The organism is Paenibacillus pinistramenti (assembly GCF_005869875.1).
In the GTDB taxonomy this organism is placed as follows: domain Bacteria; phylum Bacillota; class Bacilli; order Paenibacillales; family Paenibacillaceae; genus Fontibacillus; species Fontibacillus pinistramenti.
In genome coordinates this window covers 1-57671 of the sequence record NZ_VAWG01000009.1, presented here as the reverse complement: position 1 = coordinate 57671, position 57671 = coordinate 1, and the positions used below count along the sequence as shown (strand labels likewise).

54 protein-coding genes, 1 pseudogene and 1 riboswitch (1 of these 56 running past the window's edge) are annotated in these 57671 nt (G+C 53.5%); of the genes and pseudogenes, 41 read left to right on the top strand and 14 right to left on the bottom strand.

Going from position 1 to position 57671, the window contains the following annotated elements; genetic code table 11:
• The 6 genes from FCN15_RS11970 to FCN15_RS11945 form a co-directional block, all read left to right on the top strand.
• A protein-coding gene (locus tag FCN15_RS11970; protein WP_138495250.1) for a transglutaminase domain-containing protein crosses the window boundary here: on the top strand, positions 1-48 show its end. 1092 nt of this gene lie to the left of the window's left edge; the window shows 48 of its 1140 coding nt (coding positions 1093-1140); the start codon falls outside the window, past its left edge; the stop codon is at positions 46-48.
• Positions 49-271: 223 nt separating this feature from the next.
• Entirely contained in the window at positions 272-2272 is a 2001-nt protein-coding gene (locus FCN15_RS11965; protein WP_138495249.1) for a peptidoglycan D,D-transpeptidase FtsI family protein, read from the top strand.
• Between the two features lie 285 nt (positions 2273-2557).
• A complete protein-coding gene (locus FCN15_RS11960; RefSeq protein WP_138495248.1) occupies positions 2558-4639 on the top strand; it encodes a peptidoglycan D,D-transpeptidase FtsI family protein in 2082 nt (693 codons plus the stop codon).
• A gap of 160 nt (positions 4640-4799) precedes the next feature.
• A complete protein-coding gene (locus FCN15_RS11955) occupies positions 4800-5546 on the top strand; it encodes a Cof-type HAD-IIB family hydrolase (protein WP_138495247.1) in 747 nt (248 codons plus the stop codon).
• Between the two features lie 4 nt (positions 5547-5550).
• Complete coding sequence (locus tag FCN15_RS11950; protein WP_138495246.1) at positions 5551-6042, top strand: DUF456 domain-containing protein; 492 nt, start codon at positions 5551-5553, stop codon at positions 6040-6042.
• A gap of 96 nt (positions 6043-6138) precedes the next feature.
• On the top strand, positions 6139-7773 hold the full coding sequence (locus FCN15_RS11945; RefSeq protein WP_138495245.1) for a putative polysaccharide biosynthesis protein: 1635 nt from the start codon (positions 6139-6141) through the stop codon (positions 7771-7773).
• 95 nt (positions 7774-7868) lie between these two features.
• Here the strand turns inward: FCN15_RS11945 and FCN15_RS11940 are convergent, their stop codons facing one another.
• A complete protein-coding gene (locus FCN15_RS11940) occupies positions 7869-9209 on the bottom strand; it encodes a DUF2515 family protein (protein ID WP_138495244.1) in 1341 nt (446 codons plus the stop codon).
• Between the two features lie 115 nt (positions 9210-9324).
• Between FCN15_RS11940 and FCN15_RS11935 the strand changes: the two genes are divergently transcribed.
• The 8 genes from FCN15_RS11935 to FCN15_RS11900 all read left to right on the top strand — a co-directional run bounded on the left by FCN15_RS11935 (position 9325) and on the right by FCN15_RS11900 (position 17547).
• Positions 9325-9675 carry a thioredoxin family protein gene (locus tag FCN15_RS11935; protein ID WP_138495243.1) on the top strand — a complete coding sequence of 117 codons (351 nt, stop codon included), beginning with the start codon at positions 9325-9327 and terminating at the stop codon, positions 9673-9675.
• Between the two features lie 203 nt (positions 9676-9878).
• A complete protein-coding gene (locus FCN15_RS11930) occupies positions 9879-10811 on the top strand; it encodes a COX15/CtaA family protein (RefSeq protein ID WP_138495242.1) in 933 nt (310 codons plus the stop codon).
• Positions 10812-11048: 237 nt separating this feature from the next.
• Positions 11049-12830 carry a UbiD family decarboxylase gene (locus FCN15_RS11925; protein WP_138495241.1) on the top strand — a complete coding sequence of 594 codons (1782 nt, stop codon included), beginning with the start codon at positions 11049-11051 and terminating at the stop codon, positions 12828-12830.
• Between the two features lie 42 nt (positions 12831-12872).
• Positions 12873-13610, top strand: a complete 738-nt coding sequence (locus FCN15_RS11920; RefSeq protein ID WP_138495240.1) for a Cthe_2314 family HEPN domain-containing protein — start codon at positions 12873-12875, stop codon at positions 13608-13610.
• Between the two features lie 99 nt (positions 13611-13709).
• A riboswitch (SAM riboswitch) is annotated at positions 13710-13828 on the top strand.
• A 108-nt stretch (positions 13829-13936) separates the two neighbouring features.
• On the top strand, positions 13937-14971 hold the full coding sequence (locus tag FCN15_RS11915; protein ID WP_138495239.1) for a methionine ABC transporter ATP-binding protein: 1035 nt from the start codon (positions 13937-13939) through the stop codon (positions 14969-14971).
• Positions 14972-14973: 2 nt separating this feature from the next.
• Positions 14974-15642: a methionine ABC transporter permease gene (locus tag FCN15_RS11910; RefSeq protein ID WP_138495238.1), complete on the top strand. Its 669-nt coding sequence runs from the start codon at positions 14974-14976 to the stop codon at positions 15640-15642.
• 67 nt (positions 15643-15709) lie between these two features.
• Positions 15710-16573, top strand: a complete 864-nt coding sequence (locus FCN15_RS11905; protein WP_138495237.1) for a MetQ/NlpA family ABC transporter substrate-binding protein — start codon at positions 15710-15712, stop codon at positions 16571-16573.
• A 197-nt stretch (positions 16574-16770) separates the two neighbouring features.
• Positions 16771-17547, top strand: coding sequence for an SDR family oxidoreductase (locus FCN15_RS11900; RefSeq protein WP_138495236.1), 777 nt, complete (start codon positions 16771-16773; stop codon positions 17545-17547).
• Between the two features lie 204 nt (positions 17548-17751).
• Here the strand turns inward: FCN15_RS11900 and FCN15_RS11895 are convergent, their stop codons facing one another.
• Positions 17752-17997, bottom strand: a complete 246-nt coding sequence (locus FCN15_RS11895; RefSeq protein ID WP_138495235.1) for a NifU family protein — start codon at positions 17995-17997, stop codon at positions 17752-17754.
• A 90-nt stretch (positions 17998-18087) separates the two neighbouring features.
• Between FCN15_RS11895 and FCN15_RS11890 the strand changes: the two genes are divergently transcribed.
• Positions 18088-18348 (top strand): YuzB family protein, encoded by a 261-nt coding sequence (locus tag FCN15_RS11890; RefSeq protein WP_138495234.1) that lies wholly within the window; start codon positions 18088-18090, stop codon positions 18346-18348.
• Positions 18349-18421: 73 nt separating this feature from the next.
• On the opposite strand, the gene FCN15_RS11885 is transcribed toward FCN15_RS11890, so the two are convergent.
• Positions 18422-19483, bottom strand: a complete 1062-nt coding sequence (locus tag FCN15_RS11885) for an NAD(P)/FAD-dependent oxidoreductase (protein ID WP_138495233.1) — start codon at positions 19481-19483, stop codon at positions 18422-18424.
• A gap of 96 nt (positions 19484-19579) precedes the next feature.
• A complete protein-coding gene (mqnE, locus tag FCN15_RS11880) occupies positions 19580-20686 on the bottom strand; it encodes an aminofutalosine synthase MqnE (RefSeq protein WP_138495232.1) in 1107 nt (368 codons plus the stop codon).
• 356 nt (positions 20687-21042) lie between these two features.
• Between mqnE and FCN15_RS11875 the strand changes: the two genes are divergently transcribed.
• From FCN15_RS11875 to sda, 3 genes are all read left to right on the top strand, one after another.
• On the top strand, positions 21043-21399 hold the full coding sequence (locus FCN15_RS11875; protein WP_138495325.1) for a HesB/IscA family protein: 357 nt from the start codon (positions 21043-21045) through the stop codon (positions 21397-21399).
• A 474-nt stretch (positions 21400-21873) separates the two neighbouring features.
• Positions 21874-22536 (top strand): YheC/YheD family protein, encoded by a 663-nt coding sequence (locus FCN15_RS11870; RefSeq protein ID WP_138495231.1) that lies wholly within the window; start codon positions 21874-21876, stop codon positions 22534-22536.
• A gap of 297 nt (positions 22537-22833) precedes the next feature.
• Positions 22834-22977: a sporulation histidine kinase inhibitor Sda gene (gene sda, locus FCN15_RS11865; RefSeq protein WP_138495230.1), complete on the top strand. Its 144-nt coding sequence runs from the start codon at positions 22834-22836 to the stop codon at positions 22975-22977.
• Positions 22978-23153: 176 nt separating this feature from the next.
• On the opposite strand, the gene FCN15_RS11860 is transcribed toward sda, so the two are convergent.
• Entirely contained in the window at positions 23154-24155 is a 1002-nt protein-coding gene (locus tag FCN15_RS11860) for an NAD(P)/FAD-dependent oxidoreductase (protein WP_420819572.1), read from the bottom strand.
• A 415-nt stretch (positions 24156-24570) separates the two neighbouring features.
• Between FCN15_RS11860 and FCN15_RS11855 the strand changes: the two genes are divergently transcribed.
• Both FCN15_RS11855 and FCN15_RS11850 read left to right on the top strand, forming a co-directional pair.
• Entirely contained in the window at positions 24571-25764 is a 1194-nt protein-coding gene (locus FCN15_RS11855; protein WP_138495229.1) for an NAD(P)/FAD-dependent oxidoreductase, read from the top strand.
• A complete protein-coding gene (locus tag FCN15_RS11850; protein WP_138495228.1) occupies positions 25764-26021 on the top strand; it encodes a hypothetical protein in 258 nt (85 codons plus the stop codon). The genes FCN15_RS11855 and FCN15_RS11850 overlap by 1 nt, the downstream gene beginning before the upstream one ends.
• 100 nt (positions 26022-26121) lie before the next feature.
• Here FCN15_RS11850 and hemQ read toward each other — a convergent pair whose 3' ends face one another.
• Together hemQ and FCN15_RS19705 are read right to left on the bottom strand one after the other, a co-directional pair.
• Entirely contained in the window at positions 26122-26871 is a 750-nt protein-coding gene (gene hemQ, locus FCN15_RS11845) for a hydrogen peroxide-dependent heme synthase (RefSeq protein ID WP_138495227.1), read from the bottom strand.
• Between the two features lie 85 nt (positions 26872-26956).
• Positions 26957-27049: pseudogene (locus FCN15_RS19705) on the bottom strand (transcriptional regulator); the annotation flags it as partial.
• 126 nt (positions 27050-27175) lie between these two features.
• Between FCN15_RS19705 and FCN15_RS11835 the strand changes: the two are divergent.
• From FCN15_RS11835 to FCN15_RS11800, 8 genes are all read left to right on the top strand, one after another.
• The gene (locus FCN15_RS11835; RefSeq protein ID WP_138495226.1) at positions 27176-28690 is read left to right on the top strand and encodes a replication initiation and membrane attachment family protein; all 1515 of its coding nucleotides are present in this window, start codon (positions 27176-27178) and stop codon (positions 28688-28690) included.
• A 47-nt stretch (positions 28691-28737) separates the two neighbouring features.
• Positions 28738-29688 (top strand): primosomal protein DnaI, encoded by a 951-nt coding sequence (dnaI, locus tag FCN15_RS11830; RefSeq protein ID WP_138495225.1) that lies wholly within the window; start codon positions 28738-28740, stop codon positions 29686-29688.
• 371 nt (positions 29689-30059) lie between these two features.
• On the top strand, positions 30060-30371 hold the full coding sequence (gene trxA / locus FCN15_RS11825; protein ID WP_138495224.1) for a thioredoxin: 312 nt from the start codon (positions 30060-30062) through the stop codon (positions 30369-30371).
• A gap of 231 nt (positions 30372-30602) precedes the next feature.
• The gene (gene uvrC, locus FCN15_RS11820) at positions 30603-32750 is read left to right on the top strand and encodes an excinuclease ABC subunit UvrC (protein WP_275259490.1); all 2148 of its coding nucleotides are present in this window, start codon (positions 30603-30605) and stop codon (positions 32748-32750) included.
• Positions 32751-33060: 310 nt separating this feature from the next.
• Complete coding sequence (locus FCN15_RS11815) at positions 33061-34038, top strand: AAA family ATPase (protein ID WP_420819571.1); 978 nt, start codon at positions 33061-33063, stop codon at positions 34036-34038.
• Complete coding sequence (locus FCN15_RS11810; protein WP_138495221.1) at positions 34038-35135, top strand: DUF58 domain-containing protein; 1098 nt, start codon at positions 34038-34040, stop codon at positions 35133-35135. The genes FCN15_RS11815 and FCN15_RS11810 overlap by 1 nt, the downstream gene beginning before the upstream one ends.
• The gene (locus tag FCN15_RS11805; protein ID WP_138495220.1) at positions 35132-35347 is read left to right on the top strand and encodes a hypothetical protein; all 216 of its coding nucleotides are present in this window, start codon (positions 35132-35134) and stop codon (positions 35345-35347) included. Before FCN15_RS11810 ends, FCN15_RS11805 begins: the two co-directional genes overlap by 4 nt.
• A gap of 30 nt (positions 35348-35377) precedes the next feature.
• Positions 35378-36535: a hypothetical protein gene (locus FCN15_RS11800; protein WP_138495219.1), complete on the top strand. Its 1158-nt coding sequence runs from the start codon at positions 35378-35380 to the stop codon at positions 36533-36535.
• A 106-nt stretch (positions 36536-36641) separates the two neighbouring features.
• On the opposite strand, the gene FCN15_RS11795 is transcribed toward FCN15_RS11800, so the two are convergent.
• A complete protein-coding gene (locus FCN15_RS11795; RefSeq protein WP_138495218.1) occupies positions 36642-38321 on the bottom strand; it encodes a CPBP family intramembrane glutamic endopeptidase in 1680 nt (559 codons plus the stop codon).
• A gap of 180 nt (positions 38322-38501) precedes the next feature.
• Between FCN15_RS11795 and FCN15_RS11790 the strand changes: the two genes are divergently transcribed.
• Together FCN15_RS11790 and FCN15_RS11785 are read left to right on the top strand one after the other, a co-directional pair.
• Positions 38502-39830 carry a TrkH family potassium uptake protein gene (locus FCN15_RS11790; RefSeq protein ID WP_238996649.1) on the top strand — a complete coding sequence of 443 codons (1329 nt, stop codon included), beginning with the start codon at positions 38502-38504 and terminating at the stop codon, positions 39828-39830.
• A gap of 30 nt (positions 39831-39860) precedes the next feature.
• Positions 39861-40541, top strand: a complete 681-nt coding sequence (locus tag FCN15_RS11785) for a potassium channel family protein (protein WP_138495217.1) — start codon at positions 39861-39863, stop codon at positions 40539-40541.
• A gap of 53 nt (positions 40542-40594) precedes the next feature.
• Here FCN15_RS11785 and FCN15_RS11780 read toward each other — a convergent pair whose 3' ends face one another.
• Positions 40595-41512, bottom strand: coding sequence for a LysR family transcriptional regulator (locus FCN15_RS11780; RefSeq protein ID WP_138495321.1), 918 nt, complete (start codon positions 41510-41512; stop codon positions 40595-40597).
• A gap of 268 nt (positions 41513-41780) precedes the next feature.
• Between FCN15_RS11780 and FCN15_RS11775 the strand changes: the two genes are divergently transcribed.
• From FCN15_RS11775 to FCN15_RS11755, 5 genes are all read left to right on the top strand, one after another.
• The gene (locus FCN15_RS11775) at positions 41781-42452 is read left to right on the top strand and encodes a succinate dehydrogenase cytochrome b558 subunit (protein ID WP_138495216.1); all 672 of its coding nucleotides are present in this window, start codon (positions 41781-41783) and stop codon (positions 42450-42452) included.
• 15 nt (positions 42453-42467) lie between these two features.
• Positions 42468-44216 carry a succinate dehydrogenase flavoprotein subunit gene (gene sdhA, locus FCN15_RS11770; RefSeq protein ID WP_138495215.1) on the top strand — a complete coding sequence of 583 codons (1749 nt, stop codon included), beginning with the start codon at positions 42468-42470 and terminating at the stop codon, positions 44214-44216.
• A 16-nt stretch (positions 44217-44232) separates the two neighbouring features.
• Positions 44233-44994, top strand: a complete 762-nt coding sequence (gene sdhB / locus FCN15_RS11765) for a succinate dehydrogenase iron-sulfur subunit (RefSeq protein ID WP_138495214.1) — start codon at positions 44233-44235, stop codon at positions 44992-44994.
• Positions 44995-45137: 143 nt separating this feature from the next.
• Positions 45138-45821: an ion channel gene (locus FCN15_RS11760; protein ID WP_138495213.1), complete on the top strand. Its 684-nt coding sequence runs from the start codon at positions 45138-45140 to the stop codon at positions 45819-45821.
• A gap of 86 nt (positions 45822-45907) precedes the next feature.
• Entirely contained in the window at positions 45908-46555 is a 648-nt protein-coding gene (locus tag FCN15_RS11755; RefSeq protein WP_138495212.1) for a GNAT family N-acetyltransferase, read from the top strand.
• 288 nt (positions 46556-46843) lie between these two features.
• Here FCN15_RS11755 and FCN15_RS11750 read toward each other — a convergent pair whose 3' ends face one another.
• Together FCN15_RS11750 and FCN15_RS11745 are read right to left on the bottom strand one after the other, a co-directional pair.
• Positions 46844-47653, bottom strand: a complete 810-nt coding sequence (locus FCN15_RS11750; protein ID WP_138495211.1) for a histidinol-phosphatase — start codon at positions 47651-47653, stop codon at positions 46844-46846.
• 31 nt (positions 47654-47684) lie between these two features.
• Positions 47685-48587 carry a LysR family transcriptional regulator gene (locus FCN15_RS11745; protein WP_138495210.1) on the bottom strand — a complete coding sequence of 301 codons (903 nt, stop codon included), beginning with the start codon at positions 48585-48587 and terminating at the stop codon, positions 47685-47687.
• Positions 48588-48872: 285 nt separating this feature from the next.
• On the opposite strand from FCN15_RS11745, the gene FCN15_RS11740 reads away from it, so the two are divergent.
• From FCN15_RS11740 to FCN15_RS11720, 5 genes are all read left to right on the top strand, one after another.
• Complete coding sequence (locus FCN15_RS11740) at positions 48873-49328, top strand: chemotaxis protein CheX (protein WP_138495209.1); 456 nt, start codon at positions 48873-48875, stop codon at positions 49326-49328.
• 86 nt (positions 49329-49414) lie between these two features.
• Complete coding sequence (locus tag FCN15_RS11735; RefSeq protein ID WP_138495208.1) at positions 49415-50188, top strand: SDR family NAD(P)-dependent oxidoreductase; 774 nt, start codon at positions 49415-49417, stop codon at positions 50186-50188.
• Between the two features lie 157 nt (positions 50189-50345).
• A complete protein-coding gene (locus tag FCN15_RS11730; protein ID WP_138495207.1) occupies positions 50346-51815 on the top strand; it encodes a DEAD/DEAH box helicase in 1470 nt (489 codons plus the stop codon).
• Positions 51816-51907: 92 nt separating this feature from the next.
• Positions 51908-52657 carry an ABC transporter ATP-binding protein gene (locus tag FCN15_RS11725; protein ID WP_138495206.1) on the top strand — a complete coding sequence of 250 codons (750 nt, stop codon included), beginning with the start codon at positions 51908-51910 and terminating at the stop codon, positions 52655-52657.
• Entirely contained in the window at positions 52654-53877 is a 1224-nt protein-coding gene (locus FCN15_RS11720; protein ID WP_238996648.1) for an ABC transporter permease, read from the top strand. The genes FCN15_RS11725 and FCN15_RS11720 overlap by 4 nt, the downstream gene beginning before the upstream one ends.
• 121 nt (positions 53878-53998) lie before the next feature.
• Here the strand turns inward: FCN15_RS11720 and FCN15_RS11715 are convergent, their stop codons facing one another.
• The 3 genes from FCN15_RS11715 to FCN15_RS11705 form a co-directional block, all read right to left on the bottom strand.
• On the bottom strand, positions 53999-54454 hold the full coding sequence (locus FCN15_RS11715; protein WP_138495205.1) for a hypothetical protein: 456 nt from the start codon (positions 54452-54454) through the stop codon (positions 53999-54001).
• Positions 54455-54753: 299 nt separating this feature from the next.
• On the bottom strand, positions 54754-56055 hold the full coding sequence (locus FCN15_RS11710; protein ID WP_138495204.1) for an aminotransferase class I/II-fold pyridoxal phosphate-dependent enzyme: 1302 nt from the start codon (positions 56053-56055) through the stop codon (positions 54754-54756).
• A 93-nt stretch (positions 56056-56148) separates the two neighbouring features.
• The gene (locus tag FCN15_RS11705; protein WP_138495203.1) at positions 56149-56766 is read right to left on the bottom strand and encodes a pyridoxamine 5'-phosphate oxidase family protein; all 618 of its coding nucleotides are present in this window, start codon (positions 56764-56766) and stop codon (positions 56149-56151) included.
• 129 nt (positions 56767-56895) lie between these two features.
• Here FCN15_RS11705 and FCN15_RS11700 point away from each other — a divergent pair.
• Positions 56896-57671, top strand: a 776-nt coding sequence (locus FCN15_RS11700) for a GntR family transcriptional regulator (RefSeq protein ID WP_138495202.1), incomplete at its 3' end; no start/stop codon positions are given.

Sequence of the window (57671 nt, the reverse complement as noted above, 5' to 3'; positions counted from 1 at the left end):
GCCCCTGACTTCGCCAAGACGCATGTTCAGCAGAAGGTGCTGAGCTGACGCCTGGGTCTGAACGACGGAAGCCAAACGGATAGAATTGAAATAGGCAGAAGCCAAACGGATAGAAGACAACCGGATAGATAAAGCTAACAAGCGGAGATTTCCCAACATAGGAGACTCCGCTTATTTTTATGCCGGCAGCCTGACTGGCGGATGGAATATGTGTTAAAATATGACAATCAAATCTCTTCATTTCCGAATGAAGACCAGCGGGGGCAGCGAAATGAAAACGAACAGGTACGGTGAGGATCCACAGGCCAGGGAAATCTCGATGCAGCGCCATTTTAACATCCGCCTGAATGTTTTTTTCTTTAGCGCATTTGCGATTTTTACGGTTATCATCATCAGGCTCGCAATCATTCAATTTGTCGAAGGCCCCGACCTGACAGCTCTGGAAACGAACCAGACCTTCAGAGAGATCCCGCTGCCTCCCGGCCGGGGGACGATTTACGATGATACCGGGGTTAGATTGGCTTATTCAACGCCTGTGCAGTCTTTATATATTACCTTGCTGAAGGATTACAGCAGCGGATCGGGTGCCAAGAACCGGCCTGAAGCGCTGGCGCTGGCTGCCGACATCGTCAAGATCTTTGACAAATACGGCGACCCTTCCAGCCCCAAAATGACGGTGAATGACGTCGTAACGGCGATGGATCTTGACTCCAAAATCAGCGGGGGCTACGCGCCGCGCCGCATCAAGGAGGACCTGAACGAGAAGGAAATTGCTTATTTTATGGAGCATAAGAATGATTTTCCGGGCATTGATGTGGTTGAAGAGAGCATCCGCCATTACGACTCTGACCGGGTTGCGGTACAAACGATCGGCTATACGAAAAAGTTCAAGGGCGCATCCTACAGTCTGCCCCTTTATGAGCAGCTGCGGTCGGTGAAGTCGTCCGATCCAACGCTGCAGTACATAGACACCGAGGACGTCGGGTATGACGGGCTGGAATACCAATATCAGGCGGAGCTCCGCGGCCGCAACGGATTCAAGAGCGTGCCGATCAATGCGCAGAATATGGTGAGCGGAACCGCCCAGTATACCGCTCCTGAGAAGGGCGGCGATCTTCACCTGACCCTGAACAAGACCATTCAGCTCAAAACCCAGCAGGCCATTACCGACCAGCTCAATTGGCTGCATACCCATCCGGTCAGCGGCGATCTTCATCCCAATGCCAAGACCGGATATGCGGTTGCGATGGAAGTGGAGACCGGGAATATCGTCGCGATGGCAAGCATGCCTGACTACGATCCCAATACGCAGGAGGGCTGGAGCATTGAGAATTATCAGAACGGGACGATTACCCCGTACAGCTCAGGCCGCTCCGGGCACAATCTGGAGTCCGTGGTGCTGCTCGGTTCGACGATCAAGCCGCTGTCGGTGCTGGTGGGCCTGAATGAGAAGCTGTTTACGACGACGACCTCCTATCAGGACAGAGGGATCGCGGAATTCGGTAAAGACGGCTCCACTGTCCGAAATTCCCAAGGACACGTTTACGGGTATTTGCGAAGCCCGGCCGAAGCGATCCGCCATTCCTCCAACGTCTTCATGGTCGATATGGTCGGCAAGAAAATGTACAGCAAATACGGCTCAGACGGCATCGCCAAATGGGACAGCTATATGAAGGAATTCGGCCTTGGCGTATCAACCGGAATTGATCTTCCCAATGAATATTTAGGCACCCTTGAATATAAAAATGAATCGGAAACCGCCCTCTCCCGGCTTGTCTATGCCTCCTGGGGACAGCAGGGCAAATATACAACGATGCAGCTTGCCCAGTACGCCGCGATGCTGGCCAGCCGGGGCAAACGGATGGAGCCGCATCTTGTCAGCAAAATTACGGACAGCACCGGCAAGGTCATCAAGACGTTTGAGCCGAAGGTGCTGAACGAGGTGGATTTTAACAGCAGTTATTGGAAGGAAGTCATTAAAGGGATGGCGACCGATGTCAGCGCGTTTGACGGGTTTGCGTATGACTTTGCGCGCAAGACGGGAACCTCGACCCAGGACGTCTACATTAAAGGACATAAGGTTCAGACGGATAACGGGGTCTTTATCGCTTTTGCGCCGCGGGAGAATCCGAAGCTGGCCGTAGCCGTAGTCATTCCGGAGGGCGGCTTCGGCGCCCAGAGCGCCGCGCCTGTGGCGCGTAAAATTTTTGATGCGTATGACCAGGAATACGGCCTGGACGGCGTTCCGAAGAAAAACGTCTCGAAACCCTAAAAAGCAATACAAGACCGGCGGTCCAGGACTGCCGGTTTTATTTTTTTTCGCCAAAAAAAGTGTAACTATCCCGGTTTATAATCGTTAGTTTAATAGATTTACCAGGCGGCTGAGCCTTGCCCCCGGTTCCCTCAAGCCAAATTTCACCATCATTCGCGAATATTCGCAGTTCTCCGCTTACGTATGCTAGAATAGAGTTCTGATTATTTTACTAGATTGCTGTGCCGGATCCGCATTGATCTGCGCCGGTACCAAGAATATAGAAGGCAGGGTTGAAGGAAAGAAATGAAGAAGAGCTATCAGGATGATCCGCAAAAGCAGGAGGCTTCGCGCCAGCGTCATTTTAATATTCGTCTGAATGTGTTCTTTTTTAGCGCTTTTGTCATTTTTACCGTTATTATTGTGCGTCTTGCCATTCTCCAGTTTGTGGACGGCCCGAGCCTGGAGGCAGAGGAGAGCAGCCAGACCGTCAAGAAGGTTCCGCTTACGCCCATCCGGGGCTCAATCTTGGATGCAACCGGGGTTAAGCTGGCCTATTCGGAGCCGGAGCAGTCGCTGTATATCACCTTGCTGAAGGATTACAGCTCAACAACGGGGATGAGCAACCGTCCGGAAGCGGTCAAGCTTGCCCAGAAAATTGTAGATGTGTTCAACAAGTACGGGGAAGCGAAGGACAAGACAACGGCTGATGAGATTATCGACGCAATGGACCTGGATTCCAAGCTGAGCAGCGGTTTTGCGCCGCGCCGTCTGAAGGAAGGACTGACGGATAAGGAAGTCGCCTACTTCATGGAGCATAAGACGGAATTTCCGGGCGTAGACGTCATCGAAGAGAGCGTGCGGAAATACGATACGGATACCGTAGCGGTTCAGGCGATCGGCTACATCAAGAAATTTAAAGGGGCCTCGACGAGCCTTGATAAGTACAAGGAACTGAGAAACCTGGTGTCCGACGACCCCGGCGAGCAGTACACCGATAACGAAGATGTAGGCTTCGACGGTCTGGAGTACGAATACCAGGATGAGCTGCGCGGCAAGAACGGGTATAAGAGCATTCCGGTTGATCCGCGGAACATGGCCGACGGGGTTGCTGAGATCACGCCGCCGGAGAAGGGCGATGACCTGCACCTGAACATCAACAAGAACATTCAGCTCAAAACCGAGCAGGCGATCATGGACCAGCTGGACTGGCTCCATACCCATCCGGTCAGCGGCAAATATCATCCGAATGCGCAGACCGGTTTTGCTGTGGCGATGGAGGTGGACACCGGCAAGGTGGTCGCCATGGCCAGCATGCCGGATTATGATCCTAACGTATGGTCCAGCGGCGGCATTTCGCCTTCGGATTACGAAGCGATTCAGAATGTGTACTTGAACGGAACGATCCGTTCCTTCCAATCCGGCCAAAGCGGAGTTCACCCGGAATCGGTTGTGCTGATGGGTTCGACGATCAAGCCGCTGTCGGTTATGATCGGGCTTAATGAAGGGCTGTTTACGACTTCAACTTCCTATAATGATACGGGTGTCGCTTATTTTGGTAAAAATAACTCGGCCTCCGTCCATAACTCGCAGGGACATGCCTACGGTTATCTGAGTTCCCCGGCGGACGCCATCCGCCATTCCTCGAATACGTTTATGGTCGATATGGTCGGCGAGAAGCTGTGGAAGAAACTCGGGGATGACGGCATCACGCTTTGGGATAAATACATGAAGGAATTTGGCCTTGGCGTGCTTACCGGAGTGGATTTGCCGAACGAATACAAAGGCTACCGGGAATATGTGAACGAGAAGGAAACCTCGCTGTCCCGACTGGCTTACGCTTCTTTCGGCCAGCAGGGGAAATATACGACGATGCAGCTGGCGCAGTATGCCGGCATGCTGGCAACCCGCGGGAAGCGGATGCAGCCGCAGCTGGTGGACAAGATTACCGATTCGAACGGCAATGTCGTGAAGCAGTTCACGCCGAAAGTGCTGAATCAGGTTACCTTTAAGGACAGCTACTGGAATGAAATTCTGGAAGGCATGGCGACGGACGTGCATGAGGCGTTTGACGGATTCCCTTATGATTTCGCCCGCAAGACCGGTACTTCCACGCAGACGATTTACGGCAACGGCCAAAAGGTCGATGTCGACAACGGCGTATTTATCGCGTTTGCGCCGCGTGAGAATCCGAAGCTGGCCGTAGCGGTGGTCATTCCGGAAGGCGGCTTTGGCGCCTATAGTGCTGCTCCGGTAGCACGGAAAATTTTTGACGCTTATGACTATGAGTATGGTCTGGACGGCGTGCCGAAGAAGACGCTGCAAACCCAAACGCAAACAACGACAGATGCTACAGCTCAAGACAACAGCCAAAGCGGGAACAACTAAGATGACTTCCGGGGGAGCTGTCCGACAGGACGGCTCCTTTGCTTGTCTAAGGGTGCCCGTGGTTGGTGCCTTGCACTGATTGTGGTAAAATGGCGTTACGTGTGAAATAGCGAACAGATAAAGCTTGGACATAAGGATAGGATAGAGGAGATGAGCACAAATGAAATACCGTATGCTTGCGCTTGATATGGATGGAACTCTGCTGAATGGCAATCATCAAATTTCACCAGAGACGGCAAAATGGATTCATAAGGCTTCCGAAGCCGGTGTCCACGTTTGTTTGTCAACGGGAAGAGCTTATAATGAAGCGGCACCGTTCGGTGCGGAGCTTGGGCTGGATACACCGATGATTACGGTGAACGGCAGTGAGGTCTGGAAGAATCCGAGAGAGCTGTACCACCGGGAGCTGCTTGGACCTGAACTGGTTGAGAAAATGCACCGTTTGTCCCTGTCCAAAGAGGTTTGGTTCTGGGCTTATTCGGTGGAAGGCCTGTATAACAAAGAGAACTGGCGCGAAGGTGTCATTCAGGAGAACCAGTGGCTGAAATTCGGCTATAACATCCATGATGACCAGATTCGCCATGAAGTAATGATGGAGCTCCAGAACATGGGCGGTCTTGAAATCACCAATTCTATGCCCTGGAATATTGAGGTGAACCCTCAAGGCATCAGCAAAGCCAGCGGCATCCAGACCGTATGCGGACTGCTGGGCGTTGACATTTCCGAAACGATTGCCGTTGGCGACAGCTTGAACGATCTGGCGGCCATTCAGGCGGCAGGCCTGGGCGTGGCGATGGGCAATGCCCAGATTGCGGTGAAAGAGAATGCGGATTACGTGACAGCCTCCAATGACGATGATGGCATTGTGGAAGTGATCCGGAAATTTATCTTCGCGGACGGAGAGTGAGAAGATGTGGGTTGAGATCATCGGCTGGATTCTTGTTATTGCTTTGTTTGTAACAGGACTTGCCGGGGCGGTCTTTCCTGTGCTGCCCGGTGTGGTTGCCGTGTATGCGGCCTTTTTTGTTTATGGCGCATTCTTTGGCTTCCAGCATTTCGGCTGGGTATTCTGGAGCCTGCAGACGCTGATCGTGGTTGTGCTGCTTGTGGCGGATTACCTGGTCGGGGCCTGGGGCGTCAAGAAGTTTGGCGGCAGCAAAGCCTCCGTATGGCTGAGCACCATCGGGGCGATTATCGGGCCGTTTGTCATTCCGGCTTTCGGTCTGGTCATCGGACCGTTCGTGGGGGCGGTCATCGGCGAGCTTCTGACCGGGGCCGGCATCAAGCAGTCGCTTAAAGCGGGTGTCGGTTCAGTCGTCGGCTTGTTCAGCAGCATGGCGGTCAAAATCATTCTGCAAATCGTGATGATTGTCGTATTTTTCATCTGGATCTTCAGTTTCTAAACGCTTAAGGAAATGCTCAAGGAAATGTTCAAGGAAATGCTCATGGAAAGGCTTCACGGCAGGGCTGCGGGGGCCTTTGGAAAGAGGGAATTCTGCTTGTCTAAAAAGGAATCATTCATCAAAGGTACATTAATTTTGGCGGTTGCTGCACTGGTGGCCCGGGTGCTGGGCATGGCGCAGCGGGTGCCGCTTGAGCATATTTTTGGAGCGGTGGGGAATGCGTCGTTTACCATCTCAAATAATGTGTATTTGCTCCTGTTAACTGTTGCTACAGCCGGAATACCCAGTACGCTCAGCAAAATGGTATCAGAGCGCTACGCACTGCAGCGCCCTTCGGAGGCCAAGCGGATTTATCATGCGGCTTTGATATTCGCAGCGATAACCGGTGTGCTGATTACTGTCCTGCTCTATATTCTGGCTCCGGTTTATGCCCGCATGGTTTCCGTTCCGGAATCGGCGCTCGCGATTCGGGCTTTGGCCCCGGCACTGCTGCTGTTTCCGGCTGTCGCCATGATGCGCGGTTATTTTCAGGGCCGCAACATTATGGCCGCAGGCGGGATCTCGCAAATCATCGAGCAAATTCTGCGGGTGATCGCAGCCATTGGCATTGCGGTCGTGATGCTGAATGCCGATTATTCGGACAAATGGGTAGCTGCCGGTGCTTCATTCGGCGGAGTATTCGGAAGTATTGGCGCTTTTGCGGTCATGCTGTTTTACTTTAGAAAAATGCGCCGGGAGGACAGCCAAACTCATCTGGAGGATCTGTCCGCAGGAGAAGCGCCAATTCCGTTTAAACAGATCTACGCGAGCATTTTTAAATTATCAATTCCGATTGTGTTATCTTCATTGGCGATTCCAGCTGTTTATTTCATTGACGGTTCCATCGTTGGCCCGATGCTTAAAGGGCAGATCGGTGAGGAACATGCCAAGTATCTGCTCGGCATTCTCGGCAGCCGCGCGCAAAGCATCGCCGGTATCCCGCCGATCCTGTCCATTGCGCTGAGCACCTCGCTGATTCCGATTATCTCAGGTGCTTTTGCGCGGAAGGACATGCCGTTTCTGCAGAAGCAGATTACGCTGGCCATGCGCATCTCGGTTATCACCGGCATGCCGATTGTGCTGGCGCTCGTCACGGCCTCATACTCCGTAAACGGTCTGCTGTACAGCTCTTTGGACGGCAGCGGCATTATTGCCCTGCTGACGCTGGGGACGATTTTTCAAATTACGATGTCTACAAGCAGCTCGATTCTGCTCAGTATGGGCAAACCGAACCTGTCGATGGTCCATGTGCTGGTTGGGATCGGGGTCAAGCTGGCGGTCAGCTTCGCGCTGGCTCCGTTCTTCGGGATCTACGGCATCATCGCCGGTACCGGGCTGTGCTTCCTGGTCATCACGCTGCTGAACCTGCGTTCCCTGAAGCAGATCGTTCCGTTCTCCATTCTCGGCGGACGCTGGATGGGCTTCGTGGTTACCGTAATCCTTCTGGCAGGAATCGGCTACGGACTGAATGAGGCCGGTATTCAGCTGGTTCATGTTATGCCGCACCGCCTTGCATTTTTGATCACTTGCTGTATTGTAGGCGGCGCAACTGTGGCGCTTTATCCGGTCATGCTGATTGTGCTGCGTGTTATCCGCCGCGAAGAGCTGGAGAGCTATCCGCGTCCGATCCGTAAGCTGCTGCGGCCGTTGATGCGTTTCGCACCTTCTGCGGCGCAGCGTTCGGAAGGATAAAGCTGACGGGGCATGCGCAATTGAAAGAGGTCTGAATAAGCAGAATAAACAGAACAGGCGGACATTCTTCTGATGAAGGGTGTTCGCTTTTTTGCTTACCGGGAATTTGATTTGCTGACTTTATAACGGTGTATGCCGGCAGCGGCATCATGGGCGTAGGCGCGCTTCAGGAGATCGATCCGGTGGGCCCCGGTCATTTCACAGAGAAGAGGACAGGCAGGCGTGCTGATCTGCGGGAGGCACTCGCCGCTCACAAACCAATCCTCTCTCGTCACAGGTTCATAGGGAGTGTCTTCGTAGACGTCAAGCAGCCGCGGTGAATAGATGGGGCTTGCAGATTCCTTTGAGGCCAAAGGAGTGCGCAGCAGGCCCATTCCCTGGCTTGGCGCCCCCTCGGCTTCCTCTGGGCATGCGGCAAACTGCCCGGGCCAGTAGTCCACGCGGGAGCCGGTGTGGGGCGTGCTGAAGGCGAACTGCCCGGCTCCCCGGAGCACCTCCTGGAGACCGAATAAAATGGTATATAAATGCTTGCCGATGCCAATCCGGGCGTCCAGGCTGGAGAAATTCCGCATCGTTCTCCCGGCCAGCCTCGGTTCACCGGTATTGCCGCCTGAGGGCGCGGTGAATGGAAGCAGCAGCTGGTTAATGCCGCTCCAGGCTCCGAGCCGGAACGGCGCGGTTCTCATCACCTTCTGCTGGAAGAAGGGGTGCTGTACAACTCTTTTCTCAATATAATTCTGCTCATTAATAATGAGTCCGACGGCGAGCAGGCTGCTGGAGCGGCTCAGCCAGAAGTAGTCCCAGAAGGGCTGCATGAACCGGGAAACATGAAAGCAGGGCAGCAGATGGAAGAAGCTTTTGCCATGGCGTTTGCTGTGGGCATAAAGAAGCAGCTGGGGATATGCATCCTGAAAAATAAGCGCATTGCTCCGTTCCAGAAACCGGTAGGTGCGGTAGATATCGCTGTCTTCGAGCAGCAATTCCGTTTGGCTGCCTTTGAGATCGCTCATATTCCAGCCGGCATTGCGGGATACCATATGGGCGAGGAACGCCCAGTGCAGCTCCGGAAATTCCCGGTACAGCTTCAGATAGGCGGCCGTCCGGGTCAAATTGCTCCGGTTATCCCGTTTGACGGCTAAAGCGGTATCGGCTAAGATCTCTTCCTCCTTCCCGGTCAGGCCGCCGGCCGTCTCTCTATTAAGCTGGAACCTCGCCGGCTCCCCCTGCCCCTTCCGGCGGAGCTGATCCTCAAGTTCGGCGCGCACAAAGCAAGCTGCAGTTTCGTTCCAGTCCAGAGCTTGTCTGGACAGATGCAGCTTGCCGGATGCGCTTAAATCCTGGAGCTTGCCTGCGGCTGAATGCCGCAGCGCGGCGGGCAGGGACAGCAGCATATTGCGCCATATTTTCTCATTCTTGCCGCCTTTCAGGTGCTTCAACGGGCAACCCTCGCTTCCGGGATGTTTCTATAATCCTAGTATTGCCCAACGATTTGACTTCCACTCGCAGGTTTGATCTACTTAAAGAGAAAATTGATGAAAGGGATGATATAACATGCAGCAAGTGAAGACAGCAGAGCAATTCCGTGAACTAACCGCTTCGGAAGGCCTGACCGTTGCCGTATATAAAGCAGATTGGTGCGGGGACTGCAAATTTATAGATCCGTTTATGCCGGAAGTGGAGCAGGAATATGCAGACCGTCTGAAGCTCATTCAAATTGACGTGGAGGAGCTGGAGGAGATCAGCCGGGAGCAGAATGTCCTCGGAATCCCGAGCTTTATCGCTTATTCGAACGGCAAAGAGCTGATCCGGTTCGTCAACAAGCTTCGCAAATCCCGCCAGGAGATCGAAGATTTCCTGAATAAAGCCATTGCCGTGAATGAAACGCTGAAAGCTCAATCATAAATATCACAGCGGCGGACGCAAAGGGCTTTATTTTCACAAGTGTTGGACATTTTGTCACAAGTCACATGTGATACAGGCTTTGCCATCCGGTATAATGATAAATGGATTCAATCCATTTCGTTACAGCCTTCAGCCGATCTTCATCCTGTATGAAATGAGGCTGGATGGCAAAGCTTTTTAATAAAAATATTGCAGGTGATAGAATGACAACCAAACAGTTGAAATGGCTGGCTTACGCCGCTACATTGTTCGTGTTTCTGGCTACCTTTGGGGGCGGTGTTGTCACCAAGACAGAATCCGGACTGGGCTGCGGAAGGCAGTTTCCGCTGTGCAACGGCAAATTTGTGCCCGCGCATACCATAGCGTCGATTATTGAATTCTCCCACCGCGGTGTCAGCGGCCTGGCCGGAATTCTGGCGCTGGCGGCTTTCGTGGCTTTTATGATCTGGCGCAAAAACCGCAGGGACCTTCGCATTTATGCTTTCTTGGCTTTATTATTTGTTGTGATTCAGGCTGCGATGGGCGCCTTGGCGGTAGTCTTTACGCAGTCAGCTTCGATTATGGCGCTGCATCTGGGCTTTGCCCTGATCTCCTTCGCAAGCTCGGTGATGCTGTCGCTTGGCATCCGGGAACAGGACAAGCAGGAAGCGATGGTTCCGGCAGAGCCGCCGCGCAAGGTGTCCAAAGGGCTGAGCACCCTGAGCATTATTACAGCCATATATACCTACATCGTGGTTTATACGGGGGCTTATGTGACCCATACCGATTCGGCGGGCGCATGCTACGGGTTTCCGCTCTGTAACGGGAAGCTGGTTCCGCCGCTGTCAGGCGGTGAAGGCATTCAGTTTATGCACCGCGCTGCCGCGGGGCTGCTGTTTGTGCTCATTGCAGTTCTGGCCCATTACGCATACCGGAACAAGTCGGGCAACCGTGAGGTCCGCGGTTTGGGACTGGCCTCGATCATTCTGATCGTGCTGCAGATTTTTGCCGGGATTGCGGTGACTTATACGGTCGATAATTACGACTGGTATCTGTTTACGTCCATATCCCATATTCTCATTATTGAGGTGCTGTTCGGCCTGCTCTGCTATATGGCGGTCAGAACCTCGATCCTCAGCCGGAATGACAAATCATAAGAATGAAAAATCATAAACAACCAGCCATTGCAAATGGCACTTTCTAGCCTTGGACAGGCCCGCAGACGGTACGCCGTAAGCGGGTCTTTATTTTGTGAAAGTTATTGTAAAAGTTATTGCAAAAGGTCTGGTGCAGGATAAGCCCCGGATTTGTGGTATATTGGAAACAAAGAGCTTGTACACGAAGATTTGTCAGACGGATAAACAGAGCTGCAGCCAATTTGGGAGGGAAACCGCTTGAGTTATAAAAATTTACGTCAGTGGATCGAGGCACTGCGCAAGGAGAACGACCTGGCCATTATCGAGGCGCCTGTCGATCCCTATTTGGAGCTGGCCGAAATTCACCGCAGAGTGATCGAGGAAGGAGGGCCGGCGCTGCTGTTCACCAACGTGAAGGGCACGCCGTTCCCGGTTGCCACGAATCTGTTCGGCACGGTCAAACGCGTCGACATGGCATTTGGGCCTAAACCGGAGCAGATGGCGAACCGGCTGGTCGGGGCGCTGGATTCGCTGATGCCGCCTACGCCGAAAGCGGTCTGGAATGAGCGGGGTCTCATCTGGGATGCGATGAAGCTGGGCTGGGGAACTATTCCGAAGACCGTCTCCAAAGCCGATGCGCCGGTTCTGCAGGTATGCCGGACGGAAAATCCGCTGGCTGAGCTGCCCAAGGTCACCAGCTGGCAGGAGGACGGCGGGCCGTTCATTACGCTGCCGCTCGTTTATACCGAGAACCCGCTGAAGCCGGGCGACCACAACCTGGGCATGTACCGGGTCCAGCTGTATGATGACCAGACCACCGGCATCCACTGGCAGATTCATAAGGGCGGCGGGTTCCATTACCATGAGGCGGAGAAGCTGAATCAGGCGCTGCCGGTTACGATTCTTATCGGCGGGCCGCCGGCTCTGATCGCATCGGCGATTGCACCGCTGCCGGAGCATTTGCCGGAGCTGCTCATGACCTCCTTCGTTATGGGCGAACGGCTGCCGATGGCCGAGAACCCGCTGGGCGGGCACCGCATTCCGGCCGAGGCCGAATTCGCCATCTACGGGTCCGTGCCTCCGCATGAGCGGCGGCCGGAGGGACCTTTTGGAGACCATTACGGCTATTACTCCCTGAAGCATGATTTTCCTGTGCTGAACGTGAAGCATATGTGGCACCGCAAGGATGCCATTTATCCGGCGACGATCGTCGGCAAGCCGCGGCAGGAGGACTATTACCTCGGCGACTTCCTGCAGAAGCTGCTTTCGCCGGCATTCCCGCTGGTGATGCCTTCCGTGCATACGGTCTGGACCTACGGAGAGACCGGACACCACTCGCTGGCTTCCGCGATCGTGAAGGAGCGCTACTCCAGGGAAGCGCTGGTTGCCGGCTTCTCCATCCTGGGGCAGGGCCAGCTGTCGCTGACCAAATTCCTGATGCTGACGGACGTGCATCTCGATCTTGCGGACTTCCGCAAGCTGCTGGAGACGGTGCTGGAACGCTTCAACCCGGCGGCGGACTTGTTTATTTTCAACAACACCTCACACGACACCCTGGATTATACGGGCAAACGCCTGAACCACGGCAGCAAGGCAATTCTGATCGGCGTCGGCGACCCGGTCCGGCAGCTGCCTGCAGCATACACAGAAGGAGAAATTGCGGAAATTGACCACATTGCTCCTTACCATAAGGGTTGTCTGGTTGTTTCCGGGGCATCCTATGAGCAGGAGCCGGAGCTTGCGGTGCGGGTGCTTGCCCGTTTGCGCGAACGCCAGACGGAGTGGCCGCTGGTCGTGCTGGTGGATGACGCCCGGACGGTTGCAGCCAGCACAAACAAGTTCCTTTGGACGGTGTTCACCCGTTTCAACCCGGCCACAGACATTTATTCCGAGGCGGAAGTGCGCCAGCATCATCTGGCCTACAGCCTGCCGCTGGTCATTGACGCGCGTATGAAGCCCGGTTATCCGGATGAGCTGAATCCGCGGGAAGATATCGTCAAATTGGTGGACGAGCGTTGGAAAACCTATTTTCAGGGGTAATGAGTTAGAGAGCTTTTCATTCGCTGGAGGAGGGATTTAGATATGCTGCGCACTTTACTCGGAGAGCCGCCGCGGGAGAACGAGGGTCTGCTTGCGGAAGCGATTGAATTGATGGCCGAAACCGTCCATTTGGTCGAGCGGGAAATGGAACGCAGCCAGGATCCCACTCACGATTACCGGAAGATGGAGGTCTGGACAAGAGGTCTGATCTCGTCGCTGGACGAGCTGGAGCAGAGCGCGTTTGCGGCCGGATTTTTCCGGAAGAAGGTAGAGAAGGACTTTGTAGAGGACATGGATCCTTTAGAGAAAAGCGATTACGCAAGGTATGTGTATTTCTACAAGGACGGATTCATCCGCCTCTTCTCACTGCTGGACAAGCTGGGCTGCGTGCTGGACGATTTCTTTAACCTGCATACGGAGAAAGTCAAGCCGCATTATTCTTACTTTACCGTACTGCGTCAATTCCCCTACTTAAAGGTACATCCCGCACTCGGGGAGAAGCTGGAATCGATCCGGGAAGCGTATAAGGAGCCCATCTCGGTGCTGCGCAAGCGCCGGAATACGGAGATTCACTTCATGAATGCCGAGCTGCAGGATGATTTGTGGCAGAAGCACCAGACGCTTCATGGCAAGATCGAGCTTGAGGATCTGGATCAGCATATGAAGGATCTTTGGCTGGGCTACGAAATGGCCTGCAAATCTTTAATCGCCGTGTTCGGTTATATCAATGAGCAGTTTCACCAAATGAAGGTTTCGGCTGCGGGGCACAGTCAGGGGTGATGAAATTTCCAGAAACAGGATGAAAATTTTCTTTGACAAACGTTGTAAGAATCCATATACTAAGATCTATCTTCAATAATTCTTGTCACAATTTTATATTTCTTATCAAGAGAGGCGGAGGGAAAGGCCCGATGAAGCCCAGCAACCGATTCAAATGTCTGCATTTGAATGTCATGGTGCTAATTCCTCAGAATGCTTGGCATTCTGGCAGATGAGAAGGCGTAATCTCAAATTTCGAGAGTCCTGAACATCTGTTCAGGGCTTTTTTTAATAGCTCTTTTTTAATAGCTCTTTAAGCAATAAGAAAAGAAAGGGGGGCCCTAGATTTGATAGAGTTAAAAGATATCACCAAAATTTACGGCTCCAAGGCAAAAGCAACCACCGCGCTGAAGGACCTCAATTTGACGGTGGAGCAGGGCGAAATCTTCGGCGTAATCGGCCACTCCGGCGCCGGCAAGAGCACGCTGATCCGGTGCATCAACCTGCTGGAACGTCCAAGCAGCGGCGAGGTTTGGGTTGGAGGACGGAACCTGACTTCTCTTGGAAAGAGAGAGCTCCAGCTTCAGCGCCGCCGCATCGGCATGATCTTTCAGCATTTTAACCTGCTGTCGTCGGCTACGGTCTACGACAACATCGCTTTTCCGCTGAAGCTGGCGGGTGTGGACAAAGCAGCTGTGAAGAGCAAAGTGGAGGAGCTGCTGAAGCTGGTCGGACTGGAAGCGCACAGCGGCAAATATCCGTCTCAGCTGTCGGGCGGCCAGAAGCAGCGGGTCGGAATTGCGAGAGCGCTGGCGAATGATCCGGACGTGCTGCTGTGTGATGAGGCGACCTCGGCGCTTGATCCGCAGACCACGGATTCAATTCTAAAGCTGCTGCTTGACATCAACCGCAAGCTCGGGCTGACCATCCTGCTCATTACCCATGAAATGCATGTGATTCAAAGCATCTGCGATCGTGTAGCGGTCATTCATGCAGGCGGCATTGTGGAGCAGGGGCCGGTAGCGGAGGTCTTTCTGAAGCCTAAGCATCCGGTAACCAAGGAATTCATCAGCCGCGAGGTAGCAGGCAGCGCTCCGGCGCAGCTGCAGGCTCAAGGCACAGGCACTGCAGGAGAAGGGCAGGCCCAGGGCAGTCCGGTTTACCGCCTGACCTGTCTGGGCGATCATACGTACAGCACCGATTTGTCTGAAGCGGTCCTTCGTACAGGCGTCCAGTTTGCGATTCTGCAGGGAACGGTCTCCACGATCAAAGAGATTCCATACAGTCAGCTGACGGTCCGCTTTACGGGCCAGCCTGAGGCGGTAGAGCTCACGGTGAACCGGCTGCGCGAGCGGCATATTGATGTGGAGGTGATTGGCTGACGATGTGGGGACTCGACTTTTCACAAATTGACTGGACGGAAATGAAGCAGGCTTCCTATGATACGCTGGAGATGATGGGCTATTCGCTTCTCTTCACAATCATCATCGGATTGCCGCTGGGCATTATTCTCTACATGACGGCTCGTTCGAATAACCGGGTTATCAAATGGATTTACAATGTAATTTCATTCCTGGTGAATATTCTGCGTTCCGTACCGTTTGTCATCCTGCTGATTTCGCTGCTGCCGCTCACCAAGCTGATTGTAGGCACCACGCTGGGCGTCACAGGCACCATCCCGCCGCTCGTTATCGGCGCTGCTCCTTTCTTTGCGAGACTGGTGGAGACCAGCCTGCGCGAGGTGGACCGCGGCGTGATCGAGGCCGCTTATGCGATGGGCGCATCAACCGGACAGGTTGTCCGCAGGGTGCTGCTGCCGGAGTCGCTGCCCGGGCTTATCGCAGGGGCAACCATAACGGCGGTAACGCTCGTGTCTTATACGGCGATGTCAGGCATGGTCGGGGGCGGAGGCCTCGGTGATCTTGCGATCCGGTTCGGCTATTACCGTTATGAAAAAGAAGTCATGATCATTGCCGTGCTGTTTATGATCATCCTGGTTCAGATACTGCAGATGGCCGGCGACCGGCTGGTGCGTCATTTTACACGGAAATAAGGGAAGCTAAATAGATAAAGAACTACGTCCTTAATTCAAATTCATTATTCAATGGAGGGTTTATCACATGAGAAAATTTTCGCTCGCTCTGCTCACGATTATGATGGTGGCTGTGCTGGCCGCCTGCGGAAGCAACAACACGAACAATGCTTCTTCCTCTTCTGCGGACACATCCGCTGCTCCTGAGGCTTCTGCAGCCGCTTCTGCTGAGCCGGTCAAGCTGGTTGTAGGCGCTACAGCCGTGCCGCATGCCGAAATTCTGGAGCATATCAAACCGGCTCTGGCGGCAGAAGGCATCGACCTGGAGATCAAAGAATTTACAGACTATGTACTGCCTAACAAAGAGCTGGCTGACAAGACACTGGATGCTAACTTCTTCCAGCACCAGCCTTACCTGGATGACCAGAACAAACAGCTGGGCACCGATCTGGTAGGCGTTGTAGGCGTGCATGTAGAGCCATTTGGCGCATACTCCCACAAATACAAAACCGTTGATGAAATTCCTGACGGCGCAACGGTTGCGATTCCGAACGATGCGACCAACGGCGGACGCGCTCTGCTGCTGCTTGCGAAAAATGGCCTGATCACGCTTAAAGACGGCGCAGGGATCGAAGCTACCAAAGCTGACATTGTTTCCAATCCGAAAAATTTGAAGTTTAAAGAGATGGATGCTGCAATGCTGCCGCGTACATTGGATGAAGTGGACTTGGCGCTCATCAATACGAACTATGCGCTGGAAGCGGACCTGGTACCGACGAAGGATGCGTTGTTCATCGAAGATAAAGATTCACCTTACACCAACCTGCTGGTAGCCCGTCCGGATAACAAGGATTCCGATGCGATTCAGAAGCTGGCCAAAGCGCTGACTTCCGAAGATGTCAGAAAGTTCATCGAAGACAAATATCAAGGTGCTGTTGTTCCGGCGTTCTAATCTGCACGGCTATAAGCGGTTTTCCCTTTGCATGATGCGGGGAAAGCCGCTTTTTTTGCATAGCGGCAGTCCTGAAGCTCAAGGCTATGGGCGGGATGCTTCCTGCAGGTGAAGGGCCTGGTGGTTGTGAAGCGCTTTTTTATCTTCTATACTATAGGAATTGGGAAGGTAAAAGGAAACGCCGAGGAGGATGGATTTTGGAGTCTAAGATTGCCCTTATCACAGGCAGTGCAAAAGGCTTGGGCAAACGCACGGCGCTTGCCTTGGCAGAGCAGGGCTATGACATCGCGCTCAATTATGTCCACAGCGAAAGGGAAGCCAAGGAACTGGAGAAGCGCATCATTCAGACGGGCGTGCGGTGTATATCCGTTAAAGGCGACATATCCAAGCATGACGAAATCATTCACTTAACAGAAACGGTCCAGCGGGAGCTGGGCGTGATCGATATTTTGGTTAACAATGCGGGCCCGTTTATCAGGGAACGCAGGCTCTTTTCCGAGTATGCCTGGGCGGATATTCTTTCTCTCATTGAAGGCAATTTGACTGGAACGATGCTGCTGGACCATCTGGTGCTGGAAGGGATGAGGGAGAAGGGCTGGGGACGGATCATTCATTTCGGCTTCGGGCACGCAGCCGAGTCGAGAGCATGGCCTCACCGCTCGGTATATGCGGCTGCCAAGACGGGCCTGGTTTCATTCACAAAGACATTAGCCGTTGAAGAAGCGCCGCACGGAATTACTGTTAACATGGTGTGCCCGGGGGACATCCGAGGGGATAATAAGGAGAAGTCCATTGCAGAGGTCTGCGGCTTGTCAGACGGGGAGACGCCCCGGGGACGGCCGGGAAGCGGGGAAGATGTTGCGCGTGTGATCGCATTTCTGTGCCACAAGGACTCGGATTTTATTACCGGCAATATTATGGATATCTCCGGCGGGCTTGATCCCATCCGGCCTTTAATCAGGCCGCAGGGTTAGCCGGGCGGCTGAGCCCCTTGTGTTCGTTGAGTCTGCGTTCAGGCGGTGCTGACCGCTCTTAGAGCTGAAGTCTGCAGACAGCATGCTTCAAATAAAGAAGTGCTTCTCATGAGGAAGGGCTTCTCGTGAAGAAATGCTTCAAACGAAAAAGCGCAAAAAAAAGTCTTGGTATCCCGAAGGAACGCCAAGACTTTCTATAAATAATCAGAATACTTGTACTACCTCTTCAACGCCTTCAACTTCCTCGAACAAGGCACGTTCGATACCGGCTTTAAGCGTGATTGTGGAGCTTGGGCAGCTGCCGCAGGCACCCATCAATTTCAGCTTAACAATGCCGTCCTCAACGTCTACCAGTTCAACGTCGCCGCCATCGCGCTGCAGGAAAGGACGAAGCTTGTCGAGAACCTCCAGCACTTCATCGTACAATGTATCTTGTGCGTTTGCGCTCATTAGTAACAACTCCTTTTCAGAACATAGTCCTATTATAGTACAAATTGAACTAAATTAAAATGGTGATAAAGTGAGGGATTTATTACAATTATGAGACCCATCATTGAATTTTGTACAAGCAACATGCATTTCGGAACTGACGAAGTGATGGAGAAGCTCGAAGAGAATCCGGATTACGATGTCATCGAGTACGGGTGTCTGAACAACTGCGGGCTGTGCTCTGCTGCCCCCTATGCGTTGGTCAATGGCGAAGTTGTGGAAGCAGAAACCGCGGAGAAGCTGTATGAGCTTATTATGAACAAAATTAAGGAAATGGAAGCGTGGAATGCGCTGGAATTTGATCTGGACTAAGGAAGGATTCGAATTGCATAACGCTGCCACGTAGGCAAATAAACAAGCCCCGGCGCTGCCGGGGCTTTTCTTCTTATCCCAAGTGCCGTTTCGATTTCCAGAGCACGCCGCTCTTGAGGATACGAGGCACACGTCCGGTCACGTAACGTTTGCCCATCAGGCCGAAGCCGGCTTTTTTGCCAAGGGAGCCAAGGGTTCCTTTGAGCTTGATTGCGCCAAGCTTCGGTGTTTCGCCGCGCCACTGGGCGAGAGCCACGTGAGCAATCTGCTCGCCCTGGCTTTCCGCCGCCTGTGCGCTTGGAGCAAATGGCAGGCTCGCGCAGTCGCCGCACACAAACACTTCCGGATGCTCCGGAATTTGATGATATTCGTTGAGCAGAACACGCCCTGAAGGATCTTTCGCCACATTCAGCTTCTGTACAAGTTCTACAGGCTGAATGCCGGCCGTCCAGATTGTAACGTCGGACAAAATCTCTTCGGAGCCGTTATGGATAATGCCCGGCTCAAGCGAAGTAATGGAAATATGCGAACGGGTGTCAACTCCATGATCGTGGAACCATTTGGATACATATTTCGATAAGGTTTCAGGGAAAGCGGACAATACACGCGGCCCGCGGTCCAGAATTGTAATATTCAGATCCGGACGGCTCTCGCGGATCTCCGCAGCGACTTCAACGCCGCTCAGGCCGCCGCCCACGATGTGGACATTCCCGTAAGGCTTAAGGTCATTGACCCGGCGGTAAGTTTCCCGGGTAGCCGCGAACGTTTGGATCGTCGAGGATACCTCTTGAGCACCTGGAATACCGTGAAAGCGGTCGGTGCAGCCAAGGGCAATAACGAGCTGATCGTAAGGAAGCGGGTCAGCCGCGGCAAAAATAACCTGGCGCTTCTCCAAATCCACTCCCGAAACCTCGCCATACTTAATCTGCAGCCCTTCATGCTCCGGAAACGGAACACGAAGTTCAAAATCGGATGAAGTGCCCGCTGCAAGCGCGTAATATTCGGTTTTCATGCTCTGGAACGGCATGCGGTCTACAAGAGTCACCTGCACATCGCTCGGAATGTGTCCCTTAAAGAGGTGGTTAGCAACGGTAACACCGCCGTATCCACCGCCGAGTATAACGAAATGTTTCATATAAAATGAGTCCCCTTCATTTTGCTGACGCGGAAATCCCGCTCTGCATCCTAATATTAAACTCCGGCGGTTAACCGGAAAGAAACAACAAATTTATTATTCGAACACTTGAATTTCGTTATAGAACGTATCTCTTTCCACCGGAATGCGTCCTGCTCCCTTAATGAGCCAGATCAGCTCTTTCCGGGTAAGCCCTTCAGGAGTTACCGCACCCGCGGCGTGGCTGATTCTTTCCTTCAGAATCGTTCCGTGCACATCCGAAGCGCCGAAAGTGAGGGCCATTTGGGTCAGCTGTGTGCCGATATTAATGAAATAAGCCTTGATATGATCAATGTTATCGAGCATCAGGCGGCTGATCGCAATAGTCTTCAAGTCCTCGTAAGCCGAGTTGCGGCGCATAATGCTGGCATTTTTATTCTTAGGCTGCATGGAGAGCGGAATAAAGACCATAAAGCCGCCTGTTTCATCCTGCAGCTCGCGAATCTGGATCATGTGACGGATACGGTCCTCATGGGATTCAATCGAGCCGTACAGCATCGTTGTATGAGTCTTCATCCCCAGCTTGTGGGCCGTACGGTGTACTTCCAGATACTGATCGACGTTCGCTTTGTCGACCTTCATCTTTTGGCGGTATTGATCAGAAAGGATCTCCGCGCCGCCCCCCGTAAGTGACTTCAGGCCAGCTTGCTGCAGCTTCTGCAGAACTTCCTTGATGCTGAGACCGCTGAGACGGCTGAAAAATTCAATTTCCGCAGCGGTGTAAGCTTTAAGCGTTACCTCTGGAAAGCGCTCATTCAAAGCCTTCAAAGAATCCACATAATATTGGAAGGGAACATGGTTGTTATGTCCGCCGACAATATGGAATTCCCGGACGCCGGGATGAATGTGCTGCTCTACGTAATCAATCATTTCCGGGCCGGATAAGGTGTAAGCACCTTCTTCGCCCTCATCCTTGCGGAAGTTGCAGAATGCGCAATAGGATTCACAAACATTTGTGAAATAAAGGCTCATATTTTCAATGAAATAGACCTTCTTGCCGTTCTTCTTCAGGTTTGCTTCATTTGCCAGCTGGCCAATAGTAAGCAGATCGTCGCTTTCATATAGATAAACGCCGTCTTCTAAGGATAATCTTACCCCGTTTCGGACCTTTTCAATAATTTCGGCCATTTTTTGATCCTGATGTGGGAGTGCAATAACGGACATGCGATTTCCTCCATTCCTCAATCCTGAGTTCAATCCGGTTTCTCTCCTAGCCAGCCGGAGCCAGCCATTGTGAAATAATGAACAGATCAGTCAAGAAAAAGTATATTTATTAAAATTTAGGGCATGACAAAATTCCGACAATTCTCACTCGTCCTATTATAAACCTCAGCCCTTACAGGGGCAATAACAGTTGTAGGATGAAAATCCGGGAACTAAGGAGAAAAATCGAGTTCTTTTCCATAATTTTAAGCCTTAAAGCAGGAATATGTGAATTTTTACATATTCGATTAATGCCGGTTGAGCAGGGAAAAAAGAAGTCGTATACTGGAAATAAGTAAGGTGAAGGAGGTTTGATGATGATTAATATAAGCAGCAGCGCCCTGGACCGGCTTAAAGATACGCTGGCTGAGCAGGATAACCCGAATCTGTTCCTCCGTCTTGGCGTAAATCCGGGAGGATGCAGCGGTTTCTCCTATGCCATGGGGTTTGACGATCAGGAGTCCGACCAGGACATATTTATGGAAGTTTCCGGCTTGAAGGTGGTCGTGGATAAGAATGACCTGCGGTACCTGAACGGTTTGGAGATTGATTTCGAAGAATCGGGCATGTCCGGCGGGTTCACCATCGAGAATCCAAACGCCATCGCATCCTGCGGCTGCGGCCAGTCCTTCAAAATGCGGGACGAGGAAGGCCGGCCTGAGGTTTGTGATTAAGCGGCTATAAGCGGTTATCCCGCGGAATGAAAGAGCCAGGAATGAAAGCGCAGGTCTTTCGGAGGATTGACGTCCCCCGGCCTGCGCTTCTATTTATTCATGGTTCTTTATTTTATTTTATATAGCATATTGTGATAAAATTCTTATTTTCAACTACAAGAGGATAAGATATAATGCTTTTTGGAACAAATCGGTAAGAGCGATGTCGGATTCTCTATCACACAGCCGTTCCTTAATTTAAGCTGGATTTACTTATAAATGATGCCATACCTAACACCAAGTTTACCCTTTGATCAGGCACATTGAAGCAAGGTTGTGATCAGAGGCTTTTTTTGCGTGCCCCGCTAATTTTGTAAGGCCCTCCCCATCTCTCCCAAAAATCAGGCTGAAGCCGCGGACAATTATCCAAGAAGACGTCAGCTGTAACGAGTATATATAACCATACCCTGTGTTGATCAGAAAGGGGAGGTTGATATGCCAGGAAGACAGCTGGCCGACAAGTGGCTCAAGACGAAGGCTCTGCTGGCGGAACCTGCAGTTGCCGGACATATCCCGCAGACACGTTTGTACGGGACAGATCATTTGAGAGCCATGCTGCACCGGTTTGGTATGGTTGTGATTAAGCCTGTCCGCGGAGGCGGCGGTCACGGCGTGATAAAAGTCGAGTGGAACGGAAGAGTGTACAGCCTGACTAAAGGTACCTCGAAAGCGGCCTACGGTTCATTTGGCGCTTTATACGCGGCGTTGAACCGGGCAAAAGTGAAGCGCAGATATATAATTCAACAGGGCATTCATCTCGCCCGGATCTCAGGCAGGCCGATCGATTACCGGGTGAAGGTAGTCAAGGAAGGAGACGGCTGGGTATACCGCTCAATGGTAGGCAGACTGGCCCGTCCGGGCTTGTTTGTTACCAATCTGTGCAAGGGCGGCCGCCAAATGACGGCCAGAGAAGGGCTGGGCAGATGTTTTCGTAGAAGGACAGCTGTGCTCAAACGCCGGGAAATGAGAGGAATGACGAATACCTGCGTCCGGGTCATGGAACATACTTTTCCAGGAATTGGGGAATTAGGGTTTGATTACGGAGTTGATGTGTACGGCAAGATTTGGATTTTTGAAGTCAATACCCGCCCGCAATAAAAGGGGTATCTTATATTTAAAATTTGTGATTGAGTCTGCTAAATTTGGGTTAATTCTTGAAAAAAGACATAATATAGGCGTAAAGAAGTCCGCCAAAAAAATTTTTGACGGCCCAATAAACTAAATAAAGCTGTGAATAACTTTTGTCCACATTATCCTCCTTGTCTTATGAGGAGATTCGCGGTTTACCAACAAATTATTCACAGGATTTCCACAGTGAGATGTGGATAACGGAACACTTGTTCTGTCTATTGATTCTTGCTATGATAGGTAAAAATAGGAAAGGGAGTGATATGAATGGCGCTGTTAACAGATGAGATGCTGCTGGATTCCTATCGGATGGCGACCGAGCTCCAATTGGAGAGGGAATTCATTGCACTGCTGTTGGCGGAAATTCATAAGCGCGAGCTGAATGTGGAAACACAGCCACTTGTTCACTAATTTATGATGGAATATCCGCGTTATGCCTGTTTTTAATCTTGAACTGATTCTTTTTTCTTTTTTTTTCTTTTTTTATGTTTCCTTACAAAGGACGGAACCTAAATAAACAGGGTATCCAAATGGATGGATCGATTGCTCATCGATCCATCCCATGGATACCCTTTTTGTCTGCGTGATTACAATTTAAGGTTGCTGCTGTGACCTGGAGACAATTTGGCTTCAGGATCAATGTAGACCTTGGCATTGTTAACGGCTGTAGGCGCTTCGCCAAAGCCGACGGCAATCAGTTTAAGCTTGCCTGGATAAGTAGTAATGTCCCCGGCTGCAAATATGCCCGGTATGGAGCTCTCCATGCGGGAATCGACGACGATGGAGTTGTTATCAATCTGAATGCCCCACTCCGCAATTGGACCGAGGGAGGAGACGAATCCGAAGTTGACGATCACATCATCGACCTCAAGCTCCTGCGTTTCTTTGGTCTTCACATGGGCCAGGGTGACGGACTCGATCCGGTCGCTTCCGTGCAGCGCTGTAATTTCCGTTGGCGTAATGACCTTGACGCCGGATGCATAGAGATTCTCTACGCTGTGCTCATGCGCGCGGAATTTATCGCGGCGGTGAATAAGCGTAACCTCGGCGGCAATCGGCTCCAGCATGAGCGCCCAGTCTACAGCGGAATCGCCTCCGCCGCTGATGAGCACTTTGCGTCCGCGGAACTGGCTTAGATCGCTGACGAAATAGTGCAGATTCGCGCCTTCAAAGCGGGCGGCCTCTTCAAGCTCGAGACGACGCGGTTCAAAAGCACCGACTCCGGCGGTAATAATGACCGCTTTGGCATGGTGAACGCCTTTATCCGTCGTAACGACGAAATGCCGCTCATCCTTCTTGTCCACATGAAGCACCTTCTCCTCCAGATGGATGTCCGGATTAAACAGCTTCAGCTGCTCGCTTAAATTGTTAACGAGCTCTTGAGCGGTGACTTTCGGGAAGCCTGCTACATCATAAATGTATTTCTCAGGATAAAGAGCGGCCAGCTGGCCTCCAAGCTGCGGCATGCTCTCGATCAGCTTGACGGACGCCTGACGCATGCCGCAGTAGAACGCGGCAAACATTCCGGCAGGTCCGCCTCCAATAATAAGAAGATCGGTGAAGTCACCGTTGTTCTCGGGAATTGACACGATGGGTGCACCTCCAGGACGTATAAATAAATAGACTTCTTCATTATAAACACAGAGTTTTTTCCAATGCAAAAAAGTCAGGGCTTTCAAAGAAACAGCGGGCTTCAAACGGCTTTTTGGCGGCTTAAAAAAAACTTGATCTTTTGTATGCTTGCCTTTAGAATGCAATGGAACTAACCTCTGTATCCGCTTATTTTCCGGAATATTTAAGCCTTTCTGGTGTGATTTGCCGGGCGGATAACAGAGAATAATGGACAGATGCCCTTGAAATTGTTCTGATCCTCTAAAAGCGGTTTAGCAACGAAAAAATGAAAGAAATTTCAAGTGTGAATTTTCACAATTTTTTTGTGTCGCATTTACAAAACTGCTAACTGAAAAATCTATACAGGTGTTACCGGAAGGAGTCAAAACCAACATGAGCACCATTCCTAAGATTGTAATCTTGGGTGCAGGTTACGGAGGGATTTTGACCGCACAACGATTACAGAAAGAGCTGAACTATAACGAGGCGGACGTAACGCTCGTGAATAGACATGACTACCACTACTTTACGACTCATTTACATATGCCGGCTGCGGGAACCGACTCAATCGAGCATACCCGGGTACCGATTTCCAAGCTGATCGACGAATTTAAGATTGATCTTGTGAAATCAAGCGTCCGCGAGGTGCGGCTGACGGACCGGAAGGTGATCCTCGAGGACGGAACCCTGTCCTACGACTATCTGGTCATTGCGCTTGGGGGAGAACCGGAGACGTTCGGCATACCGGGGATGGAAGAGCATGCTTTTACGATCCGCAGCATCAATTCGGTCCGGATGATCCGCCAGCATATCGAATATCAGTTTGCCTTGTACAAGACGGATGAATCCCGCAAAGACAGGCTGAATTTCGTCGTAGGCGGCGCCGGGTTCAGCGGCATTGAGTTTGTCGCAGAGCTGGCTGACCGGATACCAAGGCTGTGCATGGAGAACGATGTCGAGCCGTCCAAGGTTCATATCTATAATATTGAAGCCGCCCCGACTGCGCTGCCTGGCTTTGATCCGGAGCTGGTGGAGTATGCGATGAACGTTCTGAAGAAGAAGGGCGTCAACTTCAAGCTGGGAACCGCCATCCAGGAATGCAGACCGGACGGAGTTGTGCTGGCCACCGGGGAGGTTATTAAAGCAGCAACCGTCGTATGGACAGGAGGAATCCGCGGCAGCCGGATTATTGAAGCCTCCGGCTTTGAAACGGTGCGCGGCCGGGTGAAGGTGGATGAGACGCTCCGCGCTCCGGGGATGGATCATGTATTTGTGATCGGCGACAATTCGCTCGTATTTAATCCGGAGGGAAGACCTTATCCGCCAACCGCCCAAATCGCCATGCAGCAGGGTGTGATCTGTGCCAAGAATATCGTCGCGGCCATCCGGGGCGGAGTCTCCAGGCCCTTTGTATTCGTGAACAAAGGCACGGTGGCGTCTCTGGGCAAAGGGGAAGCGATTGCCGTGGTCGGCGACAAGAAGATGACAGGCTGGAAAGCGGCACAGCTGAAGAAGCTGATTGATTTGCGCTACCTGTTTATTATAGGCGGCATTCCGCTGGTCCTTAAGAAAGGAAGATTTCTGTAATGCGGCATTGCAGTGTGCAGGTCCGGGGACTGCTTACCCGTGACGAGCTGGATCGTTATAACGCCTTGATGGAGGTTGGCGCTTATCTGGAGAAGAACGAGCGTTACGATCTTGCTTATACGGTTCAGAAGGAAGTGGATATCCTGATTCTTCCCGCCATCGAACGGCTGAAAGAGAAGAGCCGCAGCCGGGACCGTGAAACGGCGGAATTTCTGGAGGCTATCCGGCGGATGCAGGAAGAGGATGACGAGGATTGAGGAAAAAGAAAAGGTCGGGACGTGCCGCTGGCACTGACCCGACCTTTATTTTTTTAAAGCGAAGTGAACAAAACTGCGGCTATGCTGATGTGCTGGATGCTTACAGCTTCAGCAGCTGTTCAAAACCATCAAGCGTCAGCAGGTTGCCCACATAAAACGATCCAAATTCCCCGTACCGGGCGCTGACTTCGTCAAACCGCATTTCGTAGACGAGCTTCTTGAACTGCAGGACGTCGTCGGAGAACAGTGTCACTCCCCATTCCCAGTCGTCCAGGCCGACGGAGCCGGTGATGATCTGCTTCACTTTGCCTGCATAGCTGCGGCCGATCAGGCCATGGCTGCGCATCAGGTTCTGGCGCTCTTCCATGGACAGCATGTACCAGTTGTCGGCAAGCTCCCGCTTCTTGTTCATCGGATAGAAGCAGAGATACTTGGACTTCGGCATGATCGGCATGAGGCGGGCGGCAATTTCCGGCTTCTGGCGTGGATCGGTGCCGTCATCCTTGCCCAGATAGTTGCTGAGCTCGACTACGCTTACGTAAGAATAGGCTTTTGTCGTATAGTCGGCAAAGGTGGATTTATCGAACTCTGTCTCCAGAGCATTCAATTCTTCCAGGGTTTCCCTCATGTGTACGATGACAAAATCGGCTTTTTGTCCCACGATGCTATATATAGCAGTGCTGCCTTGTTTGGCTTCTTCGGTCTCCGCCCAATTCTGCAGAAATACGCGAAGATCGTCCAGTCCCACTGCACGGGTCTCATCATCGGCTGCTTTCCAGGCCGCCCAGTTAATGGACCGGAAATCGTGCAGGGCATACCAGCCATCCAGGGTTTGAGCTGCTTCACTCATGAAATCACTCCTCCAAATAGATATGTCATATTGTAGCGCAACGGAAGAGGGAGGAGCAAACGGCTTCATAATAATTCATAAAATATTAACGATTTTGTTGATTTAATTTCCATTTCTGGAATTCAAGAAATTGCTTGAACTCCTCCTTGCTGATTCCGGCATTCATCACTTCATGGACGAGAAGCGCCTATTCCGGATCGGGATTTTTTGGATTTATTTTTGTTTGTATTTAGCGATTCAAGTCGAAATGTTTTGTGATAGAATAGAGAAACGACGCCGCAACTGGAAAGGAGCGATAGAGAGATTGCGCATTAATAACCTTCATCATTACACGGAAAATCATCGTTATTGCGTATATCGCGACTTTGATCTTGGTACCGTAAGTCATAAAATGCTCAGCCTGATCTATCAGCCGATGGTAGGCGGCTTTGCCATTTCACTCTATCATTTTTTGTTTCAGCAGGTACCTCTGGATCAAGTCGGTTACTCAAAGCTGGAGCAGCAGCGGCACCTGTTTCTCTCCCTTGGGGTTGAGCCGGGCGAGAAGGGCCGGAAGCTCCTGATTGAGCAGGCCTCCAGGCTGGAGGCTGTGGGGCTGCTTCAAACCAGCCGCATTTATGTGCCGGAGCATGAGGATTATCTGTATGAATACGAGCTCCAGCCGCCGCTTTCGCCGGCGGAATTCTTCAAGACCCAGCATCTGACGCTGCTGCTGAGAGATAAGCTGGGGAAATTTGCGGTTTTGTCGCTCCAGGAACAAATGTTCAGCAAGGAAGCTTATGAATACGGCACGGCGATCAGCAAGGAGAGCTTGTCCGTGCCTTTTTACGATATTTTTCAGTTGAATGCCCATACGATCGATTACGAGCTGGAGCAGGCGATTTCGGAGGTAGCCATTTCGAGGCACCCGGAGAGCAGGCAGGAGGAGCCGCTGTTTAATTATGCGGATATCATTATGCGGTTCCCGCGCGGTTCTGCGAACCGGAAGCATGTGGAATCTCTCCGGTTCGACCATGATCAGCTGGGTGCGGTTAACTATACGGCCCGGAAATACAATTTGAGCATTCAGGATTTGTGCCGTCTGCTTGATGAAGACGGGATCTTTGCCGCGGACGGCGGCTTGCAGCTGGATGTGCTTCAGCATAAAGCCAATCTGCACTTCCGTCAGGACAAGAAACGCCAGGAAGATAGACAGGCGGCGATGGGCAAGGTAGTAGCCCTCAGGCAGGAGGAGCCGGCCGGCCAGGAGCTGCAGGAGGAATATTCCGTGCAGATGGAGTTTTACCTGGAGGTTCCGCCGCAGCTGATGGGAAAATGCGATGTGCACCAGTATAATATGATGCTCCGCAACGAGCCGCATACCCGGCTGCTGCCGAAATTTTTCCCAGGGGCGGTGCCGGATAACCTGCTGGATATCTTTGAGAAGATTGACCTCAATTACAAGCTGCCGGGTGAAGTGATTAACGTACTGATCCATTATTTAATGATGATGCTCACCTCCGGCGACGGACAAAGAATCAACCGCAAATTCGTAGAGACCATTGCTTCCAATATGCTCCTCAAGCAGGTCTCGACTTACGAGAAAGCGGTCAGTTATATCCGGGATCAGGAGAAGGTCAGAAAAGCTGCCCAGCAGGGCGGCACCACAGGGTCCGCAGCAGGCGGACGTGGACGCAGCTATTCCCGCAGCGGTAAAGCCAAGCCGGAAATTCCGATTGTGCAGAGCGCAGCGAGTCCGGATGATAAGACCCTGTCGGAAGATGAATTCGCAGAGCTGCTGAAAATGGCGGAACAGATGCAAAATAATCAAAAGAAATAAAATAGTCAAAAGAAATAAAATAGGGATACGGAGGGCGGAGAACCGATATGGAATCTTTGGGCGAACTGTTGTCCCAGATGCAAAGCCCCAAGCTTAAAGCCCGTTCCGAACGGCTGGTGCAGGAGCTATTTGACGACCCCATCATCCAGGAGCTGATGGCGGAACATCCGGAATTGACGCGTAGTCAGCTGACCCTTCATTTGGGCAAGCTGTATCAATATACGAAAGACTGCCGCAATTGCGCGGCCTGCCCGGGTTTGGAGCGCTGCCCGAATGATTTTCAGGGGCACTACACCAAACTTACGGTTGAAACCGTGACGGCTACGCCTGAACTGTATGAGCGGAAGGTTCCCTGTCCGAAACAGCTGGCGTTCCAGCGCGAGACGGAGATCCGGAAGCGGATCCGGAGCTTTTACATTGATGAGCGGGCGCTTAACGAAGGATATAATGCGGTTGAGATTGTCTCCAAAGACAAGAACCGGGCTCCGGCGGTGGGCCAGGTCATGCAGTACATTCAGTACACCAAGGAAAACGGCCTTCCCAACCGGGGCTTGTACCTGAAAGGGCATTTCGGCACGGGCAAGACCTTTCTGATGTCGTATATGCTGTACGAGCTTGCAACCTCAGGTTATACCGGCGTTATTGTGTATATGCCCGAGTTTGTGGAAGAAGTGAAGTACGTCATGCAGGATAATCAGCGGCTTAAAGAGATGGTCGAAACGATGAAGCAGGCCGACCTGCTTGTGTTTGACGACATCGGGGCGGAGAATCTCAACCCGTGGGTCAGGGACCATGTGCTCGGTTCGATTCTGAATTACCGGATGAACCGGCGGCCTACTTTTTATACGTCCAATTACGACCTTCCGGCGCTTGAGCAGCATTTGAGCTTTACGAGCAAGGATGGCGAGGAGGCCTACAAGGGCCAGCGGCTGATGGACCGGATCGCTCCATTCGTTGAATTGGTTACGGTGAACGGCAGCAACCAGCGGAGGGCTTAATAACGGAGGGCTTATAGCAAAGTAAGTGATATAAGTTATAATTCAGCGTTAAGCATGAGAAATCAGGGCATTCGGGCAGGTTCGGCGGGACCTTGTCCGGAGCTCTTTTTTTTTATATGGAAACTTTTTTTATATGGAAAGGTGTCCATTGCAGCCAAAGTGAAGATCAGGTGAAGATGTAGGTTTCACAGCCGCTTCCCATTTGCCATTTGCTGAAAAGATGTTATAATTGCTCCGTGATCATATTTGACACAATCTAATTATCAGTTAAAGTTAGGGTTTTGCAGACGTTTTTAAACGGGTAATGTATGTTTATTCCGCTTTAAAGGGCAAACTTTGCAAAGCTTAATCTTTTATAGGAGGAGATACACATGGCAATTGTTAATGTTTCCGATTCAACGTTTAAAGCAGAAGTGGAAGGCCAAGGCACTGTTCTGGTCGATTTCTGGGCACCTTGGTGCGGACCCTGCAAAATGATCGCTCCAATTCTGGACGAATTGGCTGGCGAGGTTAACGCTACGATCGCTAAAGTGAACGTCGACGAGAACCCTGAATCTGCATCCCGTTTCGGCGTGATGAGCATTCCAACCCTGATCCTCTTCAAAGACGGCCAGCCGGTTGACAAGGTAGTTGGCGTGAACTCCAAAGAAGCCTTGAAGAACCTGATCAGCAAACACCAATAATCTTGAACACTTAAGCTGTACAGCTTAATAGAACGCTCCCGGCAGGCCGGGGGCGTTTTTCGTTATATAGTGCGTTATGCAGTTTGCGGGGTTCGTCAATGCGTCCATTTCTAAAACAGGAAATGCCTGGCGGTTCTCTTTCGCGGGAACGCAGGTTCGGGTATAATGGAAGGGTTAACGAACAGGATGACTTCTGATCATACACAATTCCATGCGGGGAGGAGAAAGTGCGTGGATTCACATAGAGAACAATTAACGTCGCATTTGGAAACGGTGCAGGAGCAGGAGAAAGCGCTGGAGGCTATCCGGCATAAGCTTGCTCTGCTTCCGGATCTCCCCGGCTGTTATCTGATGAAGAACCGGGAAGGTACAATTATTTATGTAGGCAAAGCGAAGGTTCTGAAGAACCGTGTCCGCTCTTATTTTACAGGCAGCCATAACGGCAAGACGCAGCGTCTCGTCTCGGAAATCAGGGACTTTGAGTATATCGTGACCGGCAGCAATATGGAGGCGCTCATTCTGGAGTGCAACCTGATCAAGACGCACATGCCGCGTTACAACGTCCTGCTGAAGGACGACAAGACTTTTCCTTATATTAAAATCACACATGAGGCTCATCCAAGGCTGGAAGTGACCCGCAGAATCATCAAGGACAAGGCCAAATATTTCGGCCCTTATCCGAACGCTTACGCGGCCCAGCAGACCAAGAAGCTGCTTGACCGGATGTATCCGCTCCGCAAATGCAATGTGATGCCCAAGGAAGTGTGCCTGTATTATCATATGGGCCAGTGTCTCGCGCCCTGCGTGCAGGAGGTCGGGAAGGAAACCTATGAGAGCATTACCCAGGAAATAGCCCGGTTCCTGAGCGGCGGCCATGAAGAGATCAAGAAGGATCTGCAGCGCAAAATGGAGGAGGCAGCCGAAGAGCTGAACTTCGAACGGGCCAAGGAGCTGCGCGACCAGATCATCAATATCGACGCGCTGATGGAGAAGCAGAAGATCACGATGGCCGATGCCAGAGACCGCGATGTTTTTGGATTCTCGGTGGATAAAGGCTGGATGTGCGTGCAGATTCTATACATGCGCCAGGGAAAAATGATTGAACGGCACGCGTCCATCTTCCCGTTCTACGGGGACGCCTACGGCGACTTCCTGTCCTACGTCGCCCAGTATTACAGTGAGAATCCGGCGCTGCCGCAGGAAATTTTGCTGCCAAATCAGGACGGCGAGCTGGAGGCAGCGGCGGCGGAAGAGGAAGAGGGAGCTGCTGCTGGCGCTGAAGGGGCTGCGGGAGCTGAAAATGCTGCTGGTGCCGGGAGTGAAGCCGGAAATGGAGCGGGCAGCAGCGCCGCAGTTCTGGCTGGTCTGGTGGCTGAACAGGGCGCGGCCTACGAAGCCGGGGTAGAGAAGGAGACAGTAGAGAAGGAGACAGCGGAGAAGGAGACAGTGGAGAAGGAGACAGCAGAGCCGGCGGCCGATACAGCCGGAGATCAAGAATCTTCCCTAGAAGGTGCTGTGGAAGCGGCCGGAGGGGCTGCTTCCCTGCAGGAGTGGCTCGGTATCAAGGTGCTGCTGCCGCAGCGCGGGCTGAAGAAGCAGATGGTGAAGATGGCTGCGGACAATGCCCGCGTGGCGCTGGATGAGAAATTCCGGCTGATCGCGCGCGATGAGGAGCGGACCTCCAAGGCGGCCGAGAACCTGGGCCAGTATATCGGCCTCGAGTCTGTCCGGCGGATCGAAGCGTTTGACAACTCGAACATTCAGGGAACGAATCCGGTATCAGCAATGGTTGTCTTCACCGACGGCAAGCCGGACAAGAAAGAATACCGCAAGTACAAGGTCAAAACCGTCCAGGGTCCGGATGACTATGAAACGATGCGGGAAGTCATCCGCCGCCGCTATGAACGGGTGCTGAAGGAGAATCTGCAGCAGCCCGACCTGATTGTGGTGGACGGCGGGAAAGGGCAGATTTCGGCGGCGATAGATGTGCTGGAGAATGAGCTCGGCCTGTACATTCCTGTGTGCGGACTGGTGAAGGATGCCAAGCATAAGACGGCCCAGCTGATGGTCGGAGATCCGCCGGAGCCGGTTCGTCTGCCGCGCGACAGCCAGGAATTTTACCTGCTGCAGCGCATTCAGGAGGAGGTGCACCGGTTTGCGATTTCCTTCCACCGTGAGCAGCGCGGCAAATCGATGGTTACTTCTAAGCTGGATGCCATTCCAGGCATCGGAGAGAAGCGCCGTAAGCTGCTGCTGAAGCATTTTGGCTCGATCAAGAAAATGAAAGAGGCTTCGGTGGAGGATTTCCGCCCGCTGTCGATCGGCGACAAGCTCGCCGCGCGGATCATCGAAGCTTTAAATGAAGAAGAGCCATCATAAACAGGATCATCGTTATCCTTACAGGAAAAATCATTATCAGAAGGGGCTGCTTATGCGGCCCCTTTCTTTTTCATGCGGGGGTCTTCTCGCAACCCTCAGGTGTCGCAGGCATAACAGGTATTGTTATCCGGCTTTAATGAAATACGGTGCAGGGGGTGCTAAAATAGAGCGAAGGGAGCTTTTGGAAGACGCTTGTCCGAACCCACAAGACATAACCGGCTCTGAAAACCAATTATGAAAACCAATTATGAAAGCTAATTATGAAAGCTAATTTTTGAAATCGCTTACGATTGAATGGGGGAGAAGAAGGATGATAATGGCGGAACCGGTAAGGGAGCTTGCCGCAAAGCTCAAGGAAAATATAGGCAGGGTCATCGTAGGCAAGGAGGATGAGGTGGAGCTGCTGCTGACTGCGCTGCTGGCGTCCGGGCATGTGCTGCTTGAGGATGTGCCGGGAACAGGCAAGACAATGCTTGCCAAAAGCCTGGCGGCATCGCTTTCGCTCAGCTTTCAGCGCATTCAGTTTACGCCCGATCTGCTGCCTTCGGATTTGACCGGAATTCATTACTATAATCAGAAAGACGGGGAGTTTCATTTCCGGCCGGGGCCGCTGTTCTCGAGCATTGTTCTGGCGGACGAGATCAACCGGGCAACCCCTCGGACGCAGTCCAGCCTGCTCGAATGTATGGAGGAGAGGCAGGTCAGCATCGACGGCGAGACGATGGAACTTGAACGGCCATTTATCGTGCTGGCCACGCAGAATCCGGTCGATAACCAGGGTACCTTCCCGCTTCCGGAGGCCCAAATGGACCGCTTCATGATCCGGATGAAGCTGGGTTACCCTTCCGCCGAGGAAGGCCTGGAGATCCTGAAGCGGACAGCCGGACTGGCCGGCTTGAGTACGGAGCGGGCCGGGGCCGTCGCGTCCGCAGAGGAGGTGCTGCAGGCCCAGAAGTTATGTGCGCAGGTTCGCGTGCACGAGGATTTAATGGGCTACATCGTATCCTTGGCAGAAGCGACCCGCAGCCATGCCGATGCCGCTCTCGGCATCAGCCCGCGCGGTACGCAGGCCCTGCTGCGCGCCAGTCAGGTCTATGCGGCGCTCAAAGGAAGAGATTATGTGCTGCCGGACGATATCAAGCATCTTCTTATTCCGGTATGCGCCCACAGGCTTGTGCTCAAGAAAAGGTACGGCGCGCAGCAGGAAGCAGCCAGCCGGATTCTGCTGGAAGCGGTGGACAGGGCTGCTGTGCCGAGCGAAGCCGGTCTGGACAGCGGAGTGCGCTGATGGCGCTGCTGTGGCTTTTTCTAGCCTGCGGTCTGGTGCTCGTGCTGCAGGGGATCATTCTGGGCAGGGGGGCACTGCGCAGGCTGACCTATGAGCGGCATTTCAGCACTGAAACCTGCTATGCGGGAGACCGGATTGAAATGGTTGAGGTCATCGAGAATGCGAAGAGCATCCCTGTGCCGTGGCTGCGTCTGGAGTCGATGCTTCCTGCTTCGCTGATTTTTAATAGAAGCCGGGAAATGAGCATCAGCGAAGGCAGCATCTATCAAAACCATACCAGCCTGTTTATGCTCCGCCCGCGCATCCGGATTACCCGCAGGCACCAGCTGCAGTGCAGCCGCCGGGGAATTTACCACATGGATTCGGCCACGATGACAGGAGGGGACCTGTTTGCCCTTTACACCCCTGGGCGCCAAATCCCTCTGCACAAGCGGCTTGTGGTTTATCCTGCGCTGATCGGAGATGACGAACTGCCTTCTTCCTGGCAGACGTGGCAGGGAGAGCTGGCCGTCCGGCGCTGGGTGGTGGAGGATCCGTTTCTTATTACAGGAGTCCGCGGGTACGCTCCCGGAGACCCGATGAACCGGATTCATTGGAAAGCAACAGCAAGGACCGGGGGGCTTCAGGTTCATAAACATGGTTATACCGCCGATCCGCGCGTGATGATCCTGTTCAATATTGAAGAATCCGAACAAATGTGGAACGTGGTGACGCGTCCAGAGATCATCGAAGAGGGACTGTCGTACGCCGCAACCTGCGCCGCTTCGCTGATTCATCAGGGCATGGCGGCGGGCTTTGGCCACAATGCCGCGGCTCTGCAGGGTACGGAAAGCCTCAAGAGACTGGAACCGGATTACGGAACGGCTCATCTGGAAAATATACTGGAAGCAATGGCAGCGGTGGAAATGAGAACCCGGCTTTCGTTCTATGAATACTTGCGCCTTGAGGCGGAGCGCGGGCAGGCAGAAGCGCTCGATTACCTGCTGGTTACGGCCCACCTGTCGGAGGGCGTCCGTGAGGGGATCCGGCTGCTGGAACAGCAGGGGCACCGGGTCTTGATTGCCGGATGGCCGGAGCGGAAGGAGGCGTCGGCATGAACGGACCGAAGGATAACCCGCGGGGCGAAGGGATGGATGAACCGGTGAGCACAAAGGCGAACAAATCGGTGAACGCCCGCCCGGTCGGAGCTGGCCGATTGTCCGAGGCGGGGAATGCGCTGCTGTATTCCCTGCTGGAAGCTTTATCGCTGTTCCCGGCTGCGGTTCTGCTTGCCGTGCTAGCCTTGGACCTTCCGCCGCTGCTGCTCTAGGCCAGCATTTGGGCCGGCCATGCCGCAGGCGTGCTGGCCGGCACCGCGCAAGCGCGCAGCGGCGGAGCGGGCCGCGTCCGCTTGGGGACGCCGCTCCTGCTTGCCGCCGCACTGCTGCTTGCGGCGGCGCTGCTGCTGCCCTTGGCTGCGCAGGGGCTGCAGCTCTCCGGCGTGCTGCCGGGCTTGGCCGCTCTGGCGGCCGCAGCCTGGGGGCTGATTGCCGGCCGCAGGCAGCTAGCCAGGACGGCGCCGCTGCGTCTGCCGCTTCTTGGCCTCGGGGCTGCGCTTGCCGTGTACATTGCAGCCGGGAGGGCGGACGTCCTCCATCCGTACCGGGCCTGGCTTTATGCTGCGGCCCTGCTCACAGTGGTTCTGCTGCTCCTGCGCTGGAACGGAGAACGTGTACGCCGGTCTGCATACGCGCAGGAAGCCGACCGTCAGCTGCTCGGCAGGATTCTGTCGGCCAACCGCTCTATGACGTGGGTCGTCATTCTGGTCCTGGCTGTGCTCTGCAGCTGGAAAGGGCTCGGCAGCCTCTTTTTGCTGCTGAAGGACGGCCTCCGATCCCTGTTTGCGCTCCTCCAAGGAGAAGAGCAGCCCGCAGAGGAGACGGCTCCGGAGCCTTCCGGCCAGCAGCTGCCAAGCTTCACGGGCATGGAGGACGGCACTTCACATCCTCCGCTGTGGCTGCAGATCGCCGGATACGCCTTCCTCGGCCTGGTTGGTTTAGCTGCTGCTGTGCTCCTTCTGATTCTGCTCTATAAAGTCTTTCGCAGATGGCTGCCCGAGCGATTCGCAAGACTGCTTCGCGGACTTGCCCGCCGCATTGGGCTGCTGCGCACCATCCGCCGTATTCCGGAGGAAACGGCCGATTTCGTAGACCAGGTGGAGCAGATCGACCGAGCTGCGCCGCGCCGCCGGTTCGGGCGGCTCCTGCACCGCAGGCGTGAAGAGCCGGGCGGCAGCACAAGCGCCAGCGATCCGCGCGAGGCGTACAAGGTTCTGATCCGTCGTGCGGTCAGGAAGGGATACAACTTCAAAGCAAGCCGCACGCCTGCGGAGAACGGAGACTCCATTGCTGATGGAGGACAATGGACAGATCTGTCCCCGAAAGATGTGGAGGCTGTCATTCAGCGTTATCACGCCGTACGATACGGCGGCGGGAGCGGGGAAGAGCATCATTCATAAATGAAGCCGAACAAAACAAGACGCCTCCAAACCGCCCTTGAAGAAGGGGCTGGAAGCGTCTTATTTTTTTACCTATATACGTATATTTGCAGCTGCCGAGAATGGCTTAATAAGCAGGTCTGCTTTCGCCTTCATTAAAGCCATCCCGGGTGCGATCTGCCGGCGTGCCTGGCGTACTTCGTTTCGAGGAACGAAGCAGATAGACCACATAGCCTGCCAGAGCAGGCATCGCAAACGTAACGATCCCGATGATGATGTTGGCGGCTCCGCCCATAAGCAGAACGCTCAAGCCCAGGAGCAGGCTGTCGAACACCACATGTGCGAACATGACGGCAATGTACCCCTGGCGCAGGAAGATAAAGCTGAACAGCAGCCCGATAAAGGTCAGCTCGATCGGTCTGGATACCACCGGATAGACCGGATACAAAGTATGGCCGAACGCCCAGATCAGCGTCGAGATCAGACTGGCGATAAAGGTGCTGCGGAAGATCTTCTTCAGCATCGGTATACCGAACAGGCGGTAAACGGCCTCCTCACCGATGCCGGCCATCCAGGCCATCAGCGGGAACAGCCAAGGGTAGACCATATTGTAGGCAGACTGGGTTTCATCCGTAGTGGTCCAGGTGTGGAGCGTCAATCCAAGCACAATATAGATCAGGGTCTGAACGCCGAGCAGAATGAATGCCCAGGCATAGCCGTTCAGGGCGCTCTTCAGCACGTAGTCTCCATAACCCTCTTCACGGAAGCGCGGCCACAAATTTCTGCCTTTCTGCTTCCAAAGCCCGTCTCCTCCCACCAGGGAGAAATAAATGGAGGCCGTCATCACCAGCGTATAAAGCAGCTGGAATCCGAGCGCCAAGGTTAAGGCTATGCCCGAAATGCCCTCCGACTCATAAACAGGCATCATATTGAAGGTGCTGACCACGTTAATGAACAGATAGAACAGGGTCAGGAAGATCCCGCGTTTAAAGGAGGCATGGGGACGCGTTCTTGCACTGTACACGATGGCCAGGATGCCAAGAATAAAGCTGAACAGCGCGTAGCCCCCGTAAGTAAGCCAGCTTGCCAGTCTGGACTGGCCGGCCACATAATCGGTATGGCTTTCAGGAACGCTAAACTTGGCCTGCATGGATGAGACATTGTTGTATTCGAAATAGAAAATTAACTGGCCCTGGGCTTCGCCGGTTTTGTAGCCCTGCACATCATAGACCAGGCCCGTCTGGCTGGAAGTGTCTGGCTGAAGCTGATCAGATTTAAAGCCAAGTGCGAGCGCATACGGCTCTGCCAGCTGCTCCTTCTCCTCCTCGGTCAGATCGCCTTCGAGCGACTTGACTTTGGATGTGCCCTCGGCGCTTTTGAGGAGCTCCTCTTTGGTATTGATGGAGTACAGCTCTCCGGCATCAAAGCCGACGACGTTTCCGTCCCTCATATTCACATCGACGTACAGCGATTCCAGATGATCGTCAGGCTGCTTGAAGCGGACGCGGAACATCTCGGTGGGAAAGCTTTTTCCATAGCTCTCATCATATTTATCAAGCAGATTCTCCTTGGACAAATAACCGTACACATCGGAGAAAGTGGTATATGTAACATCCGCATCATCCTGCCGGATATCTGTAAACTGCAGAGTACCGCGGGCAAAATCGGCTGCAGAGCGGATCGCCTGCTCCTTGCTGACGGCACCGCCGGCTTCGGAAGAGCCGGGACTCAGCGAAGGAACCAATTGGAAATAAACAAACAAAATCAGTCCAATTACAGCCAGACTCCATAATACTTTTGGTTTCAAGGGGCCAACTCCTTTATTTATAGTCCTTCAAGTAACATAACATAAATACGTCAAGTCTTGCCAGATTGATGGAAAAAGGGTTAAGGTTGTAATCGGATTTTACATAGCCGGGTAATGAATAATTAGAAATGAACAATTAAAAATGAACAATAAAAAACCAACGATAAGGAGAAGCCCGCATTGAAAAGACGCAAATTTTCCCCGCCGCAAGTCCTGGTTCTCGGCTTCACCTTGATTATAGCCATCGGAACCTTTCTGCTGATGCTCCCGGTTTCCATTAGGCCGAACGGAAGGCTCGCCTTCATAGACGCTCTCTTTACCGCCACCTCCGCCACCTGTGTGACCGGACTGGCCGTCAAGGATACCGGCACGTTCTTTACGACCTTCGGCCAGATCGTCATTTTGGTGCTCGTCCAGATTGGAGGGCTAGGCTTTATGACCATGGCGACGCTGTTCTCGCTGGTTCTGAAACGGCGGATTTCGCTGAAGGACAGGCTGCTGCTGCAGCAGGCGATGAATCAGAATACAATAGAAGGAATTGTGGGCCTGATCCAGAAGGTGCTGCTCTATTCCGTCATTATCGAAGGATTCTCCGCTCTGGTCTTTACGCTGCGCTGGTCGGCGGAGATGCCGCTCGGCAAAGCCGCCTATTACGGCGTGTTTCATTCCATTTCGCTGTTTAATAACGCAGGGTTTGACCTGCTGGGCAATTTTCAGAGCTTGACGCAGCACGTCTCCGATCCGGTGATCAACATCATGAGCATGCTGCTGATCATTACCGGCGGCATCGGGTTTATCGTGATCTCGGATCTCGCGGATTACCGCAAGAACCGTAGGCTCTCCCTGCATTCCAAAGTAGTATTGACTATGTCAGGCGCTTTAATCGTCATCGGGACAATCGTTATTTTTGTGTTTGAATTCTCCAACGCCAAGACGCTGGGGCCGCTGAGCTGGAGCGCCAAAATCTGGAGCTCTGTGTTTCAGTCCATCACTCCCCGGTCCGGCGGGGTGGCAACTTTGGATATCGCCTCGATGAGGCACGCGACCCTGTTCTTCATCATCATTCTCATGTTTATCGGAGCTGCTCCCGGCTCGACGGGGGGCGGGATTAAAGTGACCACCTTCGCGATTCTGATCGGCTCCATGTTCTCCATGATCCGGGGGCGCGATGATATCGTCATATTCCGTTACCGGATCGTGCAGGAGCGGATTGTCAAAGCGCTCACGATCACCATGCTCACCCTGTTTCTGCTCATTCTGATCGCGATGGTGCTGTCGACGACGGAGTCGGCGGATTTCCTCAGCATCCTGTTCGAGACAACCTCGGCGTTCAGTACGGTGGGATTGTCCATGGGACTAACGACAAAGCTTACTGTATTCGGAAAAATCGTCATCTGCCTGACGATGTTTATCGGCCGGTTAGGACCGCTTACACTAGCGTATGCGCTTGGCCCGAAAAAAGGACGGGAGCTTTACCGCCATCCGGAAGGCCAAATGATTATAGGATAAAATGATGATTAGATAAGGAGAAGGACGCACATGGTAAAAAATCAGCAGTTTGTCGTCATCGGCCTCGGCCGATTCGGATCAAGCCTGGCGCTTGAGCTTATGGATTTGGGATATGAGGTGCTGGGCGTGGACCGCAATGAGGAGGTTGTTGAAGACATGAGCAGCTTCCTTACCCATGCGGTTGTGGCCGACGCCACGGATGAGGAGATGCTGCGGTCGCTCGGCATCCGGAATTTTGACTGCGGGATTGTGGCGATCGGCGATGACATTCAGATGAGCATTCTAGCGACAATCCTGCTGAAGGAGATGGGCATGCGCCAGGTTGTGGCAAAGGCTATCTCCGTGCTGCACGGCCGGGCGCTGGAGAAGCTGGGCGTGGACCGGGTTATTTTTCCGGAGAGGGATATGGGCATCCGGGTGGCCCACCAGCTTGTCACCCCGAATCTGCTTGATTATATCGAGCTGTCAAAGGATTACAGCATCGTGGAGCTGGCGGTACCCGAAGTGCTGGACGGCAGAACAATCGGCGAGGTGAACGCGCACTCCCGGTTCGGCTGCAGCATTGTTGCCCTGCAGAAGCCTGAAGGCTGCATAACTGCGCCAACCTCAATGGACGTAATGAACACAAATGATATCATGGTCGTGATTGGCAGCAACGGCAGCATTTATGACTTTGAAGCATCAATCGTTAAGGAAGAAGAACCGTCGTAACAAGAGTTTGACTGATGCTGCGGCCTTAGAGCTGTCCAAGCCCCAATTACTCGCTACTCGCGCCCCGGAAAAGACAGGCTGCTGCGGAACAAATCTTTGATCTCCGCAGCCCACTCCAGCGCCTGGCTGCCGCTGTCCGGCTGAACCGGATAGATGAGGCAGGTGGCCCGGCGCGTTTCGCCCAGCTCCTTCATCGGAACCGAGATCAGCTCATTATCCCGGAGAAGCTGGGGCCGCAGGTAGGAGCGGGGAAGCAGCGCAGCCGCCTTGCAGATCGGCAGCAGCCTGACGATCGCTTCAAAGGAGTCGATCTCCATCCGCGTGTCCGGCATGACCGCGTATTTGCTGAATACCTCGTCAACCAGCCTGCGGTACCAGGTTCCCTTGGAGAACGTGATCATCGGCAGGCTGTTCAGGTCAGTCATGGTGACTGTGCGTCCGAACCGGGCCAGATTATGCCGCCGGGGCACCACGAGCATGAGGTGGTCCTGGAACAGCGGAATGCACTGCAGCCCGGGCTCGGCGATGGCCGAAGCAATGACGCCGAGGTCCAGCTTGTTTTCCTTGACCTGGGATACGATTTCATGCGTTTTGCCGGTGACGAGCTTCAGCTCTGTCTCCGGATATTTGTCCATAAGCGCTTCAATCAGCGGCGGCAGTGTCGTTTGAATGGTGGTCAGACTGGCCCCCACGGTTGCGACGGTGCGTACAGGCGCCCTGAAGCGGGAGATGGACTGCATGAACTGGTTGTGCCGCTGCTGCTGCTCAACCGCATACGTGTAAGCGGCCTGGCCCGTTTCGGTCAGCTCCAGCCTTTTCCCCTTCCGGGTAAATAAAGACACCCCGAGCTCCTCTTCCAGCTTGGCAATCTTGCGCGATAGAGCGGGCTGGGACAGATTCAGCAGCTTGGACGCTCTGTTCAGGCTCGACTGCTCCACAACGGTGGCAAATACCTTTAGATCCTCATTCAGCATGGCTTCCCCCTGGTATCTGTTAAATATTCCTGTTTATTATGCGAATTCGTTATAACAATTAATAAATATATTGCAATTCCATTATAAGAAAAAAAAGAGTAACATTAAAGCGACACAAGTTGTTCACATCTCATGTCCGCAATTGCCCAAAGAGAAAGGAAAGGAGCGGCCGGGGCATTACGTGGCAGCTTGGCGCGAAATCTTTCGAAAATTGTAACCGCCATCATTGGCAAAAGACGGGTTCGTGAAAGGGGTAAACGCAATTATGAAAGGGTTTTATTCCAGAAAGCTGCACTCACTCTTGGGGATCATTCCGTTAGGCTTTTTCCTGCTGGAGCATATGATCACCAACTTTTCGGCCGTCGAAGGCGGACCCGAAGGCTTCAGGGACGCGGTTAAATGGATCAATAGTCTGCCGCTTGTGCTCGCTCTTGAAATTCTGTTTATTTGGCTGCCGCTATTGTACCACGGAGTTTACGGCACTTATATCGCATTTCAGGCGAAGCCGAACAACAACCGTTTCAAGCACGAACGCAACCTCCGGTATACGCTCCAGAGGGTAACGGGCATTATAGCGCTTTTCTTTATCGGCTGGCACGTCTGGGAGACCCGGATTCAGGTGTCTTTAGGCAATGTAACGCATGAGGGTCTGGGAAAATGGATGCATGACATCGTCACCCAGCCGGTCTATTTCATCATTTATCTGATCAGTGTGATTGCAGTATCCTACCATTTTACAAACGGGCTCTGGTCCTTTATGGTCAGCTGGGGCATTACGGTCGGACCGCGCGCCCAGCGGGTATCCTCTTATATTTGTATGGGATTGTTTGTAATCGTGGCTGTGATGTTTACCTGGTCGCTGTTTGTGTTCCGCGGCGTTGAATTCGAAGCGGGCGGCACAGCAATGCTTCAGACGCTGAAGACGTTCATAGGATAAGGAGTGGCATAAGACATGGCTAAGAAGAGCATTATTGTCGTCGGAGGCGGCCTGGCCGGCCTGATGGCGACTATCAAAGCAGCAGAGGCAGGCGTGCAGGTCGCTTTGTTCTCGCTGGTTCCGGTTAAACGTTCCCATTCCGTTTGTGCCCAGGGCGGCATCAACGGAGCGGTTAATACAAAAGGGGAAGGCGACTCCCCTTGGGAGCATTTTGATGATACGGTGTACGGCGGCGACTTCCTGGCGAACCAGCCTCCGGTCAAGGCGATGTGTGAGGCGGCGCCGGGCATCATCCACCTGATGGACCGGATGGGCGTTATGTTTAACCGCACCCCGGAGGGGCTGCTCGATTTCCGCCGCTTCGGCGGCACGCAGTACCACCGCACGGCGTTTGCGGGCGCGACGACCGGCCAGCAGCTGCTATACGCGCTGGACGAACAGGTCCGGCGTTTTGAAGCGGCAGGTCTCGTGACGAAATACGAATCCTGGGAGTTTCTTAAGGCCGTCATTGACGATGAAGGCATCTGCCGCGGCATCTGCGCCCAGAACCTGAGATCCATGGAGATCGTAACGTTTGCGGCTGATGCGACGATTTTGGCGACCGGGGGCCCCGGCATTATTTTTGGCAAAACCACCAATTCAGTAATTAATACAGGGACAGCGGCGAGCGCCGTTTACCAGCAGGGCGTTGACTACGCCAATGGCGAGTTCATTCAGATTCATCCGACGGCCATTCCGGGCGACGACAAGCTGCGCCTCATGTCCGAATCGGCCCGCGGCGAAGGCGGACGGATCTGGACCTACAAGGACGGCAAGCCTTGGTACTTCCTGGAGGAAAAATATCCGGCCTACGGCAACCTGGTGCCGCGCGATATCGCGACCCGCGAAATTTTCCACGTGTGCGTAGACGAGAAGCTCGGCATCAACGGCGAGAACATGGTTTACCTGGATTTGTCGCATAAAGATCCGAAAGAGCTTGACGTCAAACTGGGCGGCATTATCGAAATCTATGAGAAGTTTATGGGCGATGATCCGCGCAAAATCCCGATGAAAATCTTCCCGGCAGTCCATTATTCCATGGGCGGCCTGTGGGTCGATTACAATCAAATGACCAGCATTCCGGGGCTGTTTGCCGCCGGGGAATGCGAATATCAGTATCACGGCGCGAACCGGCTGGGAGCCAACTCGCTGCTGTCGGCCATCTTCGGCGGCATGGTGGCCGGGCCGAAGGCGGTCGAATATGTCCGCGGCCTCAAGAAGTCGGCTGAGGACGTCTCTTCTGCCGTTTACGAGTCGAGCAAGAAGGCGGAGGAACGCAAATATGAGGGCATCCTGAACATGGACGGCACGGAAAATGCCTACGTCATCCACAAGGAGCTTGGGGAATGGATGACGGACAACATGACAGTGGTCCGCTACAACAGCAAGCTGGAAGCGACAATTAACAAGATCAAGGAACTGAAGGAGCGTCATAAACGCATCAATATCAACGACTCCTCGCGCTGGAACAACTCGGGGGCAGCCTTCACCCGTCAGCTAGGCAATATGCTGGAGCTGGCTGAAGCGATGACCAAAGGGGCGCTTCTGCGCGATGAAAGCCGCGGAGCCCACTACAAGCCGGACTTCCCAAGCCGGAATGACGAGCAATTCCTGAAGACGACAAGAGCAAAATTTACGCCGGAAGGGCCGGAAATCTCATATGAGGACGTGGATGTATCGCTGATTCCGCCGCGGATCCGGGACTACTCCAAGGACAAACACTAAGAAGGAGGAAGAGGTCATGGCTGAAACAACCGCATCCAAAAAAGTGAAGTTTATTATCACCCGCCAGGACGATCCGAAATCCCCCTCCTACACGGAGGAGTTTGAGCTGGGCTACCGCCCGGGGATGAACGTGATCAGCGCCCTGATGGAAATTCAGCGCAACCCGGTTAACGCCGGCGGCAAGCATACGGCTCCGGTCTGCTGGGAGTCCAACTGCCTGGAGGAAGTGTGCGGAGCCTGCTCGATGGTCATTAACGGCAAGCCGCGTCAGGCCTGCGCTGCACTGGTCGACAAGCTGGAGCAGCCGATCCGCATCGAGCCGATGAAGACCTTCCCGGTCGTGCGTGACCTGATTATTGACCGCAGCCGGATGTTCAACGCTCTGAAACGGGTTAAAGCCTGGATTCCGATCGACGGTACTTACGATCTGGGCCCAGGGCCGAGAATGGCGGAGAAGAAGCGCCAGTGGGCTTACGAGCTGTCGAAATGCATGACCTGCGGCGTCTGCCTGGAAGCCTGTCCAAACGTTAATGACAAGACGAATTTCATCGGGCCTGCGCCGATTTCCCAGGTTCGGTTGTTTAACGCCCACCCGACGGGCGAAATGAACGCAGAGGAGCGGCTGGAAGCGCTGATGGAGGATGGAGGCATTGAAGGCTGCGGCAACTCGCAGAACTGCGTGCGCTCCTGTCCGAAAGGCATTCCGCTGACCACATCCATTGCGGAGATGAACAAGCAGACGACGAAGCATATGTTCAAGCGCTGGTTAACCAGCTGATCTGATCTTAAAATGTATAGTGCAAGCCTCCTGGCACCGGCAATTTGGCGGCCAGGGGGCTTTTTTTCACTTTATTGGGGCAGAGGCCTGCTCATTAGGGTAATAAGCATTAAGCTTACTAAATAGCAGAGGAGCTGAACCTCATGCGGATCTGGCTGATTCTGGCGAACGCTTTGGGCTTTCTCTTACTGGTCCTGCTTTTTTACCGGCTTGACCGCAGGCTGTCCAGCCGGGTTATTTTGCTGGCACCGGTATTATTCTATGTGATTGCTTCTCTGGAGGATTTGCTCGGCTGGGTGGATTTTACGGTTGTATTCGAGTCGAATGCGCTTCTTAAGGGCGCCATCCTGCTCTTTGTATTGGGCTCGGATATTTTTTATATTCTGTTTATGTTCAGGGAAATTGCCGATTCGGCTAGCAGGAAGACTACACTCCGGTCCGTGGTCATCCGCATCAGCCTCACGGTGCTGGTCTGCCTGTTGTTTTTTACGGTGGTGTACACCTCGATTTATAAATTATTCGGCAGCGGGAACTTTAAAGGCTCCGGCCTGGATGGAAGCCTGCTTGAGCAGGCGGCGGCGTTCTTCTATTTCAGCATCGTTACCTTTGCGACCGTTGGTTATGGGGATATCCAGCCTGTGGATACGGTGACCCGCCTTATTGTGGCCATGGAGGTCTTCTTCAGCTTTATTACGGTGGCTTACATGCTGTCCATGCTCAGTGTGATCCGGCAGATCTTTAAAGAAGAGAACGAGTCGGGGAAAACGGAAGGTGTGATTAAACCGGCTCAACCGGATCAACCGGAACAGCCGGAAGCAAAGCTTTAAGGGGATCCTCCGCGGTTAAAGACCCGGCCTGATGGCTGCCGGAAAGCGGAGCATCTGATCAAGGAGAAGTGAGAAGGGCGGTGAAGATGGGAATGGGACTGGACACGAAGACGAGGATGGAAATGGAGACGGAGATCGGGATTACTGGCATGCAGAAAATGAAGCAGCAGTTTCCCGTGCTGCACAGCGCCCGGCTCCTGCTCCGCAAGGTTCGGCCCGAGGATGGAGCGGCGTTATACAGAGCGCTCAGCAATCCGCGGGTAGCGAGATATTTATCCTTCCGCATGGACACAACCCGAAGCGAGGAGCGGCTTATCCGCTATTTTGAGGATTGCAGCAGGACGCTGTCCTCGCTGCATTTCGCTGTTCTAATCAGAGAAACCGGAAGATTCGCAGGCTTGTGCTCGCTGCAGCGCCTGAATGAAATGGACAGCAGCGCCAGCATAGGATATATGGTGGACCCCGCCTGCTGGAACCGGGGAATTGCTACAGAAGCGGCCCGGCAGCTGCTTCAATTCGGCTTTGATTCTCTTGGCCTCCGCGTCATTCACGCGTCCTGCGAGGCGGATAACACGGCCTCCAGCCGGGTTATGGTGAAATGCGGTTTTAGGCGGGCAAGCGAAGAGTATCCGCAGATTTCGGGGCCCGGAACCGGTCTCCGCCAGCTTCATTACTCCTTGACAGCAGAACAGAGAGAGATTGGGGACAAGCGTTATGCTTTGTTACATAATTGAAATATTACTGTGATTTAACCCTAACAGAATCGGGTTAATATGATGACATGACCCCCTTTTGAATATATATATTTTGGAACCCGCCTTCTTGGCCGGTTCCCCTTTTTTTTTTTAGCCGCAAAGGCCGGAAGGACTTACAGCATTTTGCTGAATAAGAAATAAATATTGATAAAAATCAATAAGAATAAATCAATAAGAAAAAAGAGACGGATTCCATGCGCCTGTGCAATTCCTTCGCGCAGTTAACCGTCTCTTTTTTATAGGCCAAATCAATGAGCCGCAGACAATCTATAGAGCCACGACCTGCTTCTGCTTCTGCTTGTAATAAACCCAGCTGGTGAAGCCGATTTCCTTCAGCCTGGCTGCAACCTGCTCCCATTCGTCGCCAACGCGGTAAGGCACATGAGCATCGGAGCCGAAGGTGACCTCAACGCCGTAATGGAGAGCCCGCTCCAGAATTGCATCGGACGGATACCATCCGCCGCTCAGCTTCGTTTTGCCGGAAGTATTGATTTCGATCGCTACGCCGCATTCGGCGATGGTCTGCAGCGTTTCGTCAATCGCTTTATCAGCGGGAATCTCGGAAAAAGCAGGGTAGTTGCCCTTCATGGCATCCATATGCCCCAGGATTTGAAACATCCCGCTGCGGGCTGACTGGCGGATCAGCTCATAATACGTTTCTTTCTCCCGGACCTGCCGGGAGGGCGTTAAGTTTTTCCAGCGAGATTTATTAAAGATACTGGTATTATTAGTGCTGTGCACGGAACCGATAATATAGTCAAAGGGGTATGCCGCCAAGGCAGATTGATAGACAGAGGCATGCTCGGGGAAGAAGTCCGATTCAATTCCGAGCAGCACGTCAATCCGTCCTTCATACTCCTGCTTCAGCTTCAAAACTTCATCAACATAAGACTTGAGCTCCTTCTTCCCCATGGCGATACGAGGGAACGGCTGCTCTTCGCTGCTTCCAAAATAAGGCGTATGGTCGCTGATCCCGATGACCTGGAGTCCTGCTGCAATGCCGGCCTCAATGTAATCCCGGATGCTTCCATCCGCATGACCGCAGCGGAAATGGTGGGTATGAAGATCAAATTTCATGGGCTGTTATCCTTTCGTCATCTAAGACCGGCTATTCCGTACCGGTGAATTTGGTTTCCGGCATGCCTTTCAAATCGCCGAGGAACTGCTGCATGGCAGAGTTGATATAACGGCTGGACTTGTAAATAACGCCAACTGGATGGGTGACCTCAAGCTCCGGGATCGGGACGATCTGCAGCGTGCCCAGCCTAAGCTCCCGGGAGATCGACTGCTTGGAGATAATTGCGGCGCCCAGATTGATCTCGACCATCCGTTTCACTTCTTCGCTGCTGGACAGCTCCATGACGACATTGGGCTCCATGTTATTATCCCTGAACACCTGCTCGACAAACCGTCTTCCGACCGTATCCGGAGACAGCAGAATCAGCGGCAGGTCACGCAGCATTTCAAGCTCGGGCTGCTCTTCCTTGGCCAGCGGGTGGAGCGGAGAAACGACGACTTCAAACGTATCGTAATACAAGACTGATGCGTGAATCTGCGGGTTATGTTCGATCAGATAACCGATTCCGATATCAACCAGGCCCTGCTCAACGTTCTGATAAATTTGGGAAGAGGCCATTGACTGAATAGTCGTCTTGATCAGGGGGAATTGATCCTGGAAATAGGAAAGGATGCGCGGCAGAATCTGGATTGCAATCGAGGTGGTTGTACCCAGGACAATATGCCCCTGCGGCGTCTGCTCCATATCCGACAGCTTCTGCTTCAATTCCTCCACGATATCCAGTATTTGTTCCGCCTTCTCCAAAAATACCTGCCCCCGGTCCGTCAGGGTTACCGGCTGGTTCCGGTCAACGAGCACGGTCTTGAATTCATCTTCAAGGCTCTTGATCTGCGCGGACACGGCAGGCTGCGTGAGATTCAGCAGCTCGCCGGCTTTGCGAAAGCTCTTCGTCTTCGAAATGGTAATTAAAGTTTCCAACTGGCTGATGTTCATCGTATCCCTCCTTGCTCACTACGACTCTAAACCGAATGGTCCGAACCTGGGTCAGCTTTTCATAATATTATAGGGGTTAGCACGATTTGGGGCAATGGGATTAAGGATTAGTTATAAGGCAAGTTCGAATCCATGCGCAAAAAGGGTTTACATTGATATTTTATGTAGAATTTTTGTGGAAAAGGTAATGATTTATTCTTATTGATAAAGTATAATCAAACTAAATTAAGAGCGGGACTTACGATGCACATCTAAGAGTTCCAAGTGAAAAGGGGCGCATTTTACGTGAAAGCAGAAGTGATAAATCCTTTTTTGGAATCTGCAAGGCTTGTTCTTGAACAGGTGATTCAGGTTTCTCCTTCCACCGGAAGTCTTGGCGTAAAAGAAATCGCTCATATCCAGGATCATATATGGATACAGGTGGGAATGACTGGACAGTTCAGCGGCAACGTCGTCTTCGGTCTCCAAGAGCAGGTAGCTCTGCGGATAGTGTCTGTCATGATGGGCGGATTTGTATTGACGGAAATGGATGAAATGGGCCAAAGCGCGATTTCGGAGCTGGGCAATATGATCAGCGGCAATGCGAGCACCATTCTGTTTAATCAGGGCTATAGCGTTGATATTACTCCGCCTAAAGTGATGAAATCGGAAGAAAGTGCGCATGCGCCGCGCAAAGCTCTTTGCATTCCTCTACATATGGATGGCATTGGCGAGCTGGATATTCAGGTCATGATCTCGTAATATAATTCTGCAGTTCGGCGGCAGATGAAGCAGGGGGCTTCGGTACGGAGAAACTGGCGCCGTTTATAGCGGAAAGGATGCGGAACATGCTGAAAGATCAGCGTATCGTCATTACCGGTGCGTCCAGCGGAATCGGTGCGGAAATGGCCAGACAGCTGTCACGTCAGGGAGCCTTTGTCATCCTGGCGGCCAGATCGCAGGACAAGCTGGAGCGGGTAGCAGCAGATTTACCAGGAGCTTTTGATGTAGTAAGACTCGATGTTTCTTCAGAGGATTCGGTGGCGGAAGCCTTCCGTTATATCTCTGAAACGCACGGTTCGGTGGACTGTCTGATTAACAATGCGGGCTTTGGCAGGTTCAAGCCGTTTGCAGAGACAGAGCTGGATGAGTTCGAAGCGATGATGGATGTGAATTATATGGGTACGGTCCGGTGCACAAAGGCGGTGCTGCCCGGTATGCTTGCTGCCCGTAAAGGCCATATCGTCAATATCGCTTCCATTGCCGGCAAGCTCGGCACAGCGAAGTCTTCCGCTTATTCAGCAAGCAAGCATGCGGTGCTTGGTTTTACCAACGCCTTAAGACAGGAATTGAAAGGAACGGGCGTTGCGGTATCCGCCGTAAATCCCGGGCCGATCGACACTCCCTTCTTCGAGGGAGCCGATCCGGACGGCAGTTATGTCAAGAATGTGGGCTGGTTCATGATGAAGCCAGAGAAGGTAGCCAAAGCAGTTGTACAAGTGATAGAAAGAAGAAAGGCCGAGATCGACCTTCCATGGGCGGCAGGACTCGGCACGAAGCTGTATCAGTTGTTCCCCAGACTGGCGGACAGGCTGGCTGGCGGAATGATTAACAAGAAATAATAGAAGCATTGCTGCAGGGCGCTTCCGGCTTTGGCCGGGGCGCTCTTTTTTTTTCTTAAGGCTGAAGGGCGGACAGCAGTGCCATTTTGATTTGGTGCGTCAGGCATTATCGCATATAATGGAAATAACGACTTTTTAGGATAAAGGATGGACTTATATGACAACTCAAACATTTACGGATATTGGAGTCGAGCAAAGGCTGGCCGAACGTTTGGCTGAGCATGGCATTACTGTGCCTTCTCCCGTGCAGGAGAGCGCAATTCCGGCCGTGCTGGAGGGACGCGATGTGCTTGCGCAGTCTCAGACCGGTACGGGAAAAACATTAGCCTACCTGCTTCCGGTGCTGCAGCGCATTGATGCTTCCCGCAAGGTAACACAGGCGCTAATCCTTGCCCCGACGCAGGAGCTGGCGATGCAGATTCTGCGCGAGAGCCAGCGCTATTCGGAAGGCACCGGCCTTGAAGTGCAGGCGCTGATCGGCGGGGCGGCGATCGGCCGGCAGGTTGAGCGGCTCAAGAAGCACCCGCAGCTGGTGATCGGCACGCCTGGGCGTGTCCGCGAGCTGCTGGCGACACGGAAGCTGAAACTGCACGAAACGCGGACGCTGGTCGTTGACGAAGTAGACCAGCTGTTCCAGCTGGGGGGCGCCGGAGATGTGGACGACATTCTGCGTGCTTCGCTGCGCGACCGGCAGCTGCTGTTCCTGTCCGCGACGGTGACTGACGAAATCCGCGAGCTTGCAGGCCGCGAAATGAACGATCCGGTGGAGATCGGTATCGAACCGGAGCAGCGGACCTCAGCTACGCTGGAGCATTTGTATTTCGTATGCGAGCAGCGGGATAAGATCGACATGGTGCGGAGAATTATCCGTACCTATAACGAGCCCAAAGTACTGGTGTTTGTGAACCAGATCGACTCGATCGGCGAAGTGGAAGCGAAGCTGAATTATGTGGGCCTGAATGCAGGCGCTTTGTACGGGGATGCGGATAAGACGGCGCGCAGCCTGACGCTGCGCCGGTTCCGCGAAGGGGAATACCGGGTACTGGTGGCCAGTGATGTGGCCGCCCGCGGCCTGGATATCGAGCAGCTGGGCATGGTTGTTCATCTGGACCCGGCTACCGATTCCGAGAATTATGTGCACCGTGCCGGCCGGACAGGCCGGATGGGGCGCAAAGGGTTGTCCATCTCGGTGGTTGCCCCTCAAGAGACGTTTATCATCCGCAAGTTTGCGCGCGAGCTGGGCATTACGTTTGGGCTGCGCGGACTGGCCGGCGGGCGGATTACGATGCCGAAAGAGGCGCCGCATCCGCACCGGCGGGAAGTGAAGCCGCTGCGGGATACGGATGCGGAAGCAAGAACCGGGCGCAGTGAAGGCGGAGCACGGAACGGTGCCGGCAGAAGCGGAGGCCTGTCAGGCAGCCGCGAGTATACGGGCCGGGGAGCAGGCGGCGCAGGTTCAGGTGCAGGAGGTGCATCCTCCTCCCGGGCGAACAGTTCATCAGGGCGCAAAGCCGGCAGCAGAACTTCCGCCGTCAAGCCGGCCGGAGAACGCAAGCTGGACCGGCACCGGGACCGCAAGAATAAAGGGGCGCCGCGCTGGCTGAAAGACAAGCAGTCCCGGGATTAATTCCAAAATCAGAAAGTTCTGAAAGAATATAAAGATCTGAAAGAATATAAAGATCTGAAAGAATAGAATGACCTGAAAGGGAGGAACCGTCCTTGACGCAAAGTCCGGTTTTGGAAATCGAAGCCTTAAGCGGCGGCTATAATCTGAACCGTCCGGTTCTGCATGACATCGGGATGAAGGTTATGCCGGGTGAGATGGTCGGCTTGATCGGCCTGAACGGCGCGGGAAAAAGCACGACCATGAAGCATATTCTTGGCCTCATGAATCCGCAGAAGGGCGAAATCCGGGTGAACGGGGCGACCCGCGCCCGGGACCTCGAGCAGTATCAGGGGGCGCTGGCCTTTGTGCCGGAGACTCCGCTGCTGTATGAGGAAATGACGGTGCGCGAGCATCTGGAATTCACCGCGCGGGCCTATGGCGTGGAGCGCGGCGATTATGAAGCCAGAGCGGCGGAATTGTCCCGGCTGTTCCGGATGGAGGAGAAGATGGACAGCTTGTCCGTGCACTTGTCCAAAGGGATGAAGCAGAAGGTTATGATCATGTGCGCTTTTGTGGCAAGGCCGAAGCTGTACATTATCGACGAGCCGTTCCTCGGCCTGGACCCGCTCGGCATCCGTTCGCTGCTGGATTTTATGGTCAAGCTTCGCGGCGAGGGGGCTTCGATTCTGCTCAGCTCTCATATCTTATCGACCATTGAAAATTACTGCGACAGATTCGTTATTCTTCATCAGGGCAGGATCATTACCCAAGGGACGCTTGAGGAAATCGCTGCAGCGGCAGGCATGCAGGGGCAGCCGCTGGAGCAGATCTTTTATTCGCTTGTGCAGGACGGCCGTTCATGATGGACCTTCTCCAGCTTCGCCGTAAGCGGAGCGGCAGCTTCTGGGGCGGGATTGTCCCCTACTTCGGCTATGTGCTGCAAAGCGGCGTGGCCGTATTGTTCCTGTTCTGCCTCATAGCTTTTGCCGCCTGGTATACGGCGTTTGTCCGGGATTTGCCGGCCGGGCTGCCGATCCGCTGGATCGCGCTGGTGCTGCTGGCCCCTTTTGCCATCGGCGGAGGGTTCCGCACCTATCTTCAGCCTGCCGACATTGTCTTTCTGCTTCCGCAGGAAGCCCGGATGAACCGCTATTTCGCCCCTGCCTGGCGGGGAGCGGTGATCAGGAAGTACGTCATTCTGGCGATTCTCCTGATTACGTTTTGGCCTCTATACATAACCGCCGAGGACCAGGCCAAGCCGTTCGGCTGGACGGCGCTCGTGCTGGCGGCCTGGTCCATTGTGGCCAGCTTAGGCAGCTGGCGCGAGCTGACCTTCGTATCGCGGCGGGCTGCCGCCGGCTACCGCCTGCTGCGGTGGGCGGCCGGCGCTTTGGCAGTGGCGGCCTGGCTGTGGCATCCGGCAGGCAGAGCGCTGCTGTTCATCGTGGTGCTGGCCGCGGCTTATTTGGCGGCGCTGCGGCTTCCTCCAAGGCTTCGCGTGCCTTGGGAGATTCTGATCGCCGCCGAGAAGAACCACGCCGCCCGCGCCATGACGGTGCTCGGCTGGTTCGTTGAGGTGCCGGGCCGCGAGCAGCGGGTGCATGTCCGCCGCTGGCTGTCCGGTCTTGGCAGCCGGATTCCCTGGGAACCGGCACAGGTTTACCGCTATCTGCTGACCAAAAGCTTTGTCCGCAGCGATATGTTCATGATCGTGCTGCGGGCCGGGGTAGTCGGAGCCGCACTCGCTTATCTCGGCGGACAGAATCTGCTGGGCAGCGTCGTGTATCTGTTCTTCGTATTTGTCATCGGCGTCCAGCTGTCAGAGCTGCGGCGGGTGCACAGCGAGTCCTTTTGGCTCAGCCTGTACCCGGTTCCGGCGGGCAGACGGAAGGACAATGCTGTCCGGCTTATTTTTCGGATCCAGCTGTGGTATGCCGTACTGATGTGGCTGGTATTTATCCCGTCGCTGTTGGGCGGGCAGCCTCTGCAGGCTGTTTATATGCTGGCTGGCGGTCTTGCTATTGCGTTCCTTCAGCGGGTTTACGGTAAACGAAGCCGAAAGGGCGAGGAAGAGGACGAGTAGCAGCAGAATAACGAAGAAGAATAAATTGGAGAGGCGGATGATTCCGCTTCTCTTTTTGTGTTCATTCAAAAAGTCCTCGTGCCTAAAGCAGCGGGGACTTCTCAGGTTGTTTTAGAAAGTTTTAGAATGAATAGTACGACTGCGAGCAGTCGAGCAGGAGACTCTTCGGCAGGCCGGGATGGCTGCCGCTGTGATCCGGATTCTGCAGCTTGGCTGCCAAATCGTTCAATGCGGCTTCCGCCAGTCTGCGGCGGGCAATGCCCCATTCGTCCCGGCTGCTGTTCACGCAGCGGATCGCTTCGGATACGCTGGACTTCTTCAAAGGTTTATAGACAGAGGCAAAACGGATCAGATCAAAATGAGGATGGACTCCCGGCAAATGAAGCTCTGCCTGGCCGGCTGCGCCGCCGCAGGTAATCTGCAGAAGAACAACTGCCTCCTCCGGCTGAATGGGATACATCGTCTCCGCAACAAAATTCGGATCATAGCGAAATAGTTCGATTTGCCCGATTTTATTGGTCGTCAGACGGTTTACGTATTCGACCAGTCGGGGCGGGGGTTCCATTTTATTTATCATTTTGATCAGATCTCCTTTAACAGTTTGGTTTGAATGAATTGATTTTTAAAACGACAATCTGGATTATGTCATGAAGGAGACGGAATGTAAACATCAAATTTTGACTTTATTAGCCGAATGATGTGTTCTTAAGGCAAATTGCATGAGTAAAATAGGGGATATATTTTGATTTCTCCAAATATCTCCCTTTTTCTATGGATTTGTATGATCGGAAGAGCAGACTCAGCCCATATAAAAAATAAAAGGCAGGCCGGGCTCCCGCCCGGTCTGCCTAACGTACTTATTTCCCCCATTCCTCATCAGACTGAGGTGGACTGAAGATCCAGAACCCCTTGGTAGATAAGGCCGTAAAGCTCCTCAAGATTCTCTTCGGCAATGCAGCTGAATGCGATGCGCAGATCCTGTTCGCCCAAAGCGATGGTTCCCACGCCGTATTGGCGGAGCAGGTGCTGACGGAGCGGCTCGGCTGCAACCGTCTTGAGCTTCAGACACATAAAATAGCCGGAATTGAATGGGTAGTAGTCCCAAACCTGATCATACTTGCCGCTGTCGAGCAGCGCTTTGACCTTGTTGGCCCGGCCTTTCATGACCGCGAACTTCTCTTCCTTCTGCGGAAGGAATTCCTCGGATTTCAGCGCCTGCAGCACAAAGGTCTGGGAAGGATGCGCGCCGCTGGAAATGGTAGCGCGGATGATGCCGAGCGTCTTCTGCTCAAGCACCGAGACGGCTTCAGGCGTACCGGCGAAGGTAATGAAGCCGACGCGGAACCCCCACACGTATTCTTCCTTGGTTGCGCCGTCTACCTTCACGGCCAGCACACGCGGATGGAGCCCAGCGAGCTTGCCGAATAAAGACTCATTCAGGGAATCCTCGAAGAACAGTCCGAAATAGGCATCGTCTGTAACCACAACAACGTTGATGCCCGCTTCAGCGGCAGCGTTCACTGCGGCGACGATTTCATCGCCCTCCTGCTGCCCCGGCGTATAGCCGGTCGGATTGTTCGGGAAGTTCAGAACGACAACAGCTTTGCTTCCGGCAGGCACGGACAGCAGCGCTTCACGCAGTCCCTGGCTGTTAAACTTCATATCTTCCGTAAACAGCTCGTAGTTCACAATGTTCGCGTGACGACGGATGCCGAAGGTCAGCTCATAATTTTCCCAGTTCTTGTCAGGATAAATGACTGCGTCGCCTTCATCGACGAACAGGTCGGCTACAATGCTCAGGCCATGGGTCAGCGCATTGGTGACGATCGGCTGCCCGAAGGACTTGCCGCTCAGAGAAGGGTTCTCCTTGAGCATTTTCTCGCGCCATACGCTGCGCAGCTCAGGCTTCCCGGCTGGAGGGGCGTAAGGATACAAATCCTGCGGCTTATAGGCCGAAAGGGTGTCCTGAATGACTGCAAGGTGCATGGGGCCGCCATTTTCCGTGGCAATGCCGATGGTGGCATTATATTTTTTGGCCTGGCTGGAAGCTTCGGCCGATTGACTTAGAATGCCTTCCTTAGGAAAATAAATTTCTCGACCGAGCCCGGACAACATTTCGTAGACATGAGGACTGTCAGCTTTCAGGCGGTCGTTCAGCTGTGACGCTAGAGGGTTCATCACTTTCCATCCTTCCAACTTCGGTATTGGTCCAACCATTTGACTGCCTAACATTATAACATTGCCGCGTTAAGCCGTCACGAACCAATCCTGTCATTTAGCGTGATAAGGACAATATTTTTGCATAAGTTCCAGCGTCTCCTTATCGCCAGCCGTGCCGCGCGTCTCAAGCCCCTCCATGACAAGGCCGCGCTCCTCAGCCTTTAGATTCTGCCCAAACTTGAATTTGGCCGAAAGATGCTCCGGCACAAGCTTAAAGACCGATACGGCCTTCAGCTGGCCCTGGTACTGCGGGTCATCCGCGTCAATCGGATCATATCCGCCTTCCGGCTGGAGCTTGCGCATGAACAGCGAGAGTGCCGTCGCCTTTTCCGCCGGGTCAGTCACAATCTCCGAACGGCCTTCCGCCATAACGCTCTTGAAGTAGGAGGTAGCAGGGCAGGCCAGATGGGGATCGGTAAAATAGGACGGAATCAGCGCATATTCCTTCGCCACCGTAAAGCTGACCCGGCTGTCCGCCTTGATCTGCTTCATTTTCTCACCGGCATGGCTGCCGTGAAAGTAGAACACTCCGCTGCCGTAAGCAAAATTCAGCGGTGTCACCCGGCAGCCGCCTTCGGCCGTCACCGTGCCCAGAAAGCCGCAGCTTATTTCATTCAGGAACGCTTCAATCTCCGCGGCGTCCTCCACTTCAAATTCTTGTCTTCTCATATGAGAGCCCCCTGTCCGATCCGGTAAGTCCGGTAATTGGATTTAGCATATAAGAGGAATTGACAGTAAAAAAGAACCAATTTAGATTAATTTTATTAGTCCAATTTTGAATCGAGAAGAGGTGCAGGAATGGATTTTACGCTGTCCTGGGAAAAATCACTGGCCCAATACCGCTACAAATACCTGGCGCTGTATCATGCCCTCCGCAGCAGAATCCGCGACGGGTCGCTGCCGGAGGGGACCCGGCTGCCCGCTTCAAGGGAGCTGGCCGGCTTGTACGGCTTGTCGCGGGGCAGCGTGGCCCAAGCCTACGATATGCTGCTCGCAGAAGGCTATGTAAGCGCAAGAGTGGGGCGGGGGACGTTTGTGGCTGCTCCGTTTGCGCTGGAAGCCGGGCCTGCGGCAGTGGACGGGCCTGCGGAGAAGGGCGCGGAGGGAGTGGACGTGCAGGCATGGGGTGTACAAGCCAAGGGCATCGAGGGAGTGGACGTGCAGGCATGGCGTGCACAAGCCAAGGGCGCAGAGGGAGTGGACGTGCAGACATGGGGTGCACAAGCGAAGGGCATCGAGGGAGTGGACGTGCAGGCATGGCGTGCACAAGCGAAGGGCGCGGAGGGAGTGCATGGGCAGGCATGGGGTGCACAAGCGAAGGGCATCGAGGGAGTGGACGCGGATGCGGGCAGGGCGGGGGCCAGGGAGATCGAGCTTTCTCCCTGGGCCCAAAGGCTGGCTGCGCTCTCCGGCGCTCTGCGGGAGGGCGCGGCCGAGGGCCGGGAAATGGCGGCCCAGGCTGACCCGGCCGCCATTTCCTTCGCCGGCGGCGGGGCGCAGCCGCCGGAGGCGTTCCCGCACGCCGCGTGGCGCAGCGCGCGGGCGCGGGCGTGGGGGGGGGCCTGTGGCGGGTC

Excerpts from the sequence above, each read along its gene's own strand:
- FCN15_RS11815 (WP_420819571.1), top strand. The coding sequence starts at position 33,061 with ATGATAATGGCGGAACCGGTAAGGGAGCTTGCCGCAAAGCTCAAGGAA.
- FCN15_RS11895 (WP_138495235.1), bottom strand. The coding sequence starts at position 17,997 with ATGAGCGCAAACGCACAAGATACATTGTACGATGAAGTGCTGGAGGTT.
- FCN15_RS11870 (WP_138495231.1), top strand. The coding sequence starts at position 21,874 with ATGCCAGGAAGACAGCTGGCCGACAAGTGGCTCAAGACGAAGGCTCTG.
- FCN15_RS11785 (WP_138495217.1), top strand. The coding sequence starts at position 39,861 with ATGGTAAAAAATCAGCAGTTTGTCGTCATCGGCCTCGGCCGATTCGGA.
- FCN15_RS11705 (WP_138495203.1), bottom strand. The coding sequence starts at position 56,766 with ATGAGAAGACAAGAATTTGAAGTGGAGGACGCCGCGGAGATTGAAGCG.
- FCN15_RS11960 (WP_138495248.1), top strand. The coding sequence starts at position 2,558 with ATGAAGAAGAGCTATCAGGATGATCCGCAAAAGCAGGAGGCTTCGCGC.
- FCN15_RS11875 (WP_138495325.1), top strand. The coding sequence starts at position 21,043 with ATGATTAATATAAGCAGCAGCGCCCTGGACCGGCTTAAAGATACGCTG.
- trxA (WP_138495224.1), top strand. The coding sequence starts at position 30,060 with ATGGCAATTGTTAATGTTTCCGATTCAACGTTTAAAGCAGAAGTGGAA.
- mqnE (WP_138495232.1), bottom strand. The coding sequence starts at position 20,686 with ATGTCCGTTATTGCACTCCCACATCAGGATCAAAAAATGGCCGAAATT.
- FCN15_RS11955 (WP_138495247.1), top strand. The coding sequence starts at position 4,800 with ATGAAATACCGTATGCTTGCGCTTGATATGGATGGAACTCTGCTGAAT.
- FCN15_RS11720 (WP_238996648.1), top strand. The coding sequence starts at position 52,654 with ATGATGGACCTTCTCCAGCTTCGCCGTAAGCGGAGCGGCAGCTTCTGG.
- FCN15_RS11715 (WP_138495205.1), bottom strand. The coding sequence starts at position 54,454 with ATGATAAATAAAATGGAACCCCCGCCCCGACTGGTCGAATACGTAAAC.
- sda (WP_138495230.1), top strand. The coding sequence starts at position 22,834 with ATGGCGCTGTTAACAGATGAGATGCTGCTGGATTCCTATCGGATGGCG.
- FCN15_RS11850 (WP_138495228.1), top strand. The coding sequence starts at position 25,764 with ATGCGGCATTGCAGTGTGCAGGTCCGGGGACTGCTTACCCGTGACGAG.
- FCN15_RS11810 (WP_138495221.1), top strand. The coding sequence starts at position 34,038 with ATGGCGCTGCTGTGGCTTTTTCTAGCCTGCGGTCTGGTGCTCGTGCTG.
- FCN15_RS11805 (WP_138495220.1), top strand. The coding sequence starts at position 35,132 with ATGAACGGACCGAAGGATAACCCGCGGGGCGAAGGGATGGATGAACCG.
- FCN15_RS11745 (WP_138495210.1), bottom strand. The coding sequence starts at position 48,587 with ATGAACATCAGCCAGTTGGAAACTTTAATTACCATTTCGAAGACGAAG.
- FCN15_RS11890 (WP_138495234.1), top strand. The coding sequence starts at position 18,088 with ATGAGACCCATCATTGAATTTTGTACAAGCAACATGCATTTCGGAACT.
- FCN15_RS11710 (WP_138495204.1), bottom strand. The coding sequence starts at position 56,055 with ATGAACCCTCTAGCGTCACAGCTGAACGACCGCCTGAAAGCTGACAGT.
- FCN15_RS11950 (WP_138495246.1), top strand. The coding sequence starts at position 5,551 with ATGTGGGTTGAGATCATCGGCTGGATTCTTGTTATTGCTTTGTTTGTA.
- FCN15_RS11885 (WP_138495233.1), bottom strand. The coding sequence starts at position 19,483 with ATGAAACATTTCGTTATACTCGGCGGTGGATACGGCGGTGTTACCGTT.
- FCN15_RS11930 (WP_138495242.1), top strand. The coding sequence starts at position 9,879 with ATGACAACCAAACAGTTGAAATGGCTGGCTTACGCCGCTACATTGTTC.
- FCN15_RS11965 (WP_138495249.1), top strand. The coding sequence starts at position 272 with ATGAAAACGAACAGGTACGGTGAGGATCCACAGGCCAGGGAAATCTCG.
- dnaI (WP_138495225.1), top strand. The coding sequence starts at position 28,738 with ATGGAATCTTTGGGCGAACTGTTGTCCCAGATGCAAAGCCCCAAGCTT.
- FCN15_RS11910 (WP_138495238.1), top strand. The coding sequence starts at position 14,974 with ATGTGGGGACTCGACTTTTCACAAATTGACTGGACGGAAATGAAGCAG.
- FCN15_RS11750 (WP_138495211.1), bottom strand. The coding sequence starts at position 47,653 with ATGAAATTTGATCTTCATACCCACCATTTCCGCTGCGGTCATGCGGAT.
- FCN15_RS11920 (WP_138495240.1), top strand. The coding sequence starts at position 12,873 with ATGCTGCGCACTTTACTCGGAGAGCCGCCGCGGGAGAACGAGGGTCTG.
- sdhB (WP_138495214.1), top strand. The coding sequence starts at position 44,233 with ATGGCTGAAACAACCGCATCCAAAAAAGTGAAGTTTATTATCACCCGC.
- sdhA (WP_138495215.1), top strand. The coding sequence starts at position 42,468 with ATGGCTAAGAAGAGCATTATTGTCGTCGGAGGCGGCCTGGCCGGCCTG.
- FCN15_RS11775 (WP_138495216.1), top strand. The coding sequence starts at position 41,781 with ATGAAAGGGTTTTATTCCAGAAAGCTGCACTCACTCTTGGGGATCATT.
- FCN15_RS11755 (WP_138495212.1), top strand. The coding sequence starts at position 45,908 with ATGGGAATGGGACTGGACACGAAGACGAGGATGGAAATGGAGACGGAG.
- FCN15_RS11905 (WP_138495237.1), top strand. The coding sequence starts at position 15,710 with ATGAGAAAATTTTCGCTCGCTCTGCTCACGATTATGATGGTGGCTGTG.
- FCN15_RS11855 (WP_138495229.1), top strand. The coding sequence starts at position 24,571 with ATGAGCACCATTCCTAAGATTGTAATCTTGGGTGCAGGTTACGGAGGG.
- hemQ (WP_138495227.1), bottom strand. The coding sequence starts at position 26,871 with ATGAGTGAAGCAGCTCAAACCCTGGATGGCTGGTATGCCCTGCACGAT.
- FCN15_RS11935 (WP_138495243.1), top strand. The coding sequence starts at position 9,325 with ATGCAGCAAGTGAAGACAGCAGAGCAATTCCGTGAACTAACCGCTTCG.
- FCN15_RS11760 (WP_138495213.1), top strand. The coding sequence starts at position 45,138 with ATGCGGATCTGGCTGATTCTGGCGAACGCTTTGGGCTTTCTCTTACTG.
- FCN15_RS11730 (WP_138495207.1), top strand. The coding sequence starts at position 50,346 with ATGACAACTCAAACATTTACGGATATTGGAGTCGAGCAAAGGCTGGCC.
- FCN15_RS11735 (WP_138495208.1), top strand. The coding sequence starts at position 49,415 with ATGCTGAAAGATCAGCGTATCGTCATTACCGGTGCGTCCAGCGGAATC.